The organism is Anabaena sp. FACHB-1391 (assembly GCF_014696755.1).
In the GTDB taxonomy this organism is placed as follows: domain Bacteria; phylum Cyanobacteriota; class Cyanobacteriia; order Cyanobacteriales; family Nostocaceae; genus Dolichospermum; species Dolichospermum planctonicum.
Window position 1 is genome coordinate 115343 of record NZ_JACJQS010000004.1, and the last position, 48514, is coordinate 163856.

Below are 48514 nucleotides of genomic sequence, written 5' to 3' on the forward strand. Positions count from 1 at the left end.
TATGTCAATTCGTAGCCCTTTTCTGCTATATAAATCCTAGACAAAACTAGACTTTACTTTCTACTTCAACAGGAGGTTATGAGCGGTTATAGCTCAGTATAATTACAGTCCGGTCACTAAGATTGAAGTAACCGGACTGATTTCTGAAACCTTTAATTCAGACCTTTATTCGCGGCTGGAGTCTGGACTTAACTGATTTTACTTGACATTCTGATTTTTAGAAGTGTAGTAAACCTTACTTCCTGTATCGGGAACAAAATGACAACCAATAGCAGAATTCCATAAAGACTTCCAAATTGGTTCTTTTGATTCGTGAAAATACTCACCCATAATTGGTTTAATTGCTTTAGTAGCTTTCAACAAATTGTAGTGAGGCATATTTAAGAAAATGTGATGGGCAACATGAGTACCGATATCATGATGAATGTGGTTAAAAACACCATAATCTCTGTCAACACTAGAAATTGCCCCTTTCAGAAAAGTCCATTCTTCCCCACGATACCAAGGAATTCCCGGTTCAGTATGGTGTAAAAAAGTCACCAAATCTAGCCAAATGATAAAGACAATGTAAGGTCCAGCATAATATTTTAACAACCACATCCAACCATATTGATAGGTCAAAAAACCTAGTAAAGCTACCATACTAATCCAAAGCGTGGTACTAGTAATCACGTCCCATTTTTCCGAGGGTTTAAACAGTGGACTGCTAGGAGAAAAGTGAGAACCTTCTTTACCGGGTGAACGCTTAAACAGATACACTGGATAAGCCAATAAGAACACATAAAAACGCCCTATTTTTTGCGCTACGGGCATCTCATTGTACTCTGATTCAGAGACAGGATACCAGCTTTCATCATTTTCCAAGCTGCCTGTATTTTTGTGGTGAGTTCTGTGGCTAATTCTCCAACCATGATAAGGAACGAGAATGGGAGTATGGGAGAGATGACCAACCAAATCATTCAACCATTTATGCTTAGAAAAAGATTGGTGTCCGCAGTCATGTCCAACTACAAATAAAGCCCAAAACATAGTTCCTTGCATTAACCAGAAAACCGGCCAAAAATACCAAGAATCTAGGTAATTAGCCACTGCATATAGCAGCCCAATAATTAGAACATCACGAAAGAAATAATAGAGTGATTTAGTCACATTAGGCTGAAAACATTCAGCGGGAATAGCAGCTTTTAAATCTTGAAGAGTAAACGGTAATTTTTCTTGACCTTCAAAAGATTCGGGACTAGGTTTTTGATTGAACTGGATTGTATCTAATTGCACTAGGTTAGTTGATTGATTGTAAATTAGAAATTAATCCAGAGGTTATATTTAGTTACCTCTGGAAGTTAGACTTGGGAATATTGGCTGAAAAAATTGGTGATGAAACCAGAAGTAATTAATTCATACGTCAGATTTCATACCCAACATTAATATTTTATGATCTTTCTGCACGATATTCATCAAAAGTGACATAACCAATATCAGTTTTATATAGTTGACATTGATTAGTGATTTCCTTCATCAAATCCCAGGAGAACTTATATTCTTCATGGAGATAAGGGATCCAATTTTCCTTGATACTGCTGTAAGCCAACCGTAAATTATAGGAAGGGATCGCAGTAGAAATATGATGGGGAACATGAACATTAATATCGTGGCAAAGAATTTCTACCCAGCGAGGATAATCACAATGAATTGTGCCAAATAGCTGTGCTAAGGCTTCATTCCATTTGTCAGCAGTGCTAAAAGGAACATCGGGAAGGGTGTGGTGAACAATAGTAAAGGTACTCATCCAAAAATGGTAAACCATCCAGGGAATAAACCAAAATTTAATAAATCCCCAAACACCAGTTGTAATAATTAAAGTTGGGAAAACAACAGCCGCAAATAAAGCTACCACAGCCACAGAAAGTTTAACACTAGCCTGGTCTTTTTTCTGGAAATTGCGCCAATCAAAATGGACAACAGCCCAATGTCCAATAGAACCCACCCACCAAAGACGTTGACGCAGGAACAACTCGAAAGCGGACTGTCTATTTTTAGACCAATTTGTAAAAATTTCCGTTCTAATGGGATGCCAAGCGTTATCTTCATCTAGCTTGTTAGTATGTTTATGGTGATGATTATGTTTAATCCGCCAACTGTGAAAGGGGTAAATTAAGAACATCATGAAGAAATGTCCGACTAAATCATTTACCCAGCGACGTTTCGCAAAGGAACGATGACCACAATCATGACCAATAACAAAAAAACCTGTTAAAGCAGTTCCTGTAAAAATCCAAGCTAGGGGTAAAAGAAACCAGGGGGAAACGGCTAAAAAGTAATAGCCTAGTGCAGCCATAGATAAGCTGAGAATTACAGTTGTCCATGCTTTGCGGCTATTTTTCTGAAAACATTCCTTGGGGAGACTTTTGATAATATGTTTGAGTTTGATTTGGTCTTTACCAAGGTCTGTGGAGACCGCTATTTCCTGACTTTTAATGATTGATGTAGTCATGAATACCTGAAAAACAACAGAATGCCACACAAGATTACTAAGAAAAGTAACTTGCTGCAAAGTTTTGTAACATTAATTTCTGAGATTATAGCAACTTAACAATCATTTAGGATAGTGATTGAGAAATTAAAAATTTCCCATTAAAAATTGCCGCAGTTGCACGCAAAAAGCCAATAGTCTCAAGCCAAAATGACTATAAAACTATTGACTTTGGGCATAAAATCTGTATTATGCTTTTTTGGTTGCCAGCTTCACATTTGTAGCTAGACCGAGTAATTGTAATAACTGAATGGTCATCCAAGTCAGATCAATTTCCCACCATTCTAAACCATGACGGGCAGAGTATTGAAAAGCGTGGTGATTATTGTGCCAACCTTCGCCAAAGACGAGGATAGCAACCCACCAACAGTTAGTTGATTTGTCCCCGGAGTCATAAGTGCGGTAGCCAAACTTATGAGTAGCACTATTTACTAACCAGGTACAGTGATAAACCCAGATAATGCGGACAAAAATTCCCCAGACCACCATTGGCCAGCCACCTAAGAAGTATAGGACCAAGCCCAAAGCAATTTGTAAGAAAATGAAATATTTCTGTAAAAACTGATAAACTGGGTCATCAATAATGTCTTTAGTGAAGCGAGGAACTTGATCGTGAGCGGGGGCGAAATGAATCATCCAACCCATATGACTCCACCAGAAACCTTGATTTGAATCATGGGGATCAGATTCAGTATCAGAATGTAAGTGGTGAATGCGGTGTGTTCCCACCCATTCAATGGGACCACCTTCACAGGATAGTGTCCCAAAAATTACCAGGAGATACTCTAGCCACTTAGGCGTTTGAAAACTGCGGTGAGTGACAAGACGGTGATATCCCAAAGTAATACCTAAACCCCCAGTCACCCAGTAAAGCAATAAAGCAACACCAACTGCATTCCAGCTAAAATTGCTAGGAACTAGGGCAAATAGAGCGCCGACGTGTAATGCAACGAAAAATAGGGTATTAACCCAGTTAATGTGATGTTTAGAAGTAGCAATTGTCATGCAGTAACCTGAATAGAAATTGTTCAGCCTAGTCTGCGCGATCCTAAAATCCGCATATCTATTTTATTTTTTTCAATGAGGAAATGATGAACAGCTTTGAACAGCTGCGGGAAGCAGAACAGGCGCTATTAGAAATTTTTTCCGCTATTGACGCTCAGGTCAAGCATAATCTGAAAAGAGTATTAGATGCCTTTCGTGATCATCGAGTGGGAGCGCACCATTTTGCGGGCGTGAGTGGCTACGGACACGACGATTTAGGACGAGAAACCTTAGATCAAGTTTTTGCTCAAGTAATGAGTGCTGAAGCTGCGGTGGTGCGAGTGCAGTTTGTTTCGGGAACTCATGCGATCGCTTGTGCGCTTTATGGTGTACTTCGTCCTGGGGATGAAATGTTAGCAGTAGTCGGTTCTCCCTACGATACATTGGAAGAGGTGATTGGCTTGAGAGGACAAGGCCAAGGCTCTCTTCTTGATTTTGGCATAAAATACCGCCAATTAGAACTAACTGATCAAGGAAAAATAGATTGGCAAAACTTAACCACTAGCATTACCGACAACACAAAGTTAGTATTGATTCAACGTTCCTGTGGATATTCATGGCGGCCAAGTCTTTCTATTGCTGACATAGAAAAAATTGTTTACATAGTCAAACAGCAAAATCCCCATACCATTTGCTTTGTAGACAACTGCTACGGCGAATTTATAGAAACCCAAGAACCAACCCATATTGGTGCCGACCTCATAGCCGGGTCATTGATCAAAAATCCTGGGGGTACAGTTGTGAGTGCTGGTGGTTACATAGCTGGACGGAGCCAACTAGTAGAAGCAGCAGCTTGTAGACTGACAGCCCCTGGAATTGGTAGCCAAGGGGGGGCGACCTTTGATCAAAACCGTCTCTTATTCCAAGGATTATTTTTAGCGCCGCAGATGGTAGGGGAAGCCATGAAAGGAACATACCTGACGGGTTATGTATTTGACAAACTGGGTTATCCAGTCAACCCCCCACCATTAGCACCCAGAGGAGACGTAATTCAGGCCATTAAACTTGGTTCAGCCAAAAAACTAATCGCCTTCTGTAAAGCCATACAGCAGCATTCACCCATCGGGTCTTATCTCAACCCCATACCCGACGATATGCCAGGCTACGAAAGCCAAGTAGTCATGGCTGGAGGGACATTTATCGAAGGGAGTACCTTGGAACTATCAGCAGATGGACCATTGCGAGAACCTTATGTGGTTTATTGCCAAGGCGGTACACATTGGACTCATGTATCTATTGCTTTACAAGCGGCTATTGAGGCAGTTGGGGAGGTTTAAGAAGAGTTTCGCGCAAAGTCGCTAAGGAGCAAAGGAAGAGTTTAAAGTTTGTTGGCTATTCGTGTGATGCCGTTTTTAATTAGGACTTCACCAAAGTTAATGAGTAGGCCAAGGCGTTTATTGGCGAGGGTAAGATATGTAACTAGCTGTTTTTTATGTACAGGGTGGATGGTTTCTAGGGATTTGAGTTCAATAATTACCTTATTTTCAACTATCATATCTGCCTGAAACCCTTCCTCTAAATGAATACCTTCATAAACTACTGGTATTGGTTGTTGTCTTACTACCTGTAAACCTCTACTCTCCAACTCATACGCCAAAACAGTCTCATACGCAGATTCAAACAACCCTGGTCCTAACCTAGTATGAATCTTGTATGCAGCATCAACAATCTGAGTCGCAATTTCATTCTCAGTCATATACACCTCCTTCTTATTCCCTTTGCGCCTTAGCTCCTTTGCGTCTTTGCGCGAAACCTTATTTCGGTAACTTATACTGTCCCACTATCCGCTTCGCAAACTCCGGTACGTGCGCTGCTAATTTCTCTCCATGATTCCGCTTTACATACAAATAATTTCTCGCAAAGTGGGAATCTATAGAAAATCTCGCATATTCCAGTCCTTTGGGTCCGATTTTATCTATGACGACTCCCATTAGTTTCGCAGCCCACATGGGTAAGGTAACTGCTTGATCATAAGCTGGTATGCTTTGCTGTACTGCTGGTTTGCGGTTTCCTTGGGATATGACCGGTTGGGTATCCAATTGGTCTTTAACTAGTTCTAACATTTCTTTGCCTGTATCGTTTCTGACTACTATCCATTGCCATTTGTAAGGTGCGCCCATATACCCAACGACTATATCGGCCAGGGAGTTGACGTAATCAAAGCAACTCATACATGATGGGGCAAAGATATCTTTAAGCACGTTTGTTTTTAAGCCAAAGAAGGGTACTGTCTCTTCTGAACCGTCTTGGTGTTTGAAGTGGACTCGGAAGTCTTGCATAAATTCGTAGCTGACGACTGTTTGCGGGGAACGGCTGGTGGTTTCTAGGAATTTTTGCAGCCCAGCGCGGGTAACGTTATCTACGCAGGGTGTTCCGAGTACGTAGAGTTTTTCTAGGCCGAGTTTTTTCTCGACGGCGCGTAATGCTTGGATTTGACAACCTACTCCAATGACTAACAACCGTTTCATTCCCGATTTTTCTATCTGTTCTAATACGGACAGGTTGGGGGATAATGTGGGTTTATTGACTTTGGCGGCTAGTATTTCTTCTGGAGTGCGGGCTATTATGGGCATGGGTTGAAAGCGGTCTTCTTTGCTGTTTTGGACACAAACTACGCCTTCAACTAAACCACGATTGAGCATTTCTATGGCTATGCTGCTAACTATTCCTGTCCATTGCGCGCCTTCGATGGGTTGTTGTTTTCTGGCGGACATCATTTCTTGATGAACTCCAAAGTAGAGTTCGTTTTCGTCTTCTAAGTTGCGGGGACGGTTATGGGTGGTGGTTTCTAGTTCGTCTATTCTTTGGGTAATGAAGGCGCACGCTTCTTTGACGTAGTGGATGTAGTAAGTGTCGCATAGTCCGCATTCACTACAGAGTTCTTTGGCAGGGCGCACGCTTCCGGGTTTGAGGGCTTTGGCTTTTTTGTGGGATTCTATGGATGTCATCTATTTTGTTTATTTTTACTAAATATGGCTTTTATTACCTTACCGTTTGGGGATGTGAAGTTGGCGTTTTGAGTTGAATAAGAGTTTTCTTCACGCAGGGACGCTCCAGGCACGGAGAGTATAAAACAGTAAAATGTGAATCGTTCTAGTTTGATACACACCAGCTAGTTAAATTTGTATAATTATTACCAAACTATAAAAAAGGATGATCAATTATGAGTAATTCTGATACCAAGTGGTCTGCTGATGGCAAAGAAATTCCTTTTGTAGAACAGCACACAAAAACTAAACATCTACTTACAGAACAGTATGTAACAGTATGTATCTGATTTAATTTATACACTTTATGGAACTGGGCAGTATGGAGGAGTTAGAAATTTTACTATCATTGATGGTTTTTGTGGTGGGGGTATTTACAATGATAGGGAGTCAGATAATATTTGGTTTGGTTCACCCATTCGTTTGATTAATTCTGTTGAAGAAGGGTATTTAAAATCAGGAAGAACTTATCCTTTAAATGTTAAATTTATTTTTATAGATAAGAAAAAAGAACATTTAGAATGTTTAAAAAATATTGCTATGTCTCAAGCAGAATTAGAAGATTTATCAGATGGAAACCAGCATACTGTCAAAACTGAATTTGGTGATTTGATATTAGAATGTGAGTTTATAAATGATAAATTTGAGAATAAAGTAGATTATTGTGTTTTTCAATCTGAGAACAGAAAGGGACATTCTTTATTTATTCTTGATCCCTATGGTTGGTCTGATGTCTCGATGGCAAGTTTTAGAAAGATAAATAGCCTCAAAAAATCAGAAATTATTTATACATTTATGGTTGATTTTATCAAAAGATTTTTTTATGATCCCAAGTGTAAAGCAAGAGATACTTTTACCAAAGTATTGGAAACAGATGGTTATTTTGATATTGATCACTTTATAAATTTAGATACTTTTGGCGAACAAGCACAATTTAGAAATAATTTTATGAAATTATTGAGAGATAAAGGTAATGCAAGTAGAATCATGACATTTGCTATGATGCCTAATAATAATGATAGAGTATTATATTACTTATTCCATATTTGTAGTCATTTAAGAGCCTTAGAGGTAATGAAAGATGGAAGCTGGAAGTTTAATAATTTAAACTATCAATATCACTATGATATTTATGGATTTGGATTTAAAGCAGCATTATTTTATGAAGATAATCAATTGGACTTAAAATTAGATATTAATCAAGATAGTCAAACAGCTTGTATTAATAAATTAAGTACCGACTTGGATAAAATTATACATAATAATCCAGATGGAATTTTATTTGAAGAATTATGTAATAAAACAATGGAACGAAATCCAGCAACTAGACAACAGTATTTTGAATATCTCAATTTCTTAAGAGAAGCTAAAGAAATACAAGTGATTAGGAAGGGTAAAAAAACAAATAGTCAAAAATTAGAAAATGGGGATATAATTAAACTATCACCACAACTAATTTTATTTAATATGCGTGGCTATATATCCTAAATAATTTCTAAGACACAACTAAACATATAATGAAATCATGATTACTGGAACTGAAAAAATAATTAATCCACTGCAAAAAAGTGCTTTAAACAAGAAAAGTCTATGCGACTATGTTGTTAATATTGCTTCTGGTTGTTTACATGGATGTACATTTTGCTACGTTCCTTCAACGCCAAGTATTAGAACTCAACAAAAAAAATTGCATCAAAAAGGTGTATAAAATCCTCAGTTAGACTGGGGTAAGTATCTATTCATAAGGGAAGAAGTTCCTGAAAAATTAGATCAAATATTAAAAAGAAAAAGAAAGTGGGAAGAAACACCTTCTGGTAAAGGAGTAATTTTGCTTTGCTCTGGAACAGATCCATATCAAAACAAAAAAACAGCAGAAATTACTCGTAGAACAATAGAAGTTTTAATTAAACATAATAAAAACGTAAGAATTTTAACTCGTGGCTTGTTATGGCAAAATGATTTAGATATTTTAACTCATCCAAACATCTCTATAGGAATGAGTATCCCTTGTATAAATGATGAACTACTAAAAAAAATTGAACCACAAGCACCTTTATCATCTGATAGATATAAAGCATTGCAAAAAGGATATGAAGCTAAATGTCGTTTGTATGTAGCTATGGCTCCAACTCCACCTATGATGACTTTAGACAATTTTAAGTTTAACTTAGATCAATTTATGAAAATTAACCCAGAAGTAATTTTTTGGGAACCAATTAATGCTAGAGGAACAAATGGCAGAAGAATGTTAGCTGCTGGTCTAGATTTTGCAAAATCAATTATGAGTAGACAATCTTGGGCAGACACTTTTATTAAACAATGGAATGATATTGAAGCAGCCGCTAAAGAAGTTGGATGTCTTGATAAAGTCCACATTTGGCCAGATCCTTCTTTAAAAGGCTTTGTTAGTGAAGAAAAAATTGATAATTGGTTATATAGACCAACTATAGAGAAATGGAATAGCAAATAGGGAATTACACAGAACTGTTGAATGTTAAGATTTTGATGATCTTGTCCAATTTGTGTATTAGTGATACCACAAATCAACTCACAAACACATTTGATAACTTTATGCGTAATATTCCACTTAAGAATTTAACCATGGGAATAAGTATTATTTTACTTTCCCTATTCTCATCCTTTAGTGTCCAAGCACAAAAGGGAGGAAATAAAATTGAACTTAAAGTTTATAGTCAAAACGTGCAAAAACAAAGTTGTCCAGATAAAGTTATTGTCACGGAAATTCCCCAACCTTATCGAGAGGGAAGTTTTGCTACCGACGGTTCTGTGAATTTGAGTGGGTACGCAAATAATATTTCTATCAGCACAAGTAATAGCTTTAGTACGACATGGGTAGGAACATTAAAACCGAAATATGCTCAATGCTTTGCTTCTGCTGGAAATAGTCATTATCGGCTGCATTTTGTTAAGGGTAAAGTTTATTTTATGCTTGATTTAGCAGGCAGTTTTGATCCTAATAATTATCCTTTAATAGTTATCAAGCAGGGAATGAAAATAGGTAATCCTGTGTGGACTTGGGGTGGAAGTGATTAAAGAGTAGTAAATCACTTTATTTAAAGTGATCTGGATTTAAAATAAGACTTAGTCAAAACAGCAATAAAGTAGAGGTAATTCATGAATTACCTCTACCCAATAATCAGATTTTCAGTGCTTTTGCATTGTCTTTAATTATTTATCTTCTTGCATACTTCTGACAATTCTTGTTACCATTTTCCTGGGTATAAAGCGAATACATTTTGCCATTAATTTATTAACAAAACCAGGAATAATAATTGTTTTTCCCTGAATTAAACCATGATAACCAATTTGGGCTACAGTTTCTGCATCCATCATTTTTTTGCGTTTTAGTAGTTTAGAATCTGCCATTCCGGTTCTTTCATGAAATGCAGATGCAGTTGAACCTGGACAAAGAACAGTTACAGTTATACCTGTACCTTCTAACTCATTAGCAATAGCTTCTGAAAAAGATAAAACATAAGCTTTTGTTGCAAAATAAACCGCCATTAACGGACCTGGTTGAAATGCAGCAGCAGAAGCGACATTAAGAATTTTACCATGACGTTGTTTAACCATTTCTCTAAGAAATAATTTGGTTAAATGGGTAAGACAAACCAAATTTACCTGCAACATTTCCAGTTCAGTATTGAGGTTGGTTTCATAAAATAATCCATGATTACCAAAACCTGCATTATTGACTAAGATATCAACTTTAATACCGACTTGTTGTAATTCTGTAAAAATTTCTTCTGGAGATGTGGATATAGATAAATCTTTGGTAATGGGTTTAACAAAAATCCCAAACTCTTGTGCAAGTTCAACAGCTATTATTTGCAGTTTTTCTCCTAACCTGTCTACCAATACAAGATTGTAATTCTCATGAGCAAAAATCCGGGCTAACTGATAGCCAATACCACTAGCTGAACCAGTAATTAAAACAGTTTCCCGACATTTTATGTTCATTTTTTAAGAAGTGAATTACATTAATAAAATAGGCACAGTTTACCTGTGCCAAAAGAATTAGACAAGACTTAAAAAACCAGTTTGCACTAGGTAAGATGTGTAAGTCATCAACAATTGAGAATCAATAGCAGGACAAACAATAGAACTGCCTTTTAATGCTTCTAGAGTTTTTTCACAACTAATAATTGGTCTTCTAGCTTGTAAATACAAATCAGGAATAGTGATTTGTTCATCTGACCAACGTTCTAACAAAAATGGCCGCAAAGTATATAAAGGATTGTCTGGAGAGGTGACATTATTAATTAATTCTGCTTGCCATTCTTGGTATGGAATCATCTTTAATGAAAACCCAAAAGAACGCACCCAATCAACTAAAGATATTAAAGAAGCGGGTTGAGGATGTTGTAAATGGAAAGCTTTACCTACAGATGTTTCTTGTCGAGAAAGATAAACAACAGATTTGCTGACATAATCAACAGGAGACATATCTAACATATAATCTACATCGGGAAAAGAACCCATTTGTAGACAACCTTTAATCATTAAATTGATGAAATCATGGGTATTACAAATTCCGGTTTTGCTATCCCCAGAAATTAAAGGAGGTCTATGAATAGTGATAGGTAATCCTCGACTACCAGCAATTTTTACTAACTTTTCTGCCACCCATTTAGTTTGGGAATAACCGAGAAAAATACCTTCCCAGTCATGAAAATCATCATCTTCTTTAACTATCTTACCAGCATAAGCACTAGACTCAAAAACAGCAACACTAGAAACATAATGAAATGGTTTAACTTTGGTTTGACAAGCTAAACGTAAAACTTCCTGTGTACCCAAGACATTCGCTGTTTTTAGGGCTGAGTAGGGATAAACATAATTCAGTAAAGCTGCACTATGATAAATAGTATCAATATTAGCAGCTAAATCTTGAAATTGTTCTGCATTAATACCCAAATGTGGTTGTGATAAATCACCAATAATGGGGATAATGCGGTGACTATATTGATCTTGCCAAATTCCATATTGTTGCAAATTATTTTCTAATTTGCTTTTCCCTTCTGCGAGACTACTAGCACGCACTAAACAATAAAGAATTGCTTCACTAACTTCTAGTAATTCCTTGATAATGAAAGCACCTAAATAACCTGTTCCTCCGGTTAAAAAGATATTTTTGGGGTGAGAAACAAAAACGGTATTACCTACAGGTTGAATGCTGGGGTCTAGGACAGCTTCCGCAGCTAAATCTAGGAAAGGGGGAGCAAAATTAACAGAAGAATTTGTACCTGAAGCTGCATCTTTTCCAGGAGAATCATCACTTGCTTCCTCTGACAACCGCTGAGAAAGGGCAGCAATATTGGGATAATGCCAAAGCAGAACGGGAGAGGGTTTAAATCCTAATAATTGCTCCAATTTACTAATAATAATCATGGCTTGAGCAGAATCTAAACCATAATTTTCTAAATTTTCGTGAACATCAATTTCTGCGGTTGTAACTCCAATAACTTCTGCAAGATTGGAAGCTAGAAATGTTTGAATACTTTCAGCAGTATAAGACTGTTTTAAATTCATTTTTACTTCTCCAATATAGAAGGAATTGGTTGATATTGACTGTAATAAGGAGGCATTTGCAAACCCTGAATTTTCAAACTATGGGTACGATATAAAAATCCAGTTCCCTTCATAATTTGGTTAGCAACATCAACAACATGACGTTGATTAGGTTCTGATAAATATGAACCACGCACCCAGTCATTAAAGCCACCCATAGCTGGTCCGCACCAAATTTGATAATCAACTTCCCGACCTTTTTCACCAGTGCTAGACCAGCGGGAAGATAACCCTAAATACCATCTAAAAATTAAGGCCATTTTCAGTTTAGGATTATTAACAGCTTTACCCAATTTTTCAGGATTTTTTTGGGATAAATAAGCGGCTGTACCTTCCCAAACTTCAGGAATACTTTTACGAAAAATTTGTTTTTCTAACTTTTCTTTTTCGGCTTTGGGAATATGTTCAATAGAGTCATAAGTGCGATATAACTCATAAAGTTTTTGCGCTCGCATGGGGAACATTGTCCCCCGTTTGAGAACTTGTAATTTCACTCCCATTTCAAACATATCGGCTGCGGGAGCCATGATCATATCTGCCATTTCTGCTTGTGCTAATAACTTTTTAGTATGTTCACAAGCACCAGATTCAACACAAGATTGATTAATTGAACCAGTGACTATGTAAGCAGCACCCATGATGAAACCAGCTAAGGCTGATTCTGGTGTACCAATGCCTCCAGCGACTCCAATTCTAATAGGAACTGAGTAATTATATTGCGATTGAATTTCATCTCTGAGAGCAATAATTGAAGGTAATAAACATACTAAAGGACGATTATCAGTGTGACCTCCAGAATCAGCTTCAACGGTAATATCATCAGCCATTGGTACTTGGCTGGCCAAATTTGCCTGTAGTTCGGTAATTAATCCTTGCTGAAGTAATTCTTTGATAATTCTCGCGGGTGCTGGTTGCAAAAATTTAGTTGCAACTTCTCGACGGGAAATTTTAGCAATGACCTTATTTCTGATATCAATTTGATTGGCTGCATTCAATCTTAACCCAGCAATTCGATAGTAAACAATATTAGGAGTTAAGTCTAAAAATGCAGATGCTTCTACTGTTCTGACACCATATTTTAGATATAAATCTACAGCGCGACGCTCAATAATTGGTTCATTGGGACTGTGAATTAAATTGAAAGCATAGGGTCCATTTGGTAAGGCTTGTTGAATAGAATTAATGGCAGATTCTAAACGTTCTGGAAGTAAGCCACCAGCACCAAAGGAGCTTAAAATCTTCTCTTTTCCTAGTGCAATTACCATCTTTTCAGAAGCAATACCACCAGCCATAGCGCCGGTCATATAGGCGTATTTTACACCATAAGCAGTGAGAAAACTGGAATCACCAAGTTGTTGTAAACGTAGAGGTGGGAGTGAGATTAAAAGTTCTGGTTGTCCAGATGAACCATGATCATTAGGTGCTAAATAACCATCATTAGTAACACCAATTCTCCCTGCTATTTTGATAATATGACAAGGTTGATCTAATGTTAATAGTTTATCTTTGATGGCATTTTTTTCAAAGCTAACACAATCTAATGAACCTTTCCAAATTTGGTTTTGATGATGATTCCAGCCGAAAAAACCAAGTCCATTATCATGTTGATTTCGTACCGTCTCAATTGTTTTCACGGTAGTTATTCCTCAATTTATAAGCAAAGGATTTGAAATGAATAATTAAGGAGTTTGGTAGGGTATTTTAGAATAAAATTCGTAACACACCAAACTCTTAATAATGGTGCGTTACTAATCGCTAACACACCCTATGGAGCTTCCTTGAGTAGGTTTTGAGCGCAAGCTAATTGTAATTGGATAATTTCGCTCATTTGCTGACTAAAATCTTGTCTAGCTGCTAAGAAACTTGTGTGCGTTTTAGTTAATTTGGCGGTGTTGTTACTGAGTTTTTTGTACTGAGAAATCTTTAAATCATTCATGCTAATTTTTTCAGTAGGTTCTTGGTTTATGTTTGGCTTTAAGATTTTTGTTGACTCAAAGAATTTTAGTTTCTTTGACAATTCCAAACCGTTCTCCATGATAGTTTTCATGGATTTTTTTTCTGGTTTGGGTTTAGGTTTGGGATAAATCTCTGTGGGCGCTATTTTCTCTACTGTTTGTAAGGAATTGATGATTTTATACCCTTCATGAGGAAAAGTTTTTTGCTGCTGGTTATTAGCAAAAAGTTTTTGATTTTCTGGGTTTAAAATCATAGCAGCCATGGAATTACCACCTAATGTAACTTTCCTCAGGGTTAATTTATTTTGTTTTTGATTCTTTGAGGATAAGTTATATAAGGGAGCTAGATTTAATTTGACTTGATGACTCAATAGTTTTGCTAATGCTTTAATTAGGGAACTATGATCATCTGTACCACGTCGGTTTAGGGATACGGTAATATGTTCTTGATTACCAAGATTTTTACTTATCCAACGCGAACAAATACCACCAGCACCAGCTTCAATAAATATTTTTGCTCCGTCTGCATAAACACGATTAACGAGACGAGGAAAGTCTAATTCCTGACATAAACCTGTAGCAATATGATGAGCAATTGATTCACTTTTTAGGGAAATGGGTTGATATTTAGCAGCAGAATAAAATGTAACTCCGGGAATTTGTTGTGCTGGTAAGTTATTGAGTTTAACTAATTCTGGGTATTCTGACTGCATTGCTTGACAATGAATTACATGATCAAATGGTGCAGGAAAGGCATTACAACCCAGTTTTTTAATCACTCGTTCACAAGCTGCTGGTTCACCGCCAATTAATACTTCTTCTGATGTATTAATTTGGGTTAAATAAACATAATTTTCGCTTTTTAAACATTCTCTTACCTGTGCAGGACTGGCTATCAGCACATAGTTACCCCACAAATTATTATGGGAATTGGTAGAATTTTTTGGTAGTCCCCAATACTCACAAACAGCATTTTTGTAACCTGATAATCTATCACCAAATAAGTTAGAAGAATTAAAGGTATTACTTCCTTGATAGAAGTTACTCCAAACTCCTTGAGCAACCATCATACTGGTTTCTCCCAAACTATAACCAAAGATATGTTTGGGTTTAACTTGAAAGTCGTCGCTGATAATTGTGGTTATCAGTCTGGTAAATAGCATTTCTGCTTCAAACATAGCCAGAGAATCAGCTAACAATTTTTTTTCTAATGTTTCTAATTCTCTGGTAGATAATTTACCTAAACTTCTGGGAAATACTAATTTTTCTACATCAGCGGCGCGTTTGTAAAGACTTTTGACAATTACATCATCAAAAGCTTTAGGAAATAGTCGGAATAATGTCCGACCAATACCTAAATAAGAGTTAACTGCTGCGGGGTAAATAAAGGCAATTTCACCAGTTTTACCTAATGGTTTTGGTGTGAAATAACTACCTATGGGAGTTTGCCAATCTTTGCCATTTTCAAAGGCGTTTGTTACACCTTTTTTGGCAGAATTAATTTCTTTAATTAATTCTTTTTGGTTACGTCCAGTAATTGATAATGTGTACTTTGTATCAGAATTTTGCTGAAATTTAAGAAAGTTATGAGTAGCTGTATTTTTGAGATCATCTGTATTTTCAATTGTTGCCTGTAGATGATCTAATGCTGCTAATAAACTAGATTGATCATTAGCAACTAGGGGGAAAAGATGAAAAGATTTTGACTCTAAATAACGATTTTGGGGTTCTGGTTGATTGGTTTCTTCTGAGATAATTACATGAGCAAAAGAACCATCACAACCAATACTATTAATGGCGGAAATTCTGCATTTGACTTCTTTTTGTAAAAACCAGGGACGGGACTCGGTAGCAACATAGAAAGGACTACCTTCCCATACTTGCGGTGTTTTCACTCCAGACCAGTTGGGGGTTGCAGGTATATATTTATAATACAAACTCAGTGCAGTTTTAATTAAACTGGCAATTCCAGAGGCAACGAAGGTATGACCAATATTAGATTTAACGCTACCTATAGCGCAGTGTAAACCATCTCCAACGGAAGGATAAGCTTGGAGAATACCATTAATTTCGGCTTCGTCTTCGGCGGGAATACCACTAGCGCAGACTTCTAAATAGTTGACTTCTTGAGGTTGGATACCTGCTTGTTGAAACGCTTGTTTGCAGACTTGAGTAATGATGGTATCATTTACAGCCATAGATGCAGATTGACCAATACTAACAGCATCAATAACTGCATAGATGCGTTCCTGATTTTGCAATGCGACATCATGACGTTTAAGAACTACCGCACCCGCACCTTCTCCCACATTCCAACCGTCGGCTTTTTCGTCAAAACTTAAAGTATTGACCCCTGTATTAATTTTGCCAAATTGACTTCGCAATAAGACGTTTTCTACCCCACCAGCTAAGTCAACAGCACCCACAATTACAGCATCTACTTCATTAGTATCTAGCAGCATTTGCGCTAATTCTAAAGCTTTAAAAGCAGCAGTTTCTACCGCACTAATTGTAAAAGATGAACCTGAGAAATTCCATAGAGAGGAAATGCGACTAGCCATAATATTGGTAACGTAACTGAGATATTCACTAAGTTCAACTTGATTGTGAATACTATCTTGAACAATACTTTCTAATTGATGAATTTTTTCTGGTGATAAAGTGATTTCTGCGCCATTTAAACCATCTTTAATTTGCCAGGATGAATTCCACCTTTGCTGTAATTGGTGAACAGATAGTTCTGTATCTGCTGCAATAATTACCGCTACATTACTATTAGGTGAAATTTTCGCATCTTTGAGAGCGCGGTCAGCAACTCTTAATAATAACAGTTGTTGAGGGTTGATCTTTTCAACTTCATTGGGAGGAATTTTGTAAGCGAAAGTATCAACTTCAAAATTATCAATATAAGCTCCTTGTGGTACTTTTCCAACTTCTAAACCATACTCCTGTAGTAAAGTTTCTTGTTGATTAATACCATGCCATCTTGATTCTGGTAGAGGAATAAAATGCTGTTTTCCGTCATAAATACTGCTCTCGAAGGCATCTAATTCTTGACATTCACCAAAAAAGGCATCCATACCAACAATTGCCATTTTTGCGGTCTTCTGTTGCTGAATATTCATCTGCTTACTTCCCTGCTTCTAGAATAATATGAGAGTTTGTACCACCAAAACCAAAGGCGCTTAAAGCTGCTCTTTTAGTTCCTTGACTTGGCCATTTAGTAGGAGTTCTGACAATGTTTTGTGGAGAGATAACATTATTTTCAGAACCTATAGGTTGGGTCACATTAATAGTAGGAGGAATCACACCATGGGACATACTTAAAATTGTCTTAGTTATGCCTACCATACCTGCAGCAACAAGTAAATGACCAACATTTGTTTTCGTTGAACCTACTAATGGAGTTGCTTTATATGGACTAAAAAAGCTTTCAATTGAGTTAAATTCGGTGGTATCTCCTAATAAAGTACCTGTAGCATGGCACTCTAAATAATCAATAGTTTGGGGGTTAAGTTTAGCTTCAGAATAAGCTCTTTGATATGCTAGAGTTTGACCTTGAGAATTAGGACTAAGAAGATGTTTACCTTTACCATCATTAGATAAACCATTACCACAAATTGTGGCTAAGATATTGTCACCATCTCTAATAGCATCACTGTGTCTTTTAAGCATTACCATTCCTATGCCTTCGGAGGTAATTAACCCGCGTGATGACTTATCTAGGGGACGACTAATGCCATTATCTGGATATCCTTGAATACCAGAAAATAACATTCTAATAAATAATGGATCTGCACAACTAATCGCACCAGCTAACATTAAATCAGCTTTGCCAGATTGCAGATAATGGGATGCTAATTTAATGGCATAAAATGATGATGAACAAGCAGCATCTATACAAAAATGAGTTGCAGATAAAGAAAATGCTTTAGAAACTATAGCAGCAGGTAAACCGGAAACCATAGCATTATATGGCGATTTTTTGATGCTATTATTTGTTCCTGGTAAATGAAAATCCTGATTCTGCAAAAGTTCACTAATTGCAGGTTCAATATTTTGCTGATAAATAGGAGCAAATAAACTATTAGAAGCTTTGGTTGGAAATCCCAAAGTTCCTAAAATTACGCCACATTTTGAGAGTGCAGTTTGATTTTCTAAATAACCACTATCAAGAATTGCCTGTTTAGCGGCATATAGTGACCATTTAAAACTATTGTCGAGACTTTCAACAAATGATGCTGGTAAATTGTACTCACTAGGATCAAATTCAAAATTGCGGATAAAACCGCCTTTAAGGAAGTAGAATTTTTCTGGTGTTCCTTTGTTATTGTCGTAAAATATAGCGGGATCTATTCCCAAATCCGCTACAGTTATAGATGATGTGGAATCTTTTTCTTGTGTAAGATTCTGCCAAAATTCTTCGGGATTATTAGCATCGGGAAATAGGCAAGATAACCCGATGATAGCTATTTTTTCCACTGTGGAAATCCTCGTTGGGGCATAAGACGTGACTGAAAAGGATTTACGCTATTCCCCCAATTGGCAAGGATTAAAAACTTGCGCTGTGATTAAAAAATTGTAGTTTCGGAATGTTGAGTTTCACTTTGTTCTACCCAACCTACGGACTAGTTATGAATTATTTACGTTTGAGTAATTCCTGTGGACAAATTACTGCCTTTGCTCCTAATATCTGTGAGTATATTTGTCCTTCTCGACCGTGAATAATGAAATCACAGGTTGCACCACTATTTGTTTTAGCTTTAATTTCACAGGAGACATAATAGGGTGCGTCGCAAGGAATTGGTGCAAATTGTTGGGAATCTGTTAGTTGTCCAGGTAGACATATTTCTTGATAAAAATGATTTAACCATAACCATAAAGGTTGTGTACTCAAGTCTGTTGCATAAGGGTTATACCATCTAATGGGAAATTGTCCTTGTTTTTGACGGGAAATTGATTCCCAATAACATTCTGTGGTGATTTTTTCGCTGGTGATGTTGATGACTCTGTTGATTTTTTGGAAACATGGACCGTGAAATAATGCGGTATCACTTGTTTGATAAAAGTCTGTTCCGGTGGTAGTAATAATATTGTCTTCTGTGAGATCCACTCTTGGATAAATTGGCTGTTCTGGTGTTTTTCCTACTACTTTAATAACGGCACGGAAGTGAAATAGGGGTTTACCCAGGGGATTTTTACTAGTAATGGTGGTTTCAAATTCGATAAATTCACCATTTTTCTTATCCAGTTCTTTCAACTCTAACAAAAATTCATCTGCTAAATTGGCGTTAAAGGTAATTCCTTTTAATACTTTGAATTGTTGACAACTTAAATAGCGATAACCTGGATAAACTTCTTCACAAGCATTGATCATCCAAGCCATAGCACAAGTAGCTGGTAAAACTGGTGTTCCTGCAATCACATGATCATACAAAAACGGATTTTCTGCTAATGTCATTTTCCGCCGAATGCGATGGATTCGCAATTGGGAATCTAAAGATGAAGGAGGTAGAAACATTGGACTACCAATGACAACTTGTGTATGATCTTGATAGGCTGGATGTAGTTCATTAACTAACATTTGTGTACCAATTTCTACAGGAATAATATCAATTCCTCTTTCTGCAAATGCTTTTTTTAATTGTGGTGTCACCATCCCACTATCCCAACCTCCCCAATTAATTGCGACTACATGACAATTAGGGTGATATTGTTTGATTAAATGCGCTGATTTATTCAGAATTTCATTGGCTATAGCATAATCAGTTTGACCGATATTTCCATAAAAACCACTCACCGAAGAAAACAATACTAAATGTTTTAATTCTTGGGAATTAATACAACTGAGGAGATTTTCTAAACCCTGAACTTTAGCTGTATAAACTTTCTCGAAATCATCTTCTGTCTTCTTTTCAATTAATTTATCTGCTAAGTTACCGGCACCGTGAATAATTCCGGTAATTTGACCTACTTTCTGAGAAATTTCTTGTAATTTTGCTTTCAAATTCACAGTGTCAGTCACATCAACACTAATATATTCAGCCGTTCCTCCTGTAGATGCAATAGCTGCTAATGTCTTCTTAATTTCTCGACTAGAATTAATTTGGTTAAATATCTTTTGTACCATCATGGGAGTTGGTTTTTCACCCTGAGAAATCAAATTTTCCATAATGCGCTTTTTCAAGGCAGAATCTTCCAAACAATCCCGCGCATATTCTGGTTCTGTAGTAATTTCTGAACGACCTAAAAGAATAAATTTACAACGTTGTTGTTGAGCTAATTTAACAGTACATTGAGCAGTGATTCCCCTTGCTCCACCACTAACAACAAAAACAGAAGATGGACTAATTTGAACAGTTGCAGTCATAAATCCTCACGTAAAAAATCAAAATATCAAACTCTTACTTTCTGCGACTCTAGGTGAAAAAAATCATCTCATGGTGGGCAATGCCCACCCTACAAATTATTCAGCCTTAGCAACCAGCGTTACTCGTCCTTGATTACCATAACCAACTTCGCCAATATAGCGATTAGAATCGTGTAATTCAGCGACAATATATTGAGCAGATTCCTGATGATCTAAAGTGGGATTTAGGTCAATTGCTCTAAAAAATACCTGTGGCCATTCCCACCGCAAACTCTTAGTTAAACCAAATAAACCGGCAGCAATTGCACTGAAATTAGTTTCATGTCCTAACCCAAATTCACCATCAAGATGAGCGACTGTGCAGAAGCTTGTTCTTCCTGGCAATAATGCTGCATTATTCAAAGTTACTTTCAAATGTTTTGCCATTAAAAACACTTGTTTAATAATTGCTTTTTCTGCTTCTGGATAGGAAATATGACCAGGTTTTTCAGGTTGAAATTGAGGATGTAGGTGAATAAATGCCCCAATTGCTCCATGTTTAGTAATCACACTTTGCAATAATAATTGCAAATGTTGTTCACTCATGTTGGCTAATGTAATGCGGGTAACACCTGCTGGTAATGGCAATTGTGTAGGAATTAAGGATTGGGGGAAACTCAAAACTACAATTCTCCAACCTTTTGCTACCAGTGCATCAACTAATTCTGTGGTAGTTAAAGAACCATCGTCCGTAATTAAACCAATGTGTCCTGCTGGTAGTTGTGCTTCCCAAAAATCCGGTCTGGGTAAGGTTTCGAGTTGGGCTAGACGACGGGGAAGATGAGGATCTACCATAGGTGGTGGGGTTAAATCCACTGTGATAGTCGACTCCACCCCCGCGCTTTCCCCCTTAATTAACGGGGAATTAAGAGTTACCGAGTTAACATCAATGTACGGCTTTTTTTTTTCACCTCCCACCAGTGTTTGGAGGTAGTTAACGATTTGCCCAATTGTCCGTAAATCTCCCAGTTCTTCTATATTAGGTTTGGGTAAATTCGGATATGCTTCCTGCATTGCCCCTAGTATTTCTACTCGTTTAATGGAATCTATACCTAAGTCTGCTTCCATGTCCATATCCAGTTCCAACATTTCCACCGGATAACCCGTTTTTTCGCTGGTAATGTTTAACAGAGTTTGGGCTAAATCAGCATATTCGTTACTGTTTTCGGCAGGTTGGGAACTGGGAATTGAAAATTGGGGACTAATAATTGGTTCTGGTGCTAATTCCTCTATTATCTCTGTGGGAATTTGAGGAATAATAATTGATTCTGCTGGGATTTCTGTTGTTAATGGATTCTGTTTTTGCAGATATTCGACAACTTGACCAATCGTGCGTTTTTCTGCTAGTTCTTCGAGGTTTGGTTTAGGCAGATTAGGATATAATTCTTGCAATCCTCCTAAAATTTCCACTTTTTTAATAGAGTCAATTCCTAAGTCGGCTTCCATATCCATATCGAGTTCTAACATTTCAATAGGATAACCTGTTTTTTCGCTAGTTATAGTTAATAAATTGTTGGCTAAATCATCTAGATTAATGTTATTAACTACGGTTACAGTTTCAGGAATTAATGCAATTGGTTCAGGTGCGGATTCAATTATCTCGTTAATTACAGGTTCTATAACTTTATTGACAGTTGAAATAGGTATTTCTAATTCAACTTTTGGCTCAACTTTTGGCTCAATTACTGGTACTGTTTGAGAGGGAATAATAGTAACATTAGCAGCGACTGGTGCTTCTTCAGCGGTAGATAGGGGAATAAAAGCTGCTGTTTCTTGAGTTTCAGAAATCAGTTGAGAATATTCTTCTTGAATAAGTTGGAAAAAGTGTTTGGTATATTCTATTTGTTCCCGCAAGTATTGTTCATGAATGCGGAGAGTTTCACCTTGTTGAGAATGAAACTGCATCATGCTGCGTTCTAAACTCTCCATGATTACCTGCTTAATTTGAGCAGCTTCAGTAGAAGATTTAACATTAGCAAATAATTTATTTTGCTGCTGCATTAATTGAAAGAATGTTTTGGTGTATTCTATTTGATGGTTAAGATATGTGCTGTGAACTTCTAAATTCTCGCTTTGGTTATATTGAAACTGGCTGAGAAGTTGTTCCAAACTGGTGAGAATTTGTTGGCAATTGACAAGTTTATCTGGTGTTTGCATTTGATCTCTAGATTGCTGTGCGAACAATTCTGAAATGGATATTTTCTCTGGTTCTTTTTGCGGTTCTTTAATGAGAGTTGCAGTATTCATCTGTGATTGTAACTGAGTTGCTATGACGGGTTGTTTTTTATGTCCATTACCGTTGCCGTTATGTCCAGTTGAAGGAATTTTGACAATTTCTGAATTTTCAATTTCTAGAATTTTAAATTCTTGAGTTTCTGGACTTTTAAACTCCTGAACTACTGAATTTTTATCTCCGTTCTGCAAGCTTTGAATAAAGGCATTTTTAGTTTTATCGGAAATGTAGTTAATGCCAGTTAATTTGACGTTAAGGGTCTTTTTAGCCGCAATAGGAGGTAACACAGGAGGGAGTTGATAAGGATCAAGATTGCTAAGATTCATGCCCATAACGCGCAACTGAACCACGGCTTCTCGCAAGGAGCGATCGCTATTTTTTTGTGGACTAGGATTCAGAGATATAGTAATATGAGGACGATCTCCTAATATCTCTTTCACCAAATTACTTAAAACCCGTTTTGGTCCAAATTCTACAAAGCAATAACCACCAGCACCATAAATATTTTCAATTTGTTGTTTAAACAGCACTGAACTAGCCAAATGGCTTTCTAAATTCTTTTGAATTGCTGTGGCATCTTGGGGATAATGTTTACCAGTGACATTACTAAAAACGGGAATTTGCGGATTTTTAAAAGTTACTGATTTAGTAGCAATAGCAAAGGATTTTTGTGCGAATGCTATTAATGGAGTGTGAAAAGCCGCAGACACAGGTAATAAAACCGCACCATATCCCAATTTTTGGCAAGCATGATGAATTTTATCAATTTCTAACTTTGGACCTGCTAAAACAATTTGGGTGGGAGAATTAAAATTAGCAATACTCACTCTAGGAAATTGCTTCAGTAGCGGTTCAATTTTGCTGATATCTTCCTTCACTGCTAACATACTACCAGGGTCATGATCTGGGTCTTTTGGTGCAGCCATGGCTTGTCCTCTAGACTTCACCAAGAACAAATAATCAGCCTCACTCAATACTCCAGCAGCCCACAAAGCCGTTAATTCACCAAAACTATGGCCTGCGGTGAAATCTGCTTTAAAGCCAGCTTGCTGCAAAATTCCATACAACCCGGCACTGAATACACCAATGGCAGGTTGGGCATATTCGGTTCTTTGTAAAGCTGCAATTTGCGCTTTTTTCTCAGTTTCATCAAAGGTAGAATGAGGAAAAACAACTTCAGAAATCGGTTGCAAATTACTTTGTTTTAACAAATTATCCATCTTGCCATATAACTGCCGCAAGCTGGGGAAATTCATTACCGTTTCTCTTCCCATTTCCAAATATTGAGAACCTTGTCCAGAGAATAAAGCGACAACTTTTCCAGCCAATTCCATACCAGAGGAACGGTAATAAATACCTTGAGGATGCTCCCAAGATGTTGCGTCAGGCTTATTTTTTAGTAACTCAATACTAACTTGCAGTAACTTACAAGCTTCTTGTAAATTCTCGGCTATAAACCCAATTCTTACCGCTGTTTTGGGAATAGTTAGAGATTGACACTCTTGCAATAATTGAGAATAATACCTTTCTCCATCATTAGCTTGCAAATTATTGAAAGTCGCCTCCAACTTACTAATTAATTCAGCTTGACTAGCACCAAATAATAGCATTTCACTAGAGGTATGATGTAAACGATAGGCATTTCGTTGTTCTGGTTCATACTCTTCTAAAACAACATGATAATTTGTGCCGCCAAAACCGAAAGAACTCACCCCTGCACGTCTGGGAGTTTCACCTTCTGCCTTTATCCATGGTCTAGTTTGAGTATTTAGATAAAAGGAGGAATTTTCAATATCTAATTTCGGATTTGGTTCATTAATATTGATTGTCGCTGGTAATATTTTGTGATGCAATGCTAGGGCAGTTTTAATTAAACTAGCTGCACCTGCGGCGGCTTTTGTATGTCCAATTTGCGATTTTACACTTCCTAAAGCAATGTGTTGTTTTTGGGTATCATGCTTCCCAAAATAATCTCTTAATGAACCAAATTCTGTAGGATCTCCAGCCATTGTTCCCGTACCATGGGCCTCCATTAAACCCACAGTTGCTGGGGAAAAACCAGCATCATCATAAGCCCTTTCTAAAGCCTTAACTTGTCCTTCTTTTCTAGGAGCATAAATACTCTTGTAGCGACCATCGCTAGAAGTACCAATTCCCTTAATTACCGCATAGATTTTATCGCCATCTTTTTGGGCATCTTCTAGGCGTTTTAAGAGAATCATCCCAATACCTTCACCTAACATCATCCCATCAGATTTAGCATCAAATGGTTTAACATTATCGCTAGGACTAACAGCCGGAGTTTTGCTAAAAGAAATGTAGGCCATGATGGTATTATCGGTGTCTACTCCACCAGTTAACATCATATCGCTACGATGTTCAACTAATTCACTAATGGCCATTTTTAATGCCCCGAAAGAACTAGCACAAGCGGCATCAACTACACAATTTGTACCGCCAAAGTTAAAACGGTTAGCAATTCTCCCAGCCACAACATTTGCTAACATTCCAGGGAAAGCATTTTCATCCCATTTGACATAAGCAGATTTGATTTTATCAACAATTTTCTTAGTATCTTCATCAGATAAACCACTGCTTTTGAGAACTTTTTCCCAAATTGGATATTCTAATCTAGCAGCTAAGGGCATTGCTAATTGTTTGCCCATTGCTACACCTAAAATTACCCCAATATTCTCGCGGCTAAATTCACGATAATCACCATAACCAGCATCTTCCATTGCTTCTTTCGCAACTACTAAACTTAATAGTTGGGAAACATCTGTAACTTCTAAAATGCTGGGGGGAATGCCAAATTCCATGGGGTTAAAATCAACTTCGGGAATGAAACCACCACGTTTACAATAGGTTTTATCTTCTGGTGTTCTTGGATTGGGATCATAGTAATCTTCCACACTCCAATGACTTGAAGGAACATCAGTAATACAGTCAACTTTATTCACAATATTTTGCCAGTAATCTCTTAAATTTCTCGCTTGAGGCATTAAAGAAGCCATACCAATAATAGCTATTGGATTTGCTTGTAGTTTTCTGTTAATTTCTTTATTTGACATGGAGTTTTCTGATAATGTGCCGTTAGTCATGTTCATTTTTTTTTCCTTTATAAACCTAAGCAAAGCCTGTTCACAACTATTAATTTGGGCTTCTAATTCCGTCAAGGAAGTATTTATTGTGTCTATCTTTTTTGGGGGGTAAGACATGATGGCATAGACTAATCTTGAGTACCGTAAATTGTGCAACACAATAGACTATTAACAGGTAGTTATTCTATCTGTATTAATGCATTTGTCGCAGGTAAGTTTAAATGCTTGACTTGAGATTAACACTACAGAATATATACACAGTTTTTTGGCAACGTTGGATTTTTTGAACCAGTTTTAGAACCTTTTGTCCATGAATAAATACTAGACAATACTGGATTTTTGATATTGAGAAAGTGAAGATATAATATCCCCGACTTCTTTATTTAATCCTGTGAATAAATTATGATTTCTTCCCAGAAGTATGATATCTGAATTGCATACTGACTCCTTAGGTTACAGGTCTCAACACAGAAGGGCTTTTATCTTTTAATCATTGAATGTTTTACCCATTTGATAATCACATTCTGTATGTTGATAAATGCTTTGACCAGTTTTTAAAATCCAGGATAACCTATTTTAGATGATTAGACTCATAAAAGCTGCCAAAATCGTTACAAAAATAATCAGCACTCTGTGGCAAATTCTCTGAATAGTGAAAAAATACTTAAACAGTTTTTTAAAAATATAGCAGTTTGTAACTTGGAGAAATACAAAACCCCAATTTATTAAGGAATAGGTTTTGTTTCTTTAGGTAATTCTGCTCTAAAAAACTGAATGAATTTTAGTATTTATTCTGTTTCTTGACATCAAATCAACAATTTATTTTTCATCTATAAATGTTGAATTAATAAAAAGACTAACATAGTTTAGGAAAAATGAATAGTTCATTTTTGCTAATTTTTGGAGAAAAATATTTATTAATTTACCTCGTTTTACATACAAGTTAATTTCCTAAGTATAATTTAAAACTGCACTTCCTAATAACATATTCTTGGTAATTACGGGTTTAATATCAATCTTTTCTTGATAATTCAAGAATTATATCTAAATTGTTTCATAAGTCACTAATCAATAAATATACAAGGGAAATATTTGAACATAACCGGGTCTTTTTTGAGCAAACTATCATAATTAAGTCCTAATTTTTGATGAATTTATAAGATAACTCACCTTTTATAGACAATTGGTTATTTATAAACCAAAGATTAATTTTTGTCCTTGATCATGTCAATAATTGATAACAATGCCAGACTAATAAGTTATAGCATTAAATACGAAAATTCTCCATATATTTAGTAAAATTTGCTAAAATAAATACAAATTTTTATATTAACTTATGATTAATCAAATATTTTGATAAAAACAAATAAATTTAGTTGACAATATCAAATTTATTTGGGATACTCGCAGGTAAGTTTATTCATTTATCTAAGTTATTAGCATCATTAATGCTTAGGAGTTGAAGATTTTTATTTCTGATGAGGAATATCGTATTTTAGGCTACTTAATTAAATGCCAATTCAAGATAAAATTGATAGCATAGCGTGGCATTAATCATCAATTATTTGCAGTAAAATCCACGTTAATTCTAGGTTAATTTGGGTATTTATAACAGCTGGGAATGCTGACAACAATTCATACATAAATAATTAGACATATTGCTTCTATGAAAGCAACAGAGGATAAGTCTATAGCCATTACGAGTATTTTTTGAAATAACACCATGGGAATAACAATATGGCAATAAATAAACAAAGCCAATTATTCAAATTGACTGCGCTAAAGTGGAAAATAATTTTGGCAACTTCTCTAACTTTAGCTACGGGGTTAGTATCCTTATACATTTTCTATCAATTGAAGATCAATTCTCAGATTCTATCTCCTGCGACAACAGCTAGTAAATCTCAACCTACCTCTATTAAAGTTGCTGTAACTGCATTAGGAAGGTTACAACCAAAAGATAAAATTACTTATTTATCTGCCCCTAATTCTATCAATGGTGTCAGAGTAGAAAAACTGTTGATCAAGGAAGGAGATAATGTGAAGAAAGGACAAGTATTAGCTTATCTAGAAAACTATGCTCGTTCCCAAGCAGCCATACAACAAGCATTTGATAAATTATTAATTGCTAGAGCTAAACTGGCACAGGTAAAAGCTGGAGCAAAAACTGGAGATATTAATGCTCAACAAGCCACAATTACTCGGTTAAATTCCCAATTACAAGGAGATATTGCCGCGCAAGTAGCAACAATTAATCGGATTCGGGCTGAAGTTGAAAATGCTCAAAAAGAGAGTAATCGCTATCAGCAATTATTTAAAGATGGTGCTATTTCTGCTTCTATTGTTGATAGTAAAAATTTAACCTTAAAAACTACACAACAGCAGCTAAAAGAGGCTCAAGCTACTCTTAAAAGGACTGAAAATACACTTAAAGATCAACTCAAAGAAGCAAAATCTAAACTTAATAGTATTAAAGAAGTTAGGTCTGTAGATGTAGAATTAGCAGAAAGTGAAGTTAAAAGTGCAGAAACAGCAATTAAACAAGCGAAAGCCGATCATGATTTAACCTACATCTCTTCCACTATAGATGGGAAAATTTTGCGAATTAATGCCAGAAATGGAGAAATAATTTCTACTGCTGGCTTTGCAGAAATTGGTAATACATCACAAATGCAAGTCTTAGCAGAAGTCTATCAAACAGATATTCAAAATATTCGAGTTGGCCAAAAAGCTAAGATTACCAGCACTACATTTCCTGGTCAATTACAAGGAACTGTGCGAGAAATTGGCTGGCAAGTTAATCAACAAGGTATCTTTAGTATTAATCCCAATTCTGACGCAGACCGGAGAGTAATTGAAGTCAAAATATCTATTGATAATCCCGCAGATAGTCAAAATATATCTCGATTAACTAACTTACAAGTTGACGTTGCCATCCAAATTTAGTTATTAGTTAATATTCATTTGTTATTTGTTATTCTCAACAAATGACAACTAATAACTAATAACTAATAACTAATAAATGACAAATAATAACTGACAACTAACAACTAATATGAATATCAAAATTCCTTTAGCGTGGCTACAGCTTGTCCAGCAGAAACTTCGCTTTGTGATAGCTGTAGCCGGAATTGGCTTTATTGTGCTGTTAATGTTTATCCAGCTTGGTTTTCAAGATGCACTATATTCTAGTGCAACAGCATTACATCAACGATTGAACGGTGATTTGTTTTTAGTTAGTTCTCAATATAAATCTTTGACAGCAATTCAAAGTTTTTCTCGCACTCGATTATATCAAACATTAGGGTTTGATGGTGTTGATTCTGTTAGTTCAATTTATTTGCAATTTGCAAAATTAAAAAATCCCGTTAGTGGTGAGAAATATTCAATTTATGTCATTGGTTTTGATCCTGGAAAATCCGTGCTAGATATTCCAGAAGTTGAGGAAAATTTAGATAAACTCAAAATTCCTGATGTCATGCTATTTGATAGAGATGCCCGTTCAGAATTTGGACCAATAGCAGAATTATTTAATCAGGGAAATATTCAACAACCAATTGAAATCTTTCCCTTTGATGCGATTAAGGGCTATCGGGTGCGAGTCGGGGGTTTATTTAGTTTAGGACCTTCCTTTGGTGTTGATGGTAATTTAATTGTTAGTGACTCAACTTTTTTAAGAATTAATCCTAATAGTCGCCCAGTTGAAAAAATAGATATGGGAGTGATTAAACTCAAATCTGGTGCTGATATAGAACGAGTTTTAAATAGTTTAAAAAACAAGCTACCGCAGGATGTAAAAATATTCACTCGTCAAGAATTTATTGATTTTGAGAAACAATATTGGTCTGTAAGAACTCCTATTGGTTTTATTCTTAACTTAATGCTGATCATGGCTTCTGTTGTTGGTGTTGTAATTGTTTACCAAATTTTGTATAGCAACATTGCTACTCAATTTATTGCCTATGCAACTCTAAAAGCTATTGGTTATGCTAATGGATATTTATTAAATGTTGTTTTTCAACAAGCATTAATCTTAGCATTGTTAGGATATATTCCCGGCTTTATTGTTTCGATTGGTTTATATGATTTTGCTATGAAAGCAACTAAATTACCTATCATGATGACAAGTAATAATGCCTTACTTGTCTTAGTATCTACAGTCTTAATTTGCATCACCTCTGGAGCATTAGCTATTAATAAACTCCGTTCTGCTGATCCGGCTGATAGTTTTTAGGAATTTGTTTTCCTGTAAATTCAGCAAATTTTGCTCAATATTCTCTAAATTAAAACCAACCAAAGATAGAAGTTTAATGTTATTAGCAACAGTAAAATTTTCTTGTCAGTGCAACAGTTCTTAATTGCAATTTCCTGCAATTAGGAAATAAGATTGTATTGCTTTCTCAACTGTATCGTTACCGTCACACTACTACAAAACACTTATCTATATTTCAACATGAACTTGCAAAACAAAACTCTGCTGATTACCGGAATTGACGAATTTATTGGTTTACGTGCAGCCGAATTAGCTATAGCTCAAGGGATGAAAGTTAGAGGTATACAAAGTTCCCAAATTAAAGATCAAACAGCGCAAAATTTAGGTATTGAAATTCTAGTCGGTAATATCACTGATCCTGGAATTTGCTCAAAAGCTTGTCAAGGAATAGATATAGTTTTACATACTGCTCAAATTGCCGAAGAAGCTGGAGAAATTAAGCATTTTCGAGAAATAAATGTCAATGGTACTATTAATATCGCTAAGGCTGCTAAACAAGCAGGTGTAAAAACATTTGTCCATCTTTCTAGCACTTTAGTATATGGGTTTGATTACCCTGAAAGGGTTACAGAATCAGGTGTACTTTCGGGTGAAAATAATCCTTATTGTCAGACAAAAATTGAAGCAGAAATCGAAGTTTTAAAACTGAACAATGCCCCTGAATTTGGAGTAATTGTAATTCGGGCTGGTGATGTCTATGGTCCTGGAAGTATTCCTTGGATTGTTCGGCCAATTCAGATGATGCGACAAAAATTATTTGCTTATGCTAATGATGGTAAAGGTGTGATGAATCATCTATATGTAGATAACTTAATTGATGCTATCTTTTTAGCCATAGAAAAATCAGCCTATGGGGAAATTTTCAACATTACTGACGGTAAAGAAACTTCTTGGAAAGATTATTTTATTCATCTTGCTTCTTTGGAAGGTTTACCAGCGCCAATGTCTTTACCTAAAGAGGAAATGAAGTTATTTCTGCGTGTGCGTCTTCAGGGACAAAAACTATTCCGTAAAAAAGCTGATATTCTCCCGGAATCAGTTGATTTTATGAGTCGTCCTTATGCCTATTCTATTGCAAAAGCACAAAATATTTTGAATTATCGGGCTAAAGTTGATTTAGCAGAAGGAATGGGTCGCACTCGTGAATGGTTGCAAAAAACTGACATTCAAAAACTGATGAAATAGATAAAATTCTCCAAGGGTAAATTTTCACAATTAGGAAGTGTTGACTAATGTTTAAAATTGTAAACCTGTTCATTGCCACTTTGCTAACTATTAGCTTTACCGAAGTAGCTCAAGCTGAATCAACAACATCATTAACTGTAGTTGTTAATGGTATTCGTAATCAAACTGGGGAAATTTGCATGAGAGTTTATAACTCTGAAAAAGGATTTCCAGATAATGCTAAAAGTGAAGTTAAAAGTGGCTGTACTAAAATTACAGGAAATTCCATTAAACAGGTATTTTCTGGATTAAAACCTGGTAATTATGCTGTGGCTGTAGTTGATGATCAAAATGGTGATCACAAACTCAATAAAGACTTTTTCGGGATTCCCGAAGAGGGTTTTGGCATTTCTAGAAATCCCATTGTTTCTATCAGCACTGGCACACCTAAGTTCAAAAATGCCCGTTTTAAAGTTGATAAGAATACTACAATTAATATCTTTTTGAAGTATTCTCTTGATCCTTAATTCGGAATTTAATACGGTTTAGTTAAGCCTAAAACTCTATTCTTAACTGAACTGTATTTATTTATAATTTACAATCGGGAGTTAAGTATAGATGCTAACTCTTTTTCCTGACCTCTAAGTTATATCTGAGACTATAGAGATAATGCCAGATTTGATGATATTTCTATCTAAGTCTTTGTTGGGTTGGTTGTTAATTCAGAGTTGTTTAACGTTAATATTTTTATGGTATTTACGTTCATACAAACCACGGTTATTACCAGATGAAAAATTACCAAAAACGGCAGTAATTCTTTGTTTACGAGGTGCAGATCCATTTTTGCCTCATTGTTTGCGATCGCTCTTACAACAAAACTACCCGCAATATGATCTAAAATTGATCATTGATAGTCAAAAAGATCCAGCTTTTAAAATTGCCAGTGAAACAATCAATCAACTGCGTGCAACTAATGTCCAAATTAGCACATTAAGAGCGGTTCGTCATAATTGTAGTCTTAAATGCAGTTCTCTATTACAAGCTGTTTCTGACTTAGATAATGCTTATCCAGTTATCGCTTTTATTGATGCTGATACTGTAGTTCATTCCGAATGGTTACGAGAATTAGTCACTCCTCTTCTTGATGACAAAGTTGGTCTAACAACAGGAAATCGTTGGTATGTTCCCACTGGTAATTATTGGGGTTCATTAGTTCGCTACTCCGGTAATGTTTCTACGGTGGTGCAAATGTTTCTCTTTCAAATTCCTTGGGGTGGAACTTTAGCTATCAAAACAGAAGTATTACATCGCATCAAACTTTTGGATAAATGGGGACAAGTATTAACAGATGATATGCTCCTCCATAAACTTATCAAACAACAAAAGTTACAAATTAAATTTATTCCTTCTTTATTGATGCTAAATCAGGAAGAAAGTAGTTTAAGTAACTTACTAGAATCATTAAAACGATTAATAATTAGTTCTAAACTTTATCACCCCGGTTGGTTAGCTATCATTAGTGAAGCATATTCTAGTATTCTCGTACCAAATCTAGTCATCATCATAATTTTCTATCTCCTGCTTCAGTCTCAATGGTACGCTGCATTTTTATTATTTTCTTCTTACATTTGCTATACCATTGGTTTAGTTTTACTCATGCTATTGATGGAAGTAGCAATACATCATATCTTACATAATCAAGGTAAAAAAATACCCAAATTATCGCCTTTAATTATCCTCAAAATGTTAATAGTTATTCCTTTAACACAGTGGATTTATGGATTAATAATCTTATCTTCCTTCTGGACATCAAGTATTACTTGGCGGGGACTTACCTATCGCATTCAAGGACATGAAAATATTCAGTTAATTGAATACCGTCCTTACCAATGGTTAGATCAACCAATTGATCCAAAAGCTTCTCTTTAGGGAAATAGGGTAAATTTTAGATGTTCTATTTTCGCTTTAACGCTTCAATATCTAAAATTACCCAATTCAAAATTTTCAAGAAATATCACCTCATAGTCATGAACAAAAAACCTCTTCGTATTGCCTTATTTACAGGATTATACGCTCCATTCTTAACAGGAGTTTCTGTGGCTGTTCATCAAAGAGTTCACTGGTTATTAAAACAAGGACATGAGGTTTTTCTAGTTCACCCAGAAATTAATGATCAATACCCGCCACAAGTTGGTAAGCGTCCCATGACAGGAATTGAAGAACTAGAAACATTTATTAATTTTTCTGCTTATTCATTTCCGACAGAACCACTGATATTTTATAAATCTTTACCCCAACCATTAAACTATCGTCATTGGAGTGATACAAAATTACTCACTCACTTTCAACCTGATATTATTGTTGTCGAAGAAGCCCCACAAATGAGAGGTTTATATTCTGGTTTTTTACAAGGTTATGGCCGTTCTGTGGGAGTAGAATATGCCAGAAAAACAAACACACCTATTGTTTCAGTTTTCCATACAGATATCATTGCCTATATCCAATATTATTTCGGTAATACAGTCTTTAATTTAGTGCGTCCTCTCCTACCAATTTTAGTTAAACAATTTAGTGAAACTTATGATTTAAGTTTATTTTCTTCCCGTGAACAACTAGCTAAATACCAAAAATTAAAAGCTCAACGAAGTGAATATCTCCCCTATCAAGGAATTGATTGCCAAAAATTTCATCCCCGCAATATTTGTCATGATCCAATTCCTGATGATCAACGTCCAACTATCTTATTTGTAGGGCGTATTACTCCAGAAAAAAATGTTAATCAACTTTTAGATATTTATCCTCTCATTGCTGCTAAAATTCCTGATGTTCATCTAGTAATTGTTGGTAGCGGTCCTTTGGATGCAGAAATTCGTCGTCGCGCTCAAAATTTCCCCCATGGTGTCACTATTTGGGGTGAATCTCATGGTAAAGAACTTTTAGGTTGGTTTGCAAAAGCAGATATATTTGTTAACCCTTCTATCACCGAAAATTTCTGCACTACAACTAACGAAGCTTTAGCTTCTGGAACACCTGTAGTGGCTGTTGTCGCCCCTTCAACTGCTGAACAGGTTATTTCTGGGGTTAATGGTTTTCTGGCCGCACCTAATGACCCTAGAGATTTTGCCCAAAAAGTAATTACAATTCTCGAAAATCCTGACCTCAAAAATCAATTAACTCAACAAGCTCGTCCCTCAATTCTGGAATTTGATTGGTCAGCTTGTACCCAAAAGTTTGAAAATAAGCTTTATGAATTAGTGAATATCCGCCGAGAGGTAGATGTCTAAATCAAACTTAAAAAAACGCCAATTTGGCTACTGAAATAGAAATAGCTCTGCTAAAGTATTTAAGTAGTTGACCTGTGGGCTTTTAGGTTCTTAGTTTGAGATATTGATAAAGCTATCTTGTGATCATTCTCAAGATTTATTACTCCAAATTGATCACCAGATAACTATTATCCTCAATCGTGCCTAAAACTCTTTATACCTCAGAAGCACCAACTTCTGGGGTTTTTGTGATTTTTTTACACTACTATTGCCTTTCTATCGGGGATTTTAGCATTGCTGGGGAAACTATTTTTACGCCTCTTTACTAAATAAAGCGTAACTTAGTCTTCCCCAGGAAGCATAACAGCTTACATAATTCTGCTATAAACTGCCCTAAATCAGTGATGAAAGTGAATACCTATGAAAATATCATAGACAAATTCAAAAAAGTCCTTTTTCTGCAATAACCCGGAAGTTTGGGGACTGCCTTTTTCATCCAATAACGGCTTCATTAAATAATAAGCCGGTTGATAATTATACCAAGGAATCGAAGGCCACAGATGATGAATTAAATGGTAATTCTGCCCCAAAATCAGGATATTGAGAACTTTACCTGGATAAACCCGGGCATTTTTCCAGCGATTTCTTTCCACAAACGGACGGTGGGGTAAATAATCAAAAAATAACCCCAAAGTTATTCCTACTAAAAAAGCCGGAATAAACCAAAAGTTAAGAATATAGCCCAAAAAATGATATTGGACAGAAATATAAACAATAGTAATGATGATTAAGCGACTAATAAACCATTCTAGTAGTTCATAATTACGCCATAATCTTCTTTGGAAGAAAAATACCTCATGGTACAAAAATCTCACCGCAATTAACCACAGGGGTCCACCTGTCGAAACATAATGATCTGGGTCATCATTAGGGTGGTTAACATTACCATGATGCTGCAAATGTACTCGTGTAAATACTGGAAAAGCAAAGGCGAGAATTAAGGCACTACAATGGCCTAAGATAGCATTAACAATTCGATTCCGATGGGCTGACTGGTGACAAGCATCATGAATGATTGTTCCTGAACAATGGAGTGCTAGTGTATTGATACTAAAACACAACCAATGAGGCCATTCCCACAACCAATACCCAAAATTAGATAAAACTAACATCATCACTACGACTAAAAACATCAGCAGCGTGGGGTTAAAATCACCAGGAGGTGATAAAAGTTCTTTGGGGGGAATTGTCAGTGGCTTTTGTGCCTCCGACGTGAGCATTATTAACTCCTTTAATTAATCATCAATCTTTACGGATCATACTATTAATCTTAGTTAAGAGTAAAGTTATGTAAAGCAAGATTTATTTACAGTTCTGTTGAAGGGTCAATAAATGAGGCTATGATTCTTGGCTAAACCAGTGCTTTTAGATAAAAAACTCTCTGAGAGGACTGTTGCCAATGTACGATATCAAATTTATACCATAATTACCTCCCTAACTGCCTGTAACATTGATTTAGCAGTTAATAAAAAAGACAGTTCGTTTAATTCATACCAATTTGCAAAATGATGGTGATCAATGGAAAAATGAATTGCTGATACTGTCAGTCTTTCATCATCCAAAATCTTAAATCTCAAATGGTATAAGCAAAGATGACGATAAATTCCCCGGTAGACTCCAAAAATCTTCAACCCAGCCCATGACGCAATTAAGAGATTCTCAGCGCCGAACTAAAATTGTTGCTACTATTGGACCTGCTACCAGTAGCCCAGAAATGCTGAAAGCAATTATTGAAGCGGGTGCTACAACCCTTAGACTCAACTTCTCCCACGGAACTCATGCTGATCATCAGCGTAGTATTCGGTTAATTCGGCAAACTGCTTTTGAATTAAATAGACCAGTAGCAATTCTACAAGATTTACAGGGTCCCAAAATCCGTTTGGGTCGGTTTGAAAATGGTTCTATAATCTTAGGCAAGGGCGATCGCTTCACTTTGACAAATCGCCCTATAGAAGGAACTCAAGAAATAAGTTGTGTCACTTACGATTACTTAGCCGATGAAGTTCCCACGGGTGCAAAAATCCTCCTCGATGATGGTAAAGTCGAAATGGTGGTAGAGGACATCAACCGCGAAAAAGGTGATTTACACTGTCGCGTCACAGTTCCAGGTAAACTTTCCAACAACAAAGGTGTTAATTTTCCGGGAGTTTACTTATCCATTAAAGCCATGACCGACAAAGACCGCGAGGATCTGATGTTTGGTCTAGACCAGGGTGTTGATTGGGTAGCACTTTCCTTTGTCCGTAATCCCCAGGATATCATCGAAATTAAAGAACTAATTTCCAGCACCGGTAAAAGTGTCCCTGTAGTTGCTAAAATCGAAAAACACGAAGCCATTGAACAAATGGAGGCAGTTCTGTCTTTGTGTGACGGTGTCATGGTCGCTAGAGGTGATTTAGGGGTGGAATTACCAGCGGAAGATGTACCCGTACTACAAAAACGGCTAATTGCTACGGCTAACCGCTTGGGTATTCCCATCATTACCGCTACCCAAATGCTAGATAGCATGGTCAGTAACCCCCGTCCCACTCGTGCGGAAGTATCCGATGTCGCTAATGCGATTTTAGACGGTACAGACGCTGTCATGCTTTCCAATGAAACCGCCGTCGGTAGTTTTCCTGTGGAGGCTGTAGCGACCATGGCCAGGATAGCAGAACGCATGGAACAGGAGTACGCACAAAACCCCAACTCCCGTCAGTCACGAGATAATAAACCCTCTATTCCCAATGCTATTAGTCAAGCAGTTGGTCAAATTGCGGAAAATTTGGGCGCAGCAGCAATTATGACTTTAACACAAACTGGAGCTACAGCCCGCAATGTTTCTAAATTCCGTCCGAAAACACCAATTTTAGCAATTACACCCCATGTTAACGTAGCGCGACAGTTACAGATGGTCTGGGGCGTAAGACCGCTTTTAGTCTTAGAATTACCTTCCACTGGTCAGACGTTCCAAGCCGCTATCAATGTAGCCCAAGAAAAAAACCTCTTAACGGAAGGTGATTTAGTAGTAATGACTGCTGGTACACTTCAGGGGGTTTCTGGGTCAACAGACTTGATTAAGGTGGAAGTGGTAACTGCTATACTCGGCCAGGGAATTGGTCTAGGTCAAGGTTCAGTCAGTGGACGTGCTAGGGTAGTTCATAATGCTATGGATGCCAGTAATTTTAATTCCGGTGATATTTTAGTAGCATCCCGCACAGGTGTCGATTTTGTAGAAGCAATTCGCAAAGCTGGTGGGATTATTACTGAGGAAGATAGTCTCACTAGTCACGCCGCAGTTATCGGTTTACGTTTAGGTGTACCAGTAATTCTGGGTGTGAAGGAAGCAACACAGGTAATTAAAGACGGTGCGATTTTAACTTTAGATATACAGCGAGGTTTGATTTACTCTGGGGCGGTGGGAACTTAAACAATTAAAAATTCAAAAAAATCATTTTGGATTTTTAATTTTTGGGTTTTGAAAACATTTCATGCAGAGACGCAAAAGGCGCGAAAGGCGTTTTCTGCGTCTTGGTTTTATGAGGAATAAAAATAAACTACGAAGGAGCGAAGCACACGAAGGAAGAAGAAGGTTATTTATTCTGCAAATATTTCCGCTAAGATATCCAAAACGGCTTTTTGTTCTTCTGTAGTAATTTGACCGAGAAGTTTGACTAATCGGATTTTATCTATTGTGCGAATTTGATCAAGTACGATTTGCCCTTCTTTTCGTTGAAGTTGACAGGTTACTCTTGTGGGGTATGGTTGCCCTTTTGTTGTCATTGGTGCAACTATTACGGTGGAAATATAATGGTTTATTTCATTGGGTGAAATTATTAAGCAAGGGCGTGTTTTTTTAATTTCACTACCAATGGTAGGGTCAAGATTAACTAAGAAAACATCAAATCTGTTAACTACCATTGCCATTCATTTTCATCCCATTCTGTTGTGTTGATGTCATCTAATAAGATATCATCGCGGTTTTCTGCCATTTCTATAAATGCTTTTTCCCAACCCTTTCTGACTTGTTCAATTGGGCGAATAATGAGATGATTTCCTTGAACTTCTATTTCTACTTCTGAGTTAATTCCGCTTTGTTCTAATAGGGTTTTGGGGATGCGTAACCCTTGGGAGTTACCAATTTTGACTATTCGGGTTTTGATTGCTGTACCCATTTTATGTTTTTGGGGATAGGGTGGTGTTTACATTGTAATTACATAAATAAAAATAGTCAAGTAGAAAGCCGCAAGTAATGATGTAAACTTAGGATAGGGCTTAATATTTTTTGTATACAGCCACGCCACGCAAGAAATTCAAGGGATTTTATGCCTGTTAACTATTGATTCGCTTCTTCCAGAAAAAATCAAAACATGGTATTGCTACATCTAAGCAAGACATTGACTTAATTGAAGCAAGACTTGAAAGAGAAAAACAGCATTATAAACAAGTTTATCAGTAAGAGAAAAGGAAATAATCATGACAGAACATATTGAAATAAAACCCAGTAGCGGTAACGTATTTACTGACTTAGGTTTACCCAACCCAGATGAAATACTAGTAAAAGCAGAACTAGCACGAAAAATCAGTAATGCTATCATTGCACGTCATATTACACAAGCAGAAGCGGCTGAATTATTAGGAATTGATCAACCAAAAGTTTCTGCTTTAATGAGAGGAAGACTTACAGGTTTTTCTCTAGAAAGAATGTTTAGATTTCTCAATACTTTGGGAATTGATGTAGAAATTACAGTCAAAGCTAAATCTAGAGATGATGCACGGATAATAGTAGTTTAATTTGTGCTTGTGAAAAGGTTGACTTTGATGAATGGTAGATATTTACTCGATCTCAAACTCTCATTCCTCTGTGATCTCTGTGATCTGGCGTGGTTCGTTTTTAGTAACTTGTGCGTAAGTCCTAAAGATAAAAAGAAATAATCATGACAGAAAATATTGATATAAAAGCCAGTTGTAGCAAGGTATTTATAGTATTGCTAAAACCAGCCTTTTTATTGAATATTAGTACAGTGTCTAGAATGATACCTATTGCCTTTAAGTTAGTTCAATTTGCGAATCATCACCAATTAAAAAACGTAATGCTTTAGGACGACGGGGGGCTATACTTAATTGGGCGCGTTGTCCAATTAAACTATCAATAATCCGCTGTTGAATACCCGTAATTTTAGCACCTTCTAAAACTACACTATGTTCTAAATCCGTTTCTATCAGGGTTGAATTATCCGCAATGCTACTATAAGGACCGATAAAACAGTTTTCTAAATAACAATTATTCCCAATTATCACAGGTCCACGAATTGTACAGTTGATAATTTTAGATTTAGCACCAATTTCTACTCTACCAATAATCTGAGTTTTACTATCAATGTCGCCTAAAATTGATTTTGTTAAATAGGTATCAAGAATTAGCCTGTTAGCTTCTAATAAATCATCTTTTTTCCCTGTATCTAACCACCAACCATCAAGATTATAAGCTAAAACTTCTTTTTTTTGATCTATTAAACATTGAATAGCGTCCGTAATTTCTAATTCTCCCCTCGCTGAAGGTTTAATTTGAGAAATTGCATCATGGATAGTCGCCAAAAAGAAATAAACTCCTACCAATGCTAAATTTGACGGGGGAACTTTTGGCTTTTCAATTAATTGTAATACCTTACCTTTTTCATCTACCTTCGCTACACCAAAGGCGCTAGGATTTGGGACTTTACGCAACAGAATTAAAGCATCTGGTTCTTGTTGGCTAAATTTATGCAAAAATGAACTTAAGTCCCCTTGTTGAATTAAGTTATCTCCCAAATACATCATAAATGGAGAATCTTTTAAAAAAGGACGCGCCACCTGGACAGCGTGGGCTAAACCGGCTGGTTGTTCTTGCAAAATATAGGTAATATTCACAGCGAATTTTTCCCCATTTCCGGTTTTATTTTTGACTTCTTCTCCTGTTTCTGGACTGATAATAATAGCAATATCCGTAATTCCCGCCCCTGCCATTTCTTCAATTCCGTACCATAAAATTGGTTTATTAGCAACTGGGACAAGTTGTTTTGCTCCGGTATAAGTTAAGGGGCGTAATCTTGTGCCTTTTCCACCGGATAAAATTAGTGCTTTCATAGAGATTTTCCTTGTAATTCTTTTAACATTAATCTTAGTCTTTGTCGCCAATGGGGAGGATAAGTTGCCAATATTCTAGATATCTTATCACAAGCTAAAATGGAGTAAGCGGGACGTTTTGCGGGTGTGGGATATTCGGGAGTGGTAATAGGAATGATCTTTTCAATTTTCAGGGAAAAGCCCAGTTTTTCAGCTTCTTCAAAAATAGCTATAGCAAAGTCATACCAACTCGCAACACCACTATTTGTATAGTGATAAATTCCAGTAATTTCTGATGTTAATTGGGGGATAATTTGGGATATTGTCAATGCTATATCTTGAGACCAAGTAGGAGTACCAATTTGATCTGCAACTACCCTAATTTCGGGTTTTTCTTTACCAAGTCGTAACATCGTTTTCACAAAATTACTTTTTCCATAAGTCCCATAAACCCAAGCTGTACGGATAATTATATGATGATGGGGACAAGTTTTTTGAATTGCTATTTCTCCGGCTAATTTTGTCTTTCCATAGACACTTAATGGATTAGGAATATCAGTTTCTTGATAGGGATAATTGTGATTACCGTTAAATACGTAATCTGTGGAAAGATGAATTAAGAAACTTCCTAGTTTTTGGCTTTCTTCGGCGATAATTTGCGGGGCTATAGCATTGACAGTATTAGCTATTTCTGGTTCGCTTTCGGCTTTGTCTACGGCTGTATAAGCAGCGGCGTTGATAATTATTTCCGGGTGGGTTTCTTTGATAATTTGACGGAGGTTCTCAGGTTGATTTAAGTCTATTTGCGGACGTGCATAAGCAATAACTTTATAGTTGGTAGAGTTGGATGAAAGGGTATTTTTTAGTTCTGTACCCACTTGTCCGTTACTACCTATTAGTAATATTGATTTATTCATAAACTTCCGCTTTTTTAAAAGTTGGAGCATTACTATCTTTAGCTGATAAAATTGGAGGTGTTTTCAGAGGCCAAACTATAGCTAAATCTGCATCATTCCAAATGATAGCGCGATCGCTTCCCGGTGCATAATAATCTGTAGTTTTGTATATCACCTCTGCCATTTCTGAAAGTACGAGAAAGCCATGAGCAAAACCTGCTGGTATCCACATTTGGAGTTTATTTTCGGTGCTGAGTTCGTAACCTACCCATTGTCCAAATGTGGGAGATTTTTTTCTAATATCCACAGCCACATCAAAGATTTTACCAGCAATAACGCGAACTAATTTACCTTGGGGCTGGATAATTTGATAATGTAATCCTCGCAACACATTTTCTTCCGATTTTGAGTGATTATCTTGAACAAATTTGGCTGTAATTCCCAGTTTTTCTGTGAATATTTTTTCGTTATAGGCTTCCAAAAAAAAGCCCCTTGAGTCTTGGAAGATTGGCGTTTCAATCAAGATAATCTCTGGTATCTCCGTAGCAATAGTTTTCATGGTTTTTAATTTTACTAGTTCGCTAATTAATAAATAAGTATTATTTTTTTAGGACTTAGCCAACTGCTATAATGTTCTAACTTGTAGTCAGAACTTTAGTCCTATTTTTTCTCAAAACTATTAAATAATAGCACAAAATGTTAATTTCACAATCAAAGTTTAACAGCTACAACCTGATTATTTGCATCTTTGCGCCTTTCGGTGATACATATTCATATATTTAATCAGCAAGGCCAAATTTTGATTTATCCTTTCTTGTTATTTCCATAAATATGCAATAATTGATATATCTGTATTCTTCAAGAGAATTTTCATCAAAATCATCTATTGATCATAACTGTAAACAATGCAAGTAGAATCACAAGTGTCTCATATTGATAATAATATTTTTACTGATTTCGGTGGTGTGATGATTCCCCAAGCACCTGCTGGATTTAAATCGGGTTTTATCGGTATTATCGGTCGTCCTAATGTCGGTAAATCCACTTTAATGAATGAATTGGTTGGGCAAAAAATAGCCATTACTTCCCCCATAGCCCAAACTACTCGCAATCGTTTAAGAGGTATTTTAACTACAGAAACCGCCCAGTTGATCTTCGTGGATACACCGGGTATTCATAAACCACATCATCAATTAGGGGAAGTGCTGGTAAAAAATGCGAAAATTGCCATTGAGTCAGTAGATGTTGTATTATTTGTAGTTGATGGTACGGTTGCCTGTGGTGCGGGCGATCGCTATGTTGCTGAATTATTAACTCATAGTCAAACACCCGTAATTTTAGGAATTAATAAAATTGATCAACAACCGGAAGATGCTCAAAAAATAAATGAAAGTTATATTCAATTAGCTAATACTTATCAATGGGAAACTGCGAAATTTTCTGCTAAAACTGGCGCGGAATTATTACAACTGCAAGATTTATTAATTAGTCACCTCGAACCAGGACCATTTTATTATCCCCCAGATTTGGTTACAGACCAGCCAGAACGGTTTATTATGGGTGAATTGATTAGAGAACAGATATTATTACTAACTCGTCAAGAAGTTCCCCATTCCGTAGCCATAGCCATTGATTTAGTCGAAGAAACCCCAAAAATTACCCGCGTTCTTGCCACCATCCATGTTGAGAGAGATTCGCAAAAAGGTATTCTCATTGGTAAAGGGGGAACAATGCTTAAATCTGTTGGTAGTGCAGCTAGAGAACAAATTCAAAAGCTAATTGCTGGGAAAGTTTATCTAGAATTATTTGTCAAAGTACAACCCAAATGGCGACATTCACGGGTGCGGTTAGCCGAACTAGGTTATCGTGTCGAGGAATAAGTGATAAACTAGTTATGGTAAAAGTCAGCACCAAGGCAGTTATGATTAAATCTTGGATGATAATTGGCATTATAGCATTCTTAGTAGGTTTTGCTGGTAACTGGATGACACCCAACCAGAGTCAGTGGTTTAGACAATTACAAAGACCTCGATGGTTAACATTTGAATCAGCAATTCCCCTGATTTGGACAGTAATATTTATTTGCGGTGCTTGGTCAGCTTACATCATTTGGGAACACAGCCCAAATAGCTATACAACACGCTTGATGATGGTTTTATACCTACTCCTAGAAATATTTACCATAGCTTACACCCCTGTAATGTTACATTTTCGCAGTCTCATAGTTGGGACAATTATCGGTGGTACAGGATTGCTGATTTGTTTGTTAATCACATTAGCAGTTCTACCAGTATCCATTTGGTCGGCGTTACTATTATTACCTTATTTACTGTGGAGTCCTATAGGTACATACACCACATGGGAAATGAGTCGTCTTAATCCTCAAGATGCTTAAAGCCGGAAAGTTGAAAGTCTTGATGATGTTTGACTTTCAACTTTTTATTTTTTATCATAGGTTTTATCTCTTTGTTCCTTTGCGTCTTTGCTCCTTTGTATCTTGGCGCGAAAAAATCCCATATTATAAAACAGAAGATTTATTTTCTGTTGTTTGAATGAAAGATTGAAAATCTTCATTCGGTGTCCATTGAACTGCACCATCTTTACCAGTAAAAAAAATCTTCGTTTGTCCTTTACTTAAAGAAGATAATGTTTTACTATCTAAATTATTAGTAGGAGAGATGGCTATTTGCGGTTTAAGTGCTAAAATTAGATCTTGTAAAGATTCTGATGGACACCATAAAACCTGGGGAGAAGACAAATCTCCGCTTTTAATTAGTTCTTGAATTTGTTGGGATTTAATATTACCGACCAATAACCAGTTTTGATTAAAAATTTGTAATTTTAAAATTGGTATTTGCTCATTAATTAATTGTGCGATAATTGTCGAATTATTTATCGGTTGACCAACTGCTAAACCTTGATAGATTCCTTGCTCTTCTTGGAGTTGCTGTTGCAGTAATTGAGTGGCAATATTGTCCTCTAAATTGGGAGTATATTCATAGAAATTTTTAATTGGTATATCTTGCATAATTTCCAACCAAGGATCATAACTATGACCAGGGAACTTACTAGCGACAGCCAAATTAACTTGATTTATCCCTTGCTGTCTTAAAAATGGGAGAATTGTAAATCTACCCGTACCTTCATTTCCCCCATTAACTATCGCAATATTTCCTCGATCTTGAATTACTAAAACAGGTTCAGTCCTGGTTTCTAATAAAGTAATTCTTAGCAAATTATCATGAGAATACCACAGGGGAAAAAGCACCAAACCGACCACAATAAAACCTGCAAACCACCAGCGTTTCTGCCACCATTTTACTAATAAAGGTAAAATAATTAAAAGATAGATAATCAACATTTGCCAAATTGATATACTACCAACAGGTATCTGACTTCCTGGTAAATGATCAAAAAATTCCGCCAGTTGAATTAACCAATGGGTAGGATAATATAAAAAACCCGCTAAAATACTTCCTAAATCTGGTAAAATTAAACCTACTAAACCGCTAATCATTCCCCCAAGACTAATGATAGAAATAAATGGTGTCGTCAGAATATTAAGAGGCACACTATAAACTACAATTACACAAGCAAATTCTAGCAATCGGGGTAAAGTCCAAATTGTTGCTGCTAAAGATGCAGAAATTAAAGAACTAATTGTTGGTGGTAGCCAATCTAAACGTTTATCTATTGCTGGTGCGGTGACAATTAATCCTAACGTAGCTAAAAAACTCAATTGAAAACCTAAATTCCAAATCCACAAAGGATTAAATAATAATAATAATGTTGCTGCTATCAACAAAGATCCCAACTGCTTCACACCTTTTTCTAAAGCCAAACCGAGCAAAGCCGCAAAGCCCATAATTACGGCTCTTAATACCGCAGGTTCAAAACCGGCTAAAAACAAAAAACCAGTTAATCCCAAGCCACCCATAGTGATCTGGGCGGCTTTATTTGTACCTTTAGTTAGCTGTAAAATTACACCCAAAATTAAAGAAGTTTGAAAACCAGAAGCAGCCAAAGCATGAGCCAAACCAGTCCTCACAAATAAATCACGGATATCATAGGGTAAATCAACAGCCTTAGCACCTAAAACCATGGAACTGACAAGAGGACCTTCAGGAACACCTAATGAACGAGCTTGTGATCTCCCGATTTTCCCACGAACTTGCCACCATCCCCAAGGACGCTGATCATCGAGAATATTGACCTGTCTTCCCGCTAAACCCGCAAAAGTCTCCTCCTGTCGCAGATATTTCTGAAAATCAAAACCACCAGGATTTAACGCTGCTGTTGGTTTATACAAAAATCCTGTCACCGCAATTTCTTGTCCAGGATATAAACCAGTAGACTGAAGTATCGGTACAGTCACGTATAACCTACCTGTTACCTCCCTGGGATTCCCTCCAGAAGCTTGATTATTCTGTACCTCATCTAACTGAGTCGCTGCTAACCAAAATTGTCCCCTTTGACTGCGAGTTAAGCGAGGATTACTATCCACCAACCCTCGCACAATCACTGACTGTTCAAGATTACTTTTATCACTAGCCACAAAGCGACTAATATCTTTTATTCCCGGTTGAGGTAATCGCAAATTAAAATAAAAAGTAGCCAACAAACCCACCACACCAGCTATTAACCACAGACTAGGATGGGGAATATTTGTCCAGTTATTAGCAACCAGCTTTGTTTTGTCAGCAGTCCCATCTCTTTTGAGAGCAAATTTCCTTAAATTAACATATATTCGGCGAAATAACACTGCCCCAACCACACCCAAAAATAAAATCCAGACACCACCCCAGGGAATTGCGGTAAATAGCAAACCCAAAATATAACTAAGACAGATAATTATTCCACTCGTTTGCATCATAAATCACAATAAATGCCAAAGCACCCAGTAGATTAAAATTTAATTTGCTTTTTACACAAATAATTTATCTTTGGTAACTTTGGCAATCAGAAAATTATAAAGAAATACCCAAATTAAACCCTAAAACAGCATGAACAAACATAACCCCTAGTGCTATAGTCCCCAAATAAGCATGAACTACACGCAACCCAGCTTTATCGCCAAAAAATCCACTTAGAGAAATCACACCATTAATTAACAACAGTATTAACACCAGCGAACCAGTCCAAAAATGAGGACTTGCAAACAGCGGTTTTTGCTGCATCACTAACGACAAAACTCCGCCAATATACCCACCAGCTAAAAATAAAAACAACCAGGGAGCTAATTGACGATGAGCATTACGGCTTTGAATAGCTGCATCCTTATCCTTCCCCTCCAGCAACTTACCACGCCAACCCATCACCCCCACAAAAGTCCCCACCACAAAAATCACAATTCCCATCATTACTGGATGTCCCCAATGTACAATCGGTTCAGGAACACCCAGAGAACGAAACCAACTCGCAATTGGTTCTAAAACTGCACTGATATTTACCATCTTACACACCACTGTTTTAACATTAACTTCCGTATCCCCCTTGCGGGGGGGAATTGAAAAATTTGGACTTGCTGAATTGAGGTATGAATTCTCTGGCTTTCATTTTTAAAACTCTTACCTTTGCGCCTTTGCGTGAGTTAATTCATGATTCAATTATGCAACGCCAAAAATTTTAGCTTATATTATTCCTAAGCAACGGAAAACCCAACTTTTCCCTTTGTTCAACATATAAATGAGCCACTTTCCTTGCCAAATGCCGAATCCTAGTAATGTAACGAGTTCGTTCCGTCACCGAAATTACCCCTCTAGCATCCAGTAAATTAAAAGCATGAGAACACTTAATCACATAGTCTAAACTAGGTAAAACCAATCCTCGTTCTGTTAATTGAGTAGCTTCCTGCTCATATAAACCAAACAGCGTCAGCAACATTTCAGGATTAGAAGCTTCAAAATTATAAGTACACTGTTCAATCTCACCTTGAAGATGAACATCACCATAAGTAATGTTATCAGTCCATTGGATCTTAGTAATAGCCTCCACTTGCTGAAGGTACATCACCAATCGCTCTAAACCATAAGTAATCTCAATGGACACAGGACGACAATCAATGCCACCACATTGCTGGAAATATGTAAATTGGGTAATTTCCATCCCATCTAACCACACTTCCCAACCAGTACCCCAAGCGCCCACCGTCGCATCCTCCCAATTATCCTCCACAAAGCGAACATCGTGATCTTCAGGACAAATCCCCAAAGCTCGCAAAGAATCAAGATAAATCTCCTGGATATCATCTGGTGACGGCTTAATTAACACTTGATATTGATAATAATGCTGAAAGCGATTCGGATTTTCGCCATAACGACCATCTGTAGGCCGACGACAAGGCTCAACATAGGCGACAGCCCAAGGTTCAGGTCCCAAAGCCCTTAAAAACGTATGGGGATTCTTAGTACCCGCGCCCTTCTCCATATCGTAGGGTTGAGCAATTAAACAGCCACGCTGTCCCCAAAACTCATGCAATATCGCTATTACGGACTGGAAATTCACTATCTACTCTTCCTTTAGTCAACAATTTCTAACCCATTGTGGACTAAACCCAGCACTGTGGGCAGGTTTCAGGGCAATAAAAAATTTTTTTCCAAAAAGATGGAAAAAGTAGTTGACAAACCCAAATAGATTAGATATATTGAATAAGTGCCGAACAGCGAAGCCGAGAGAGGCAACGCCGAACAGCGCACCGAACCTTGAAAATATTATAGTTTGAAAGCCAGAATACGACAAGTACCCCTGCGTCAGAAAAAAATAACCTGACCGTGGTTGTAAAAACGGTCGAAAGAGCTAAAAAGAACGAACCAAAATGGAGAGTTTGATCCTGGCTCAGGATGAACGCTGGCGGTATGCTTAACACATGCAAGTCGAACGGTCTTTTAGGAGACAGTGGCGGACGGGTGAGTAACGCGTAAGAA

General features: G+C 36.6%; 35 protein-coding genes and 1 rRNA gene. 15 read left to right on the plus strand and 21 right to left on the minus strand.

Going from position 1 to position 48514, the window contains the following annotated elements; all coding sequences use genetic code 11:
* Nucleotides 1-198: 198 nt before the first annotated feature.
* The 3 genes from H6F62_RS03310 to H6F62_RS03320 form a co-directional block, all read right to left on the minus strand.
* A complete protein-coding gene (locus H6F62_RS03310) occupies nucleotides 199-1275 on the minus strand; it encodes a fatty acid desaturase (RefSeq protein WP_137909600.1) in 1077 nt (358 codons plus the stop codon).
* A 154-nt stretch (nucleotides 1276-1429) separates the two neighbouring features.
* Nucleotides 1430-2491 (minus strand): fatty acid desaturase, encoded by a 1062-nt coding sequence (locus H6F62_RS03315; protein ID WP_137909599.1) that lies wholly within the window; start codon nucleotides 2489-2491, stop codon nucleotides 1430-1432.
* Between the two features lie 228 nt (nucleotides 2492-2719).
* Nucleotides 2720-3535 (minus strand): acyl-CoA desaturase, encoded by an 816-nt coding sequence (locus H6F62_RS03320; protein WP_137909598.1) that lies wholly within the window; start codon nucleotides 3533-3535, stop codon nucleotides 2720-2722.
* Between the two features lie 86 nt (nucleotides 3536-3621).
* Between H6F62_RS03320 and H6F62_RS03325 the strand changes: the two genes are divergently transcribed.
* Nucleotides 3622-4851 (plus strand): methionine gamma-lyase family protein, encoded by a 1230-nt coding sequence (locus H6F62_RS03325; protein WP_190371348.1) that lies wholly within the window; start codon nucleotides 3622-3624, stop codon nucleotides 4849-4851.
* A gap of 41 nt (nucleotides 4852-4892) precedes the next feature.
* Here H6F62_RS03325 and H6F62_RS03330 read toward each other — a convergent pair whose 3' ends face one another.
* Both H6F62_RS03330 and H6F62_RS03335 read right to left on the minus strand, forming a co-directional pair.
* Complete coding sequence (locus tag H6F62_RS03330) at nucleotides 4893-5270, minus strand: GxxExxY protein (RefSeq protein WP_190371334.1); 378 nt, start codon at nucleotides 5268-5270, stop codon at nucleotides 4893-4895.
* A 58-nt stretch (nucleotides 5271-5328) separates the two neighbouring features.
* On the minus strand, nucleotides 5329-6522 hold the full coding sequence (locus tag H6F62_RS03335; RefSeq protein ID WP_190371335.1) for a Coenzyme F420 hydrogenase/dehydrogenase, beta subunit C-terminal domain: 1194 nt from the start codon (nucleotides 6520-6522) through the stop codon (nucleotides 5329-5331).
* Nucleotides 6523-6906: 384 nt separating this feature from the next.
* Between H6F62_RS03335 and tcmP the strand changes: the two genes are divergently transcribed.
* The 3 genes from tcmP to H6F62_RS03350 all read left to right on the plus strand — a co-directional run bounded on the left by tcmP (nucleotide 6907) and on the right by H6F62_RS03350 (nucleotide 9615).
* Nucleotides 6907-8049, plus strand: coding sequence for a three-Cys-motif partner protein TcmP (gene tcmP, locus H6F62_RS03340; RefSeq protein ID WP_347238694.1), 1143 nt, complete (start codon nucleotides 6907-6909; stop codon nucleotides 8047-8049).
* Nucleotides 8050-8389: 340 nt separating this feature from the next.
* Nucleotides 8390-9031: a hypothetical protein gene (locus H6F62_RS03345; RefSeq protein ID WP_242025894.1), complete on the plus strand. Its 642-nt coding sequence runs from the start codon at nucleotides 8390-8392 to the stop codon at nucleotides 9029-9031.
* A gap of 131 nt (nucleotides 9032-9162) precedes the next feature.
* Nucleotides 9163-9615, plus strand: a complete 453-nt coding sequence (locus tag H6F62_RS03350; RefSeq protein ID WP_236097167.1) for a hypothetical protein — start codon at nucleotides 9163-9165, stop codon at nucleotides 9613-9615.
* A 135-nt stretch (nucleotides 9616-9750) separates the two neighbouring features.
* Here H6F62_RS03350 and H6F62_RS03355 read toward each other — a convergent pair whose 3' ends face one another.
* From H6F62_RS03355 to H6F62_RS03385, 7 genes are all read right to left on the minus strand, one after another.
* Nucleotides 9751-10542, minus strand: a complete 792-nt coding sequence (locus tag H6F62_RS03355) for an SDR family oxidoreductase (RefSeq protein WP_137908986.1) — start codon at nucleotides 10540-10542, stop codon at nucleotides 9751-9753.
* A gap of 57 nt (nucleotides 10543-10599) precedes the next feature.
* On the minus strand, nucleotides 10600-12114 hold the full coding sequence (locus H6F62_RS03360) for a thioester reductase domain-containing protein (protein WP_137908985.1): 1515 nt from the start codon (nucleotides 12112-12114) through the stop codon (nucleotides 10600-10602).
* A gap of 2 nt (nucleotides 12115-12116) precedes the next feature.
* Entirely contained in the window at nucleotides 12117-13787 is a 1671-nt protein-coding gene (locus H6F62_RS03365; protein WP_190371336.1) for a PfaD family polyunsaturated fatty acid/polyketide biosynthesis protein, read from the minus strand.
* 131 nt (nucleotides 13788-13918) lie between these two features.
* Nucleotides 13919-17233 carry a type I polyketide synthase gene (locus tag H6F62_RS03370; RefSeq protein ID WP_190371337.1) on the minus strand — a complete coding sequence of 1105 codons (3315 nt, stop codon included), beginning with the start codon at nucleotides 17231-17233 and terminating at the stop codon, nucleotides 13919-13921.
* A gap of 4 nt (nucleotides 17234-17237) precedes the next feature.
* Entirely contained in the window at nucleotides 17238-18590 is a 1353-nt protein-coding gene (locus H6F62_RS03375) for a polyketide synthase (RefSeq protein ID WP_137908982.1), read from the minus strand.
* A 157-nt stretch (nucleotides 18591-18747) separates the two neighbouring features.
* Nucleotides 18748-20478 carry an SDR family NAD(P)-dependent oxidoreductase gene (locus H6F62_RS03380; protein ID WP_137908981.1) on the minus strand — a complete coding sequence of 577 codons (1731 nt, stop codon included), beginning with the start codon at nucleotides 20476-20478 and terminating at the stop codon, nucleotides 18748-18750.
* Between the two features lie 96 nt (nucleotides 20479-20574).
* Nucleotides 20575-25968: a type I polyketide synthase gene (locus tag H6F62_RS03385; protein WP_190371338.1), complete on the minus strand. Its 5394-nt coding sequence runs from the start codon at nucleotides 25966-25968 to the stop codon at nucleotides 20575-20577.
* 1620 nt (nucleotides 25969-27588) lie between these two features.
* On the opposite strand from H6F62_RS03385, the gene H6F62_RS03390 reads away from it, so the two are divergent.
* From H6F62_RS03390 to H6F62_RS03415, 6 genes are all read left to right on the plus strand, one after another.
* Complete coding sequence (locus H6F62_RS03390) at nucleotides 27589-28797, plus strand: ABC exporter membrane fusion protein (RefSeq protein ID WP_137908979.1); 1209 nt, start codon at nucleotides 27589-27591, stop codon at nucleotides 28795-28797.
* A gap of 109 nt (nucleotides 28798-28906) precedes the next feature.
* The gene (gene devC / locus H6F62_RS03395; RefSeq protein ID WP_137908978.1) at nucleotides 28907-30085 is read left to right on the plus strand and encodes an ABC transporter permease DevC; all 1179 of its coding nucleotides are present in this window, start codon (nucleotides 28907-28909) and stop codon (nucleotides 30083-30085) included.
* 219 nt (nucleotides 30086-30304) lie between these two features.
* Nucleotides 30305-31309 (plus strand): NAD(P)-dependent oxidoreductase, encoded by a 1005-nt coding sequence (locus tag H6F62_RS03400; protein ID WP_137908977.1) that lies wholly within the window; start codon nucleotides 30305-30307, stop codon nucleotides 31307-31309.
* Between the two features lie 47 nt (nucleotides 31310-31356).
* The gene (locus H6F62_RS03405; RefSeq protein ID WP_190371339.1) at nucleotides 31357-31815 is read left to right on the plus strand and encodes a DUF2141 domain-containing protein; all 459 of its coding nucleotides are present in this window, start codon (nucleotides 31357-31359) and stop codon (nucleotides 31813-31815) included.
* Nucleotides 31816-31957: 142 nt separating this feature from the next.
* Entirely contained in the window at nucleotides 31958-33217 is a 1260-nt protein-coding gene (locus H6F62_RS03410) for a glycosyltransferase family 2 protein (protein WP_190371340.1), read from the plus strand.
* A 98-nt stretch (nucleotides 33218-33315) separates the two neighbouring features.
* Nucleotides 33316-34572, plus strand: a complete 1257-nt coding sequence (locus H6F62_RS03415; RefSeq protein WP_190371341.1) for a glycosyltransferase — start codon at nucleotides 33316-33318, stop codon at nucleotides 34570-34572.
* Nucleotides 34573-34949: 377 nt separating this feature from the next.
* Here H6F62_RS03415 and crtR read toward each other — a convergent pair whose 3' ends face one another.
* Nucleotides 34950-35831 carry a beta-carotene hydroxylase gene (gene crtR / locus H6F62_RS03420; RefSeq protein WP_028083201.1) on the minus strand — a complete coding sequence of 294 codons (882 nt, stop codon included), beginning with the start codon at nucleotides 35829-35831 and terminating at the stop codon, nucleotides 34950-34952.
* 419 nt (nucleotides 35832-36250) lie between these two features.
* Between crtR and pyk the strand changes: the two genes are divergently transcribed.
* Complete coding sequence (pyk, locus tag H6F62_RS03425) at nucleotides 36251-38020, plus strand: pyruvate kinase (RefSeq protein WP_137908973.1); 1770 nt, start codon at nucleotides 36251-36253, stop codon at nucleotides 38018-38020.
* Between the two features lie 167 nt (nucleotides 38021-38187).
* On the opposite strand, the gene H6F62_RS03430 is transcribed toward pyk, so the two are convergent.
* Nucleotides 38188-38511 (minus strand): type II toxin-antitoxin system PemK/MazF family toxin, encoded by a 324-nt coding sequence (locus tag H6F62_RS03430; RefSeq protein WP_199290866.1) that lies wholly within the window; start codon nucleotides 38509-38511, stop codon nucleotides 38188-38190.
* A complete protein-coding gene (locus H6F62_RS03435; protein ID WP_137908971.1) occupies nucleotides 38505-38765 on the minus strand; it encodes an AbrB/MazE/SpoVT family DNA-binding domain-containing protein in 261 nt (86 codons plus the stop codon). The genes H6F62_RS03430 and H6F62_RS03435 overlap by 7 nt, the downstream gene beginning before the upstream one ends.
* A gap of 301 nt (nucleotides 38766-39066) precedes the next feature.
* Here H6F62_RS03435 and H6F62_RS03440 point away from each other — a divergent pair, with 301 nt between their 5' ends.
* Nucleotides 39067-39384 carry a helix-turn-helix transcriptional regulator gene (locus tag H6F62_RS03440; protein WP_137908970.1) on the plus strand — a complete coding sequence of 106 codons (318 nt, stop codon included), beginning with the start codon at nucleotides 39067-39069 and terminating at the stop codon, nucleotides 39382-39384.
* Nucleotides 39385-39639: 255 nt separating this feature from the next.
* Here H6F62_RS03440 and H6F62_RS03445 read toward each other — a convergent pair whose 3' ends face one another.
* The 3 genes from H6F62_RS03445 to rfbC are packed head-to-tail and all read right to left on the minus strand — an operon-like array spanning nucleotide 39640 to nucleotide 42150.
* Nucleotides 39640-40716, minus strand: a complete 1077-nt coding sequence (locus H6F62_RS03445) for a glucose-1-phosphate thymidylyltransferase (protein WP_137908969.1) — start codon at nucleotides 40714-40716, stop codon at nucleotides 39640-39642.
* On the minus strand, nucleotides 40713-41612 hold the full coding sequence (gene rfbD / locus H6F62_RS03450) for a dTDP-4-dehydrorhamnose reductase (protein ID WP_137908968.1): 900 nt from the start codon (nucleotides 41610-41612) through the stop codon (nucleotides 40713-40715). The genes H6F62_RS03445 and rfbD overlap by 4 nt, the downstream gene beginning before the upstream one ends.
* Entirely contained in the window at nucleotides 41605-42150 is a 546-nt protein-coding gene (rfbC, locus tag H6F62_RS03455; RefSeq protein WP_137908967.1) for a dTDP-4-dehydrorhamnose 3,5-epimerase, read from the minus strand. Before rfbC ends, rfbD begins: the two co-directional genes overlap by 8 nt.
* A 346-nt stretch (nucleotides 42151-42496) precedes the next feature.
* On the opposite strand from rfbC, the gene era reads away from it, so the two are divergent.
* Both era and H6F62_RS03465 read left to right on the plus strand, forming a co-directional pair.
* A complete protein-coding gene (gene era / locus H6F62_RS03460; protein ID WP_137908966.1) occupies nucleotides 42497-43471 on the plus strand; it encodes a GTPase Era in 975 nt (324 codons plus the stop codon).
* Between the two features lie 41 nt (nucleotides 43472-43512).
* Nucleotides 43513-43986, plus strand: a complete 474-nt coding sequence (locus H6F62_RS03465) for a TspO/MBR family protein (RefSeq protein ID WP_190371350.1) — start codon at nucleotides 43513-43515, stop codon at nucleotides 43984-43986.
* Between the two features lie 123 nt (nucleotides 43987-44109).
* Here H6F62_RS03465 and H6F62_RS03470 read toward each other — a convergent pair whose 3' ends face one another.
* From H6F62_RS03470 to glyQ, 3 genes are all read right to left on the minus strand, one after another.
* The gene (locus H6F62_RS03470) at nucleotides 44110-46464 is read right to left on the minus strand and encodes a ComEC/Rec2 family competence protein (protein WP_190371342.1); all 2355 of its coding nucleotides are present in this window, start codon (nucleotides 46462-46464) and stop codon (nucleotides 44110-44112) included.
* Between the two features lie 94 nt (nucleotides 46465-46558).
* Nucleotides 46559-47044 (minus strand): DUF4079 domain-containing protein, encoded by a 486-nt coding sequence (locus H6F62_RS03475; protein ID WP_190371343.1) that lies wholly within the window; start codon nucleotides 47042-47044, stop codon nucleotides 46559-46561.
* Between the two features lie 172 nt (nucleotides 47045-47216).
* The gene (gene glyQ, locus H6F62_RS03480; protein WP_137908963.1) at nucleotides 47217-48095 is read right to left on the minus strand and encodes a glycine--tRNA ligase subunit alpha; all 879 of its coding nucleotides are present in this window, start codon (nucleotides 48093-48095) and stop codon (nucleotides 47217-47219) included.
* A 307-nt stretch (nucleotides 48096-48402) separates the two neighbouring features.
* Here glyQ and H6F62_RS03485 point away from each other — a divergent pair.
* Nucleotides 48403-48514: ribosomal RNA gene (locus H6F62_RS03485) — 16S ribosomal RNA — on the plus strand; the annotation flags it as partial.

Bases quoted from the DNA above. Each gene is read 5' to 3' on its own strand.
- H6F62_RS03440 (WP_137908970.1), top strand. From the start codon at position 39,067: ATGACAGAACATATTGAAATAAAACCCAGTAGCGGTAACGTATTTACT.
- H6F62_RS03350 (WP_236097167.1), top strand. From the start codon at position 9,163: ATGGGAATAAGTATTATTTTACTTTCCCTATTCTCATCCTTTAGTGTC.
- H6F62_RS03380 (WP_137908981.1), bottom strand. From the start codon at position 20,478: ATGACTGCAACTGTTCAAATTAGTCCATCTTCTGTTTTTGTTGTTAGT.
- H6F62_RS03370 (WP_190371337.1), bottom strand. From the start codon at position 17,233: ATGAATATTCAGCAACAGAAGACCGCAAAAATGGCAATTGTTGGTATG.
- H6F62_RS03355 (WP_137908986.1), bottom strand. From the start codon at position 10,542: ATGAACATAAAATGTCGGGAAACTGTTTTAATTACTGGTTCAGCTAGT.
- H6F62_RS03405 (WP_190371339.1), top strand. From the start codon at position 31,357: ATGTTTAAAATTGTAAACCTGTTCATTGCCACTTTGCTAACTATTAGC.
- H6F62_RS03445 (WP_137908969.1), bottom strand. From the start codon at position 40,716: ATGAAAGCACTAATTTTATCCGGTGGAAAAGGCACAAGATTACGCCCC.
- H6F62_RS03335 (WP_190371335.1), bottom strand. From the start codon at position 6,522: ATGACATCCATAGAATCCCACAAAAAAGCCAAAGCCCTCAAACCCGGA.
- H6F62_RS03415 (WP_190371341.1), top strand. From the start codon at position 33,316: ATGAACAAAAAACCTCTTCGTATTGCCTTATTTACAGGATTATACGCT.
- H6F62_RS03435 (WP_137908971.1), bottom strand. From the start codon at position 38,765: ATGGGTACAGCAATCAAAACCCGAATAGTCAAAATTGGTAACTCCCAA.
- era (WP_137908966.1), top strand. From the start codon at position 42,497: ATGCAAGTAGAATCACAAGTGTCTCATATTGATAATAATATTTTTACT.
- crtR (WP_028083201.1), bottom strand. From the start codon at position 35,831: ATGCTCACGTCGGAGGCACAAAAGCCACTGACAATTCCCCCCAAAGAA.
- H6F62_RS03385 (WP_190371338.1), bottom strand. From the start codon at position 25,968: ATGTCTTACCCCCCAAAAAAGATAGACACAATAAATACTTCCTTGACG.
- rfbC (WP_137908967.1), bottom strand. From the start codon at position 42,150: ATGAAAACTATTGCTACGGAGATACCAGAGATTATCTTGATTGAAACG.
- pyk (WP_137908973.1), top strand. From the start codon at position 36,251: ATGACGCAATTAAGAGATTCTCAGCGCCGAACTAAAATTGTTGCTACT.
- H6F62_RS03330 (WP_190371334.1), bottom strand. From the start codon at position 5,270: ATGACTGAGAATGAAATTGCGACTCAGATTGTTGATGCTGCATACAAG.
- devC (WP_137908978.1), top strand. From the start codon at position 28,907: ATGAATATCAAAATTCCTTTAGCGTGGCTACAGCTTGTCCAGCAGAAA.
- H6F62_RS03315 (WP_137909599.1), bottom strand. From the start codon at position 2,491: ATGACTACATCAATCATTAAAAGTCAGGAAATAGCGGTCTCCACAGAC.
- H6F62_RS03320 (WP_137909598.1), bottom strand. From the start codon at position 3,535: ATGACAATTGCTACTTCTAAACATCACATTAACTGGGTTAATACCCTA.
- H6F62_RS03360 (WP_137908985.1), bottom strand. From the start codon at position 12,114: ATGAATTTAAAACAGTCTTATACTGCTGAAAGTATTCAAACATTTCTA.
- H6F62_RS03475 (WP_190371343.1), bottom strand. From the start codon at position 47,044: ATGGTAAATATCAGTGCAGTTTTAGAACCAATTGCGAGTTGGTTTCGT.
- H6F62_RS03400 (WP_137908977.1), top strand. From the start codon at position 30,305: ATGAACTTGCAAAACAAAACTCTGCTGATTACCGGAATTGACGAATTT.
- H6F62_RS03325 (WP_190371348.1), top strand. From the start codon at position 3,622: ATGAACAGCTTTGAACAGCTGCGGGAAGCAGAACAGGCGCTATTAGAA.
- H6F62_RS03430 (WP_199290866.1), bottom strand. From the start codon at position 38,511: ATGGTAGTTAACAGATTTGATGTTTTCTTAGTTAATCTTGACCCTACC.
- H6F62_RS03465 (WP_190371350.1), top strand. From the start codon at position 43,513: ATGATTAAATCTTGGATGATAATTGGCATTATAGCATTCTTAGTAGGT.
- H6F62_RS03410 (WP_190371340.1), top strand. From the start codon at position 31,958: ATGCCAGATTTGATGATATTTCTATCTAAGTCTTTGTTGGGTTGGTTG.
- H6F62_RS03470 (WP_190371342.1), bottom strand. From the start codon at position 46,464: ATGATGCAAACGAGTGGAATAATTATCTGTCTTAGTTATATTTTGGGT.
- H6F62_RS03390 (WP_137908979.1), top strand. From the start codon at position 27,589: ATGGCAATAAATAAACAAAGCCAATTATTCAAATTGACTGCGCTAAAG.
- rfbD (WP_137908968.1), bottom strand. From the start codon at position 41,612: ATGAATAAATCAATATTACTAATAGGTAGTAACGGACAAGTGGGTACA.